We start from the raw sequence: 56,145 nt of genomic DNA, 5'->3' as shown, positions 1-56,145 counted from the left end.
CTCGTAGCGATTCGCTAGTTCAGCCTCTGTGGGTAGCCTTGAGCCTCGAAGATATTGACCACGAAGAATCCAGCTTCGCATGTCCTCATGTAGTTCTTTCGTCTTTTCAACTTTAGTCTTTGTTGTCACGTTTAATACTGCCCTGTTGCGATTGTTTTGCTTGTAAAACAAATGGTTATTTATTTTGTTTTAAGTCTTTAATAAACAAATTGATAAATTTGTTTGTCCAGAGTGTACTGTTCAAGGCGATTTTAAAACCAATAAGGAGATAATAATGCGCGCACGCCATCAACTAACAGGTCTTCTTTTTGCTCTGTCTTTAGCACCTTTGGCTCAAGCTAATGACTTTGTGTTTGGTCATATCTATGAGGCAAGCCATAGTCATCATAAATGGGCACTATGGGCCGCTAATGAAATCGAAAAGCGAAGCGATGGGCGGCATCATGTTGAGGTTTTTCCCTCCTCTCAATTAGGCAACGAGGTTGAGCTTAACGAAGGTCTCGACTTGGGAACGGTAGATATCATTTATACCGGGAATGCGTTTGCTGGAAATGCTTATCCGCCTATTGCTTTGGGCAGTGCTCCTTTCGTTTTCCGGGATTTTGATCACTGGATGACTTATTCAAAAAGCGATCTTTTCCAAGAGCTTGCCGAGGGATATGAAAACTCTACGGGGCATGTGCCGCTTGGTTTGATCTATTTTGGGCAGCGCCACGTCACCGCCAATAAGCCGATACTCGCACCTGATGATATGCAGGGTATGAAAATTCGTGTACCAGATGCTCCGTTATTACTGATGTTCCCAAGGGCGGTAGGCGCTAACCCTACTCCAATCGCTTTTTCGGAAGTCTATCTAGCGCTTCAGCAAGGTGTGGTCGATGGCCAAGAGAACCCTCTGCCCATTATCCAGGCGATGAAGTTTGATGAGGTACAGTCTGATATCTCGTTGACCGGGCATATCTTTGATAGCCAGCCGATCATTATGAACGGCAGTGCCTGGTCGCAGCTCTCCGCCGAAGATCAAGCATTGTTCCTGGAAATATTCAGCGAAGCCGCCGAGCAAGGAAGCCTGGATATCCACCAACAAGAGCAGGATTTGGTGTCCTGGTTCCAGGAGCAGGGCACGCAAGTGCATGAGGTAGATCGCGAGGCCTTCGCTGAAATGGTCAAGCCGAAGCTGACCGATGAAAACGCCGGCTGGACCGTTGACCAATACCAGCGTTTGGAGGCGATTGAGTAATGATGGGGGACAAAGGCGATCACCGTGATGAAGTAGCGGCGATGTCAGCACAACCTGGCCGCGAGAGCGCGGCCGGGAGTCTTGAACAGCCTGGTGTCTGTGAGAATAGCCCGACGCCAAAGTGGGTGTTTGAGGATCATGTGGCACTGGGAGTTCTAATCCTTCTGGGTGGCGTGGTGTTTGCGCAATTTTTGTCGCGCTATGTTTTTAACCACTCCATCGGCTGGACCGAGGAGGGTGCTCGCATGCTATTGGTGATGCTGGTGTTTATCGGTGCGGCGGGCGCTGCTTCGCGGCGTGGTCATATTTACGTAGAAATCCTTGAACTCATCTTGCCAGATAAGGCGAAACGTTGGCTGCGAGGATTCAACAATCTGCTTAGCGCAGCATTCTTTGGTTACGTGGCATGGCTTGCATGGCAGGTCGGCCAAAAGGTCTGGCATTCCAGTATGAGTACGTTGCCAATCTCGAAGGGCTGGCTTTATACCGTGGTTGCCGTAGCCTGCGCGGCGATGGCATTTCGTTTAGCCCGCCAGGGCGTTGCCTTCTGGCGAGGCAAGGAGGAGAAATGATCATTCTGCTTTTCGTAGCGTTGGCGTGCCTGCTGTTGATTGGTGCGCCAGTCGCGGTGGCGTTGGCGGGGTCATCGCTGGTTTATCTACTGGCCTCTGGCCGGATCCCCGATATCATTCTGATTCAGCGCATGGTGGGTGGCGTGGATAGCTTTCCACTGCTTGCTGTACCTTTCTTTATTCTGGCAGGCAACTTGATGAATGTCTGCGGGGTAACCGAGCGAATCTTCCGCTTCGCCGATGCGATGGTGGGGTGGACGCGTGGTGGCCTGGGGCACGTTAACGTAGGTGCTTCAGTGATATTTGCGGGCATGTCGGGTGCGGCAATCGCTGATGCTGGCGGCTTGGGTGCCGTTGAAATCAAGGCAATGCGCGATAAAGGCTACGATGTTGATTTCGCCGTGGGAATTACCGGGGCCTCTTCGACTGTCGGGCCAATTATTCCGCCGTCGCTTCCGCTTGTGGTTTATGGAGTTGTAGCATCTGCCTCCATTGGCCAGCTGTTCATTGCAGGCATTGTGCCAGGCCTGTTGATTGCGGCAATGCTGATGGCAATGGTCGCGGTGATTTCTCATCGGCGTGGCTACCCAATTGGCGAGCGCTTCTCGCTACGCCGCCTGCTGTCTACGTTTATACATGCAGCGCTTTCGCTACTTATCCCCGTCATTATTGTAGGCGGTATCGTTTTGGGGATTTTTACTCCAACCGAGAGCGCTATTGCAGCCGTGGCCTATGTGTTGGTATTGGCAACGCTGGTTTATCGCAGCGCAGGTTGGCGCCAGATCATCACAGTTTTCCGCGAAACGGTGGAAATGACCTCTGTTGTGCTACTTATCGTTGCCGCCTCTTCTATCTTTGCCTGGATTCTGACGCGCGAAGGGGTTCCCGCTGCGTTCGCAGAAGCGGTGATGACAGTCGCCGATAATCCTATCGTTATTCTGCTGCTGATCAATTTGATTTTATTAGTGGTTGGCTGCTTTATGGAGACGGTTGCGGCCATCACTATTCTAACGCCCGTACTGTTGCCACTGGCTATCCAGGCGGGCGTTGATCCCGTTCAGTTCGGCATCATCATGGTGCTTAACCTGATGATTGGTCTGCTTACGCCCCCGGTCGGGCTAGTGCTTTTTATTCTGGCACGAGTCGCCGATATATCGTTCCCCCGTGCGGTAAAGGCAACACTTCCTTTTATTGCGGCACTTCTGGTGTCACTGCTGTTGATCACGTTTATTCCTGCTTTGACGCTATGGCTGCCTAGCCTGATTTAGTTTGGAGATTAAGTCGCATGAACCATCTGCAAAATACCCCTTCGGTTGCCCAGGATGCTGTTGTCGAGGCGATTGATATGGTGCCTATAGGTAGCTATCTTCCGGCGGACGGGGGCTATGGAAGTGCAAGGGAAATCGGCCATGCGCGAATGGCAACTCTCGTTTTCGTGCGTCTTTCGGCAGGCATTATGGGTATTGGCGAATGCTATGGCCCGCCGAAGACGACACTTGCCTACCTGGATATACTCCGCGAGGCATATGTGGGCAAAAGCGCTTTCGATCATCGAGTGATCTGGCGACGAATGACGAACGTGCTTTATCACGTACGCGCCCAAAGCCAGCTTGCGGCTGCCGTTAGTGGGTTGGATATCGCCCTACACGATGCATTGGGCAAACTACTGGGGCTACCCATCTATCGATTATTGGGTGGAGAAGCGCAAACATCGGTGCAAGTTTACGCATCGGGTGGCTATTTTCATGAACCGGCGGCATTGCCATTGGAAGCACAACTTGAGCGCGTTGCTGGGCAGTTTGAGGGCTACAAGATTAAAATTGGTCATGGCATCAAAAGTGATATTGAGCGAATGCAGAGTGCCCGCCAAATTCTTGGTGATGATGTCGCCATCATGGCGGATATCAACGGTGCCTACACGGCGGATATAGCACTAGAGTCAATGGCTGCTTTGGCACCGCTGCGACCTTATTGGATTGAGGAGCCGGTAGCGCCAGAGGATCTTCCCGGCTTTCGTCGCCTTGCGGCTCGCCGTGAAGGCCGTATTGCCGCGGGTGAGGCGTCGGTTAACGCAGTGGAGTTTCGTGAGCTAGCCGCGACAGGAGGTGTTGATGTTCTAATGCCGGATCTCAACCTTTGCGGGGGCTATGTAGAGGCACTACGTATCGCTGATATGGCCCACCTCAACGGGCTAAGAGTCTCGCCTCACGTCTGGGGGAGTGCTGTTGGCATTATGGCAGCGGCACATTTCGCTGCCGCAATTCCGCCGCAGCCGCATCCTGATCGCGCGCACACACCCACTTGGGTTGAATTCGACGTGTCGGCAAACAATCCACTGCGAGAAGCGCTTTTGACCGAGCCACTAGCGCTTTCTCAAGGCCGCTTGGCGTTGCCTGAACGGCCAGGCTTGGGTATAGACATCGATAAAGAGAGATTAGAAGCACTCAAAATCGATTGCTAGATGCCAAGTAGGAACGAACAACGTTCCGCTTATCTGTGCAGGGCAATCACTGCATTGGATAGCACTTCTTATCGGCTAAAAGCGGCATGGTTTTCTCTACACCCCCATGCCGCCCCAGCGGTATCATCATTGGCTTGCCCGTTACCGGGTCGTCGATGACCCGGCTTTCCAGGCCAAAGACATCGCGTACCATCTGTTCGGTAAAGACGTCTTCCGATGAGCCAACGGCGTAGACATTGCCGCTCGCCATGGCGACTAGCTTGTCGGCGTAACGGGCGGCCAGGTTCAGTTCGTGAAGCACCATCACAATGGTGGTGCCGCGTGTTTGGTTTAAGTCGGTGAGCAGGTCGAGCACTTCGATCTGGTGGTTGATATCCAGAAAGGTCGTGGGTTCATCCAGTAGCAGTACGTCGGTTTGCTGAGCAAGCGCCATGGCGATCCACGCCCGCTGGCGCTGCCCACCGGAGAGTTCTTCTACGGCGCTGTCGGCCAGGTTGACCATGTGAGTCGCGCTTAAGGCATCGGCCACAGCGGCTTCATCGGCAGCGCTCCAGCGTTGAAAGAGCCCTTGATGCGGGTGGCGGCCGCGGCTCACCAGTTCAAGCACGGTAATGCCTTCTGGCGCGATAGGCGACTGAGGCAGAACCCCCAGCTGTTGTGCCAAGCGGCGGGCGGGCAGCTTATGAATGGCATTTCCATCCAGCAACACGTTGCCTTGCTCCGGTGTCAGGAGCCGTGAAAGCACGCGTAACAGCGTAGATTTTCCACAGGCGTTAGCGCCCACAATAGCGGTTGTTTGCCCCGCTTGAACGGTTAGGCTAACGTCATTAAGAATGGTCCGTTCGCCGTAGCCTGCGGTCAGGTGTTGGGCGAGTAGCGACGAAGCGCTCATAGGGTGCCTCTGCTTTTATTGTCGCGAGTAATCAGGTAAACGAGATAGGGGGCGCCTAATACGCCGGTCACAATGCCGACCGGATAGCGGGCAGGTAGCAGAAACTGGCCCGCGTAGTCTGCCAAAAGCACCAGCAGAGCGCCTACCAGCGCAGAAGGAATCAATAGCGAGCCGTTGCGCCCCACTAAACGTGCCGCAATGGGACCGGAAAGAAACGCCACAAACGCAATCGGGCCGGTTACCGCAGTGGCAAAGGCGACAAGTGCCACGGCGGTAATCACCACAGTAATTCGCGTGAGGGCTAGACGAACGCCTAATCCCACCGCGATATCGTCGCCCATGCGCAGGGTTTCCAGGTCTCGGTGGCGGCTTAACAACAGCCCGCCAAACAGTAGCAGGGCGATAAACAGCGGTAGTGCCTGCTCAAGCTGGACACCGTTAAGGCTACCTGCCATCCAGCGTAATGCTTCCTGTAGCGACCAACTGGGCGCGCGCATTAAAAGGTACGCCGTAACGCTTTGTAGCATCGCGGCCAGGCCAATGCCGATGAGAATTAATCGAGCGCCGGTTACGCCTTGCTGCCAGGAGAGCCCGTAGATTAACAGCGCCACGCCTAGCCCCGCCGCAATCGCAATGATTGAAACTGCCGTGCCACTGAGCGATAGCACCACAATGGCAAACACTGCGCCGGTGCTCGCGCCGGTACTAATGCCGATAATGTCGGGGCTTGCCAGCGGATTACGCAGTAGGGTTTGAAAAGCGACACCGCCCAGTCCAAAACAGGCGCCTGCCAGCACCGCAACCACGGCCCTTGGTAAGCGTAATTCTCGCACGGTAAAACTGGCCCCGGGCACCTCGGCGCCACCCAGAATGCGCAGCACCGTGGTGAGTGGCGTAAAGGATTGCCCCAGCATCAAGGTCAACACTACGCCTGCCAGTAGACAGGCGGCCAATACCGCAAGTATCCGCCCCCGGCGCTTGGCGTGTGCCCGACGCATCTGCCCATACGGATGATGCCCCTGGTGTTGAGAGAGGGATGAATGGGTGGCGTTATAAGAGGGTGGGTTCATAGCGCGCCTACTTTGCGGTTGCGTACGATCCAGATAAACACGGGTGCACCGATAAAGGCGGTAACGATGCTTGCATCAAGCTCCGCAGGATGCGCTACCAGCCGCCCTACCACATCTGAAAACGTTAACAGTACGGCACCACCCAAGGCGGAAAACGGCAATAGCCAGCGGTAGTCACCGCCGACAAGCAGGCGGCAGGCATGCGGCACCACCAGCCCGACAAAGCCAATGGGGCCACAGATAGCCGTAATCGGGCCGCATAGCAGTACCGCGCCCACCGCCGACATGGCTCTGGCGACGGCGACTTTTTCGCCCAGGCCCGCAGCGGCATCGTCGCCCAGTGCCAGCAGGTTGAGCTTGCGCGCGGCGAGTAACGTGATCACAAAACCTGCGAGCAGAAAAGGCAGTACGGGCATGATCTGGTCGTACGTCGCGCCGCCAATACCGCCCACCAGCCACGACTGCGCCAGCCCCGCAATATCGCCGCGTGGCAGTATAACGGCCGTCGCCAGCGAGCTTAACGCCGCCGTCGTAGCGGCCCCGGCCAATGCCAACCTGAGCGGTGTGGCGCCCCCGCGTGCCAGGCTGGCAATAGTGTAAACCGCCACGGCGGCAAGCCCGGCACCCAGAATAGCCGTCCAGATGTAGGTCGTGGTTTCATCAATCCCAAACCACGCGATCCCTATTACAATGGCCAGTGCTGCACCGGCGTTAACGCCTAATAGGCCGGGGTCGGCAAGCGGGTTACGGGTAAGCCCTTGCATAACGCCTCCCGATACGGCGAGTGCCGCGCCCGCAAGCACTGCCAGTAGAGTACGCGGCAAGCGACTCGCCACGGCGGCATCGCCAATGGTTTCTACCTGCCCGCTTAGCGCTGCCACTATCTCTGGCCAACCCACCGTGCGAGCGCCAAACGCTACAGAAAGCGTTAGCGCCAACGCAAGCAGCGCCAGCAGCATTAGGCCTCCAGCAAGGCGTGTGCCTCGCTTTTTACGCTGCCGGGTAACGCTAGCGGTTGGCGCAGTAACGACGCTACTCTGCGTGGCGTGCGGCTTCTGAGAGCAGGTCAGCATAATCGTCTAATAACCATGAAATCGACATGGGTGTCGGGTTGGCCGCAGTACCCAGCGGACTATTGTCGAGCAGCACAATGGCGCCGTTTTCAACGACGGGCAGCCGAGAGGTCAACGGATGGGCTTCGAGCTGTTCAATCAGCGCTTGTCCGCCGTAGGTGACGAGAATATCCACGTCTGCCAGTTGGTCGATTAGCTCAGCGCTGATTTCGCCTGAAAACGTGCCCGGTGCCGAGTTGGCTTGAACGATCTCTGGCGAGACCAGCCCCAGGTCATGGAAGAATCGCACGCGTGCATCGTTATCGGTGTAGAAAGAGATGCGCCCCAGGTTGGTGGGGTCGAGGTGCGTCACGAACATGGCTGTTTTGCCCTCTAGTTCGGCATGCGCCTGGGCAGTGTCAGCAATTTGGCGTTCAAGGCGTTCAATCAGTGCCTGGCCTTCGTCGGCCATGCCCATGCCAGCGCTATTGAGACGAATCATATCGCGCCAGTCTGTCGCCCACGGGCCTTCGGAGTAACCGACTACCGGGGCAATTTGGCTCAAGGTGGTGTAGTCCGCTTGGCTAAGCCCTGAGTAGGCCGCAAGGATTACATCAGGTTGACTGGCCGCAACGGCCTCAAAATCAATGCCATCACCTTCATCGAACAGGGCGGGGGGCGCTACTTCAAGTTCTTCAAGCCTGGCCTCCACCCAAGGCAGCAAACCGTTGCCGTTGGTATCGCCAAAGTTGGCGGCAGCAAAGCCGACCGGTACCACACCTAACGCCAGCGGCACCTCGTGGTTCGCCCACGCCACGGTGGCGATCCGTTCCGGTTTTTCCTGAAGGATGGTAGTGCCAAGGGCGTGTTCGATTTCTAGCGGGTACTCTTGGGCACCCGCGAGGGTTGACCCTAAAGTAAACGTTGCAACGGCCGCAAGGCCTAGTGCTTTACTGCTACGTAGCCAAGTCATTATGCTCTCCGGTTCAATTATGCAATCGCCTCCATTCGAGCAGTGCCGAATGGAGGCGGTGGTATCAAGGCGACGCCATCATCGCTAACGCCTATGCATTAGAACGAATAGCGCAGCGTCGAGGAGATGCTGGCTGGTTCGCCATAGACGCCGTAGCCACCGACATTGCTGTAGTACTTTTCGTCGAACAGGTTCTTGATGTTGACCTGAAGTGATAGGTCTTGATTGAACTGATAGCGGCCAAAAAGATTGGCAAGCATATAGCTGCCTTGCTCATACTCGGTAGGTATACCGGCGGGGGTGGTGAGGTCGCTAGCCAACAGGCTGCTCTGCCAGTTAACGCCGCCGCCAATCGTTAGCTCACGCTTTTGTGGCACGTTATAGCTTGCAAAAAGATTGAACAGCGAGCGTGGCTGATTGGTATTGAATGTGCCTTCTTTGGCTTTCGCGGTGAAGTGGGAGTAGCCGATCGTCATATCAAGATCATCAGTGACCGCACCACTTAGTTCCACTTCAAAGCCTTCACTCACCACGCCGCTAGCGGCGGAGTAGTACGTCTCGGTTTGCCCAGGAAGCCCCGGGTCTGCCATGGCAACGTTGTCTTGCTCTATACGGAAGACTGAGAAAGAGCCGTTAACCAAGCCATTAAGCCAGGCCGCCTTGAGGCCGGTCTCATAGTTTTTGCCTACCACCGGGTCCAGGTAAGCGCCACTAGCATCGCGGTAGTTTTGCGGCTCGAAAATCTCGGTGTAGCTGGCAAAGGCTGAGTAGGTATCGTTGAGGTCGTATACGAGTCCACCGTAAGGTGTTACTTCGTGCTTGCTCTGGCTATCCAGGCTGCGGAATAGCGTCATTCCATCCCATTCGGTATAGCGTGCGCCGAGAATCAGCGTTAACGGATCAGCAAGTGAGAAGCGTGAAGCAGTATAGACGGCTTTCTGACGAGTGCTTGATGCTTCAGAAGGGGTGAATTCGGACCAGCCCTCGTTAGGTGCCGAGCCGCCCCAGTTGTTGAAGTCATCAACCGTGAAGAGACCATCAATGAAGCTGTTTTCGTAGTTGTTCTTCTGGTCGCTGTAGCTACCGCCTACGACCAGTTCGTGTTCGCGTCCCAGTAGCTCGAATGGCCCGCTGACTTGGGCATCTACAGAGTTAACTTTCCGATGCCCCTTGTTCCATCCGGTATAGAAGCCGACACCACTGCCATCCATCTGGTTTGGCAGCATTCCTTCCACGTAGGGATACGCCAGCTTGCCATCCATATCGGTTTTTTCGTGGGTGCCCACTACACGAGCCTGCCAGTCATTAGCAAACCGATGGTTGATTTCCGCGAAGACTTTTTCAGATTTGAAGTCGTGGTAGGACCAATCCGGCGCCACGCTGAACGAGCGTGAGTAATTGGTTGGCGTGCCGTCGCTGAACCACAGCGGTAAACCGCCCCACGTAGGTGAAGAGGTGTGGCTGTCCTGGTAATCAAAGCCCAACGAAAGCGTGGTGGCGTCGGTTACGTCTGCATCAATAACGCCGTAGCCGAACGTGCTTCGCTTATCCTGACGGTCAAGATGAGCACCCCCTTCCTCATAACCGCCGATAAAACGCGCCCGCACATCGCCGGAAGCGGTGAGCGGTGTCGTTATGTCGACGGTGGTACCGCGCTTGTCCCAACTGCCCAGCGTACCAGAAACGGAGCCAGTAAATTCCCGGCTCTCAGCATGCTTGCGCACAAAGTTAACAGAAGCGCCTGGGTTGCCCGAGCCACTGACTAGCCCGTTGGCGCCACGTATTACTTCAACGCGGTCGTAAATAGCCGTATTGAGCCGACCTTCGCCAAAATACCAACGGTTATCCGTGTTTAGCGTAGGGATACCGTCGTACTGAAAGCTGTTAATACGAAAACCACGGGAGGAAAAGCCGACACGATCACTATCGACATTACGCGTTGAAATACCCGTGATGTTACTTAATACCGCCTCGACGGTATCCAAGTTTTGGTCCTGCATTCGTTGTTCAGTGACGATGCTGATGGCTTGTGGCAGCTCTTTTTGGCTTAGTGTTAAACCGGTACCCGCGCTGGTGGTGCGGCGCGTATAGCCAACGTTGTCATAAAGGTTTTCGCCCGTGACCGTCACTGTTTCCAGCGCTTCTGGGCTAGCGGCGTCAGTGGTTTGCGCCACAACACCCGTTGAAGCCAGCAGCGACGTAGACAAAATGGCGGTAAAGGTGGCTTCTCGAAAGGATGGCGAGCTTTTAGTGAATAGCTGGCTGGGCATAGAGGTGGAGGGAAGTGCCGTGTTTAAGGCATGGAGCAAAGACGTTTTCATATAATCCCTTGTATCGCGCCTACAGGCGCTTGCTCGTTAGTATTGTCAGTCAATAACGAGGGATCATATAAGAACGGTTCTTATATGTAAATGCTCATGAGAACTCTTATTGTTCGTGCTGCTAGCCTGACAGGCCCTGCCGAAGATACAATGATGCAAAGCGAAACAAGCCAGTACCTCCCACTACTATGCTTTACTCGGGTTCTACTGGACCCGGTGCTGGCTCTAAGTCTGTTTGGTTATTCTCCAGCGCAGCCAGCGCAATTTTATAGCAATCCTCAATATGGCTATTGCCCATATACTTCATCGCCGTAAAACTGATGCCACCCGCCACGGCGCTGCCGACAAAGGGTACATATTTAGCCACACCGGTGGCTGCTACTTTGACGCCCATCTTTTGAAGCAGCGATACCACCAGTTTTTTGGTGATGTACTTCCCGGCCATCTTGCTGCCGACATTGGAAATAGCGGTCATTACCATCACTTTTGATTCGGTATCCAGGTCTTCGATTTGCTCGGGTGTTAGGCCGAATTTATCGTTAATTTTGGGAATGAGTCTTAGCAATATGGCAACGTCTGACCCGATATCCACGCCGGGAATGGGGATGATCGCTGTGCCAGCAGAAAGGCTGGAGCTTCTGGTCACCATTGAGTGGCATGTTTTTCTGATGGCTTCTAGCTCTTCGCGTGATTCGATCATTTAAAAGTCCTTTTTACGATGCGCTAACACCATTGTAGTCGATAGCTACTTGAGGAAGAGGGGCGCCTCGCCACGCTTCTACGCATCGTCGCCTCTATTTATCCACAGCCGTGTTCGCTGCAGACAAGCGTGTGGTCGTATAGCGTTTGGATGATCTGGCAGTCGGCGGCTTTGCCTCCTCGGCACTGCTGTACTACCTGGCGTAGCTCAGTAGCGAGCGCTTGCAACTTGGCAATGCGCGCTTCCAGATGCTGAAGGTGCCGAGTGGCGATGTCGTCAGCCGCGCCGCAGTCGGTGTCCGGGTGGTCTGAAAGTGCCAATAATTCTTGAATGCTAGGTAGGTCGAGACCGAGGCTGCGGCCGTGACGAATAAAGCCGATACGCGCAAGCGCTGCTTGATCGTAATGCCGGTAGCCTTGCTCGCTGCGTTTGGCGGGTGGCAGTAACCCAAGCTTTTCATAATGACGAATGCTTTCCGGTGAGCAGCCTGTACGGGTAGCCACTTCACCAATGCGATACGTGTTTTTCATCGGCTTGACCCTGTAACGATTACAGGGTTTAGGCTAGCCCCTATTCCCACTGTGGACAAGCAGGTGATGACATGACGCTGGTTATAGAGCTATTGCAAATTGCGTTAACGGCGGCCCCGTGGCTGCTGTTGGGGTTGGTAATTGCTGGGCTAATTAAAGCATGGCTGCCGGAACACGTGCTGCAGCGCTGGATGGGAGGGCGTGGCTTGGGCAGTATTGTTCGGGCGGCGGTCATAGGTATGCCCTTGCCACTGTGTTCGTGTGGCGCGATTCCTACCGCTATTGCTTTGCATCGTGGTGGTGCGGGGCGTGGGCCCACGACGTCTTTTTTAATCAGCACGCCGGGGGTGGGCGTTGATTCCATTCTACTGACCAGCGTACTGCTTGGCCCGCTGATGGCCGTCGTGCGCGTCATCGGTGCCTTAGTAACGGCCATTGTCACCGGGCTGCTGGTCGGGTTAACGCGTGAGCCTGCAACTCCCACCTCTGCCACGCCTGGCGGCTGCTGCGCTTCCTCCGGCTGCCATACGCCCACCCCGAAAGCTGACGAACCCAGCGGTTTGAAGGCCGGGCTGCGTTATGCGTTTAGTGATCTGTTGGATGATATCAGCGCATGGGTGTTTGCCGGGCTGTTACTGGCGGGCGTACTGGTAACGCTGGTGCCGCCTGATACGCTGGCCCATTACTCAGGTGGGCTGCTGGCGCTTGCGCTGATGGCCGTGGTGGGCATCCCACTCTACATTTGTGCGGCAGCGGCCACGCCGGTTGCCGCTGGGCTGCTGTTAGCGGGGATTTCACCGGGTATGGCGTTGGTCTTCCTGCTGGCGGGGCCGATCACCAGCCTGGCGACGTTAGCGATATTGCGTCGCGAACTAGGCAATGCTGCGCTGGCGGTTTATCTTTCCAGCGTGCTTGTCGTTACTGTGCTCGTAGGTTGGACAGTAGATAGCGTGCTGGGAATGACGGGCTGGAACGTGGTCGATCAGGCAAGCGAGGTTCAGGAGCTACTGCCTGTTTGGCTGGAGTGGTTGGCGCTGGCAGTGCTGGCTCTGGTGGCTGTTCGCCCCGTGCGTAAGCGCTTGCTGGGGTTTTAAACATTCACCGTTTGAGACAGCGTGATGAAGCAGCAACGGGTAGGGAGTACCTACCCGTTGCTTGGTGGTTAGTCAGCCTCTTGGGGCGTTGATGGCTGCTCGGGTGGCTCGGTGGATGTTGGCTCGGGCTCCTCTGGCTCAGAAGCGTTTGCTTCAGGCTCCTGCTCTGGTGGGGCGGGCGGATTATCCGGCGTAACACGCCAAATCGCATTGGTCAGGTCATCGGCAATAATAAGCGCGCCATCCGGGGCAATAGTGACACCGACCGGGCGGCCAAGTGCTCTGCCATCATCGGTAAGAAACCCGCTGGCAAAATCAATCGGGTCGCTGTCAGCAAGCTGGCCGTTGCTGAAGGGGATGAAGCTTACCTTGTAGCCAACCGGGTCCGCGCGGTTCCAGCTGCCGTGCTTACCCACAAAAACGCCCTCGGCGTACTCTTCGCCCATGGCGGGAGTAGAAAAAGCCAGGCCAAGCGGCGCCACGTGAGAGCCAAGGCTGTAGTCCGGTGCAATAGCGGACGCCACTTTTTCAGGATCTTCCGGGCGTACGCGAGGGTCAACATGCTGCCCCCAGTAGCTGTAAGGCCAGCCATAAAAGCTGCCCTCCTGAACCGAGGTGAGATAATCAGGCACCAGGTCCGGGCCTAATTCATCACGCTCGTTCACCACTGCCCAAAGCTGATCGGTTTCTGGGTGGATGGCGAGCGCCGTGGGGTTGCGCAGGCCGGTGGCATAAGGGCGGTGCGCGCCCGTGTCGACATTGATCTCCCACACTTCGGCGCGATTAACCTCCGCCTCCATGCCCCGCTCGGTAATATTGCTGTTCGAGCCGATACCGACATAAACAAATTGCCCGTCGGCACTGGCGGTCATCGCCTTGGTCCAGTGGTGGTTGATCGCTGAGGGCAGTTGCGCAATGACCTCGGGCGGCCCGCTGGCCTCTGTCTGGCCCTCGTCATAATCAAAGCGCACCAGCGCATCCTGGTTGGCCACATAGAGGTTGTTGTCTACCAAGGCCAGCCCATAAGGCGCGTTAAGGTCTTGTGCGAAAATCATCTGTTCGTAGTTGCCGTCGCCATTGTCATCGCGTAGCAGGGTTAAGCGGTCGCCGCCCTCTACAGCGGTGTTGCCCTGGTCCTTGATGTACCCAGCGATCACATCCTTGGGCTTTAATGCAGGTGCATTACCGCCGCTACCTTCCGCCACCAGAATATCGCCATTAGGCAGCATGATGGTTTGCCGGGGCACCTTAAGATCAGAAGCAATCCTGGCGATGGTGTAGCCCCCAGGTACCGTCGGTAGCCTGTCGCCCCATTCGGCGGGCTCGGGGACGGTCATGTCTGGCAGCAGCCCGCGCTGTGGCTCGGGGAGTGTTGGGTTGGGGCCAAAGGGCTGTTCTACATCAAAGGCATTCGCGCCGCTGGCAGCCAGCATAAATGCCAGCGGCGTTGTGTAACGAAGGGCGAAATGTTTCATGACGTTGCTCCGACAGTGGGCCGAGAAAAACCGATCCAAATCGCTGCGACGCTCAATACGGTAACGATGATCGAAAGAATAAAGCCAGTGGGCATCATGGCCCAGGCATCGCGGGCATGCACCAGGGCATTGATAAAGCCAAGTATCCAGATGACCAGCAAGAGTGCTGGGTAAGCCAGAACAAGCCCGCGACGATGTTCGGCACGAAAGAGACCGATAATTGCGCATAGAAACGCCAAGCCTGCGAAAACAAGCCCGCCAGCAATTAACCAGGAAGAAAATGTGCCCCATTGAATATGAAAGCTTTTCGAGTAGGCGTAATCGCTTAACGCGGCGCCAAGAAAAAGTGGAAAAATGCTCACCAGTAATACGGCATGAAGCGGATAGATACCGCCTGGATAGGTCGTCGTTGTAGACCTCCTCATGATACGCCCTCCTTGATAAGTGACCCCAAAAAACGTGGTCAAACCCGCTCTCTATACGGGCTTACGATAGCCAGCTGGATAGCTGACAACGTGAGTATAGGTCACGTTTTGCTACCCCAAAAATTGCCATGTTTTTCGGTTAATACAATAAGCGCAGAAAATGAGCGCTGCGGTAACTATCGAAAAAAATATGTTCGTTAGTTGACGTGAGGATGTTTTTTGTGAACAGGGAATGATTAATTATCATAAGGAAAGGGGTGTTAAACTAATGTCTACTTACTTAAAAAAATTATATTAATCAAAAGAATAGTTGGATATTAGGAAGAGAATTGTTTTTTTATATTGTTTTTTTCAATACCCCCTATAGGATGAAAAAAGGAAAGCGATATTTTCTAAAAAGAACATTCGATCGCTCTAAACAGAGCGAACCATTCACATGGAATAGCTGGGTACGATGCTTGAAACAATTTTTCTATACGAAATAGTGGGTACGGCCATATTGACGCTCTTGGGGTGTGGCGTAGTCGCTAACGTGCTGCTGAACAAAACCAACGGTAATGGCAGCGATGGCATCGTTATCTTCTTTGGTTGGGGGCTGGCGGTCTTTTGCGCGGTTTATGTCGCCTATGAGACTGGGGCACATATCAATCCCGCCGTTACGCTTGGATTGCTCGTCGGCCCGGCGACGGAATACGCCCCCGGCATCCCTATTAACGCTGTGACCACTGCGGCCTACTTTGCGGCTGAGCTCATCGGTGCCTGGTTGGGTGCAACCGTTTGCTATCTGGCCTATAAAAAGCATTACGACGCGACCGAAGACGCGTCAAGCATACTGGCGACGTTCTCTACAGGCCCGGCGATTCCTTCCTACGGGTGGAATCTGGTCACTGAGATCATCGGTACCTTTGTGCTGGTGTTCGTCATTATCATGTTTGGTCATACACCTTCTGGGCTTGGCCCGTTGGCGGTGGCATTGCTGGTAGTATCCATTGGTGCTTCGCTGGGTGGGCCTACAGGCTATGCGATCAACCCCGCTCGGGACTTGGGGCCGCGCATTGCCCACGCATTACTTCCCATTAAGCACAAGGGGACGAACAACTGGTCTTACGCTTGGGTCCCTATTTTAGGACCCCTTATCGGCAGTGTCCTTGCCGGGCTTGCCGCTTATGTTTATTAAGTCAGCTGGGCTTATTAAGTCAGCCTGCTGATTTGATCCCTTTTAAAACAATCATTTAACGTTAACGCTTGAGAGGCATTTCATGAGCCAGAAAAACTACGTTCTCGCTATTGACCAAGGCACCACCAGCACGCGGGCGATGCTGTTTGACCATGAAGGCCGGGTTGTCAGCGTAGCCCAGCATGAGTTTGAGCAGATTTTTACGCGCCCGGGTTGGGTCGAGCACTGCCCTCGCGAAATCATGACCAGCGTGCTGACCACCTTGACCGAGGTGATTAACAACAGCGGCGTTGATGTCTCCGAAGTTGCCTCTATCGGTATTACCAACCAGCGTGAAACCACCGTGGTATGGGATAAAAATACCGGGCAGGCCGTACATAACGCCATCGTCTGGCAGTCGCGTCATTCCGCCGAGATCTGTGATGAGCTGCGCGAAGCGGGCCATGCCGATATGATTCGCGATAAAACCGGGCTGGTCATTGATGCTTACTTCTCCGCCACCAAATTGAAGTGGATTTTCGACAACGTAGCGGGCGTTAAGGAAAAAGCGGAAAAGGGCGATTTGCTGTTCGGCACCATCGACTCCTGGCTGGTGTGGAACCTGACTGGCGGTGCTGTGCATGCGACCGATGTCAGCAACGCATCGCGCACGATGCTGTTTAATATTCGTGACCGGAAGTGGGACCCGGAGCTGCTGGCACTGTTTGGCGTACCTGAGTCAATGCTGCCCGAAGTTAAGTCCAGCAGTGAAGTTTACGGCAACGTGCTGCCTAAATTCCTGATGGGCCAGGAAGTGCCGATTGCCGGTATCGCTGGCGACCAGAACGCCGCGCTGTTCGGCCAAGCCTGTTTCGAGCCGGGTATGGCGAAAAACACCTATGGCACGGGCTGCTTTACGTTAATGAACACGGGCACCCAAGCCACGCCGTCTAAAAATGGCCTGCTTACTACTGTTGCGTGGGAAGTGGATGGCACGCTGGAATACGCCCTTGAAGGTAGCGTATTTGTGGCGGGCTCGGTGATTCAGTGGTTGCGTGATGGCCTGAGAATGCTGGGCAAAGCGTCTGATTCCGAAGCGTACGCCACGCGCGCTAAGGATAATGACGGCGTTTATATGGTGCCTGCCTTTACCGGGCTGGGGGCACCTTACTGGAACTCTAACGTACGCGGCGCCATGTTTGGGCTCTCTCGGGGCACTCAAAAAGAGCACTTTGTGCGCGCGGCGGTCGAATCACTTGCCTACCAAAGTGCCGATGTTCTTAAAGCCATGCAGGCGGATGCCGACATTGCGTTAACCGAGCTTCGCACCGACGGTGGGGCGATCTCCAATGATTTTCTCGCTCAGTTCCAAGCCGACATACTGGGGGTCGACGTACTGCGTTGTGAGGTGAATGAAACCACTGCGCTTGGCGCGGCGTATCTTGCTGGCCTCGCCGTTGGCTTCTGGAAGTCGCGGGATGAAATCGTTGCACAGTGGGCGCTGGAGCGTCGCTTTGAGCCGCAGATGAAAGATGAAAAGCGCGACGAACTTTATGCCGGCTGGAAAAAGGCCGTCAACGCTACCATGGCATTCCACGTAGAGTCCTAAGCGTAACGCTGTAAGCGCAGGTGTTTGTCACGCCCCGGCCCTGGCCGGGGCTTTGCTTTAAAGGCATCCCTAGCGCATTGATAATGACCTGCCAAGAAACATGCCTTTTTCTTTACAATCTCTCATTCCTTCGGGTTTACTTGGGCTTAGTTAATTAAAAGTGGTCAAGCTATTAGACGTACTACGCTTGAGGCGACTAGGAGAATAACCGTCTGAATATTCATGCCACTATGGCACGCTCTCGATTGGCTTGCTTCACCCCGCGACCGTTGAGGCGAAGGCATGAATAAAGCCACGCTTTATCAACAGCTGGCGCCTGAGGCTTCTTTAGCCGACGCGCTAAAACCCTGTTCCCACGAGCTGTTGCTTAGTGCGGGCGTGGCCGCTGTGGCAGGGGCATCGGTATTATTGCCATGCCGACGGGGATCCAAGCTGCCGCGTTTAGCGATGCGCTGCAAAATAAGCATAGCTCGTAGCTGATGGTCAGGGCATTAACGAAAGTACGCTATCCGTTGACTGTTTTATTGCCAATAAAATTTTCCCTCTACGCATTGAAGCGCACAAGTACTCACCACAGCCGAAAGTGGAATATTGGCAATATTCGCTCTCGGCTGTGGCCAAGGCTTTTCTTGCGTAGGAGGTAACCACTCAAGCTTATCTTTGAATGTCGCCGTATTAATTTCGAGTACTACCGGCGCTTCCTCAAGCGTGAAGTACGCATTGGCACTATATTCAACACCCTCCTTCAAGTTCAGATGGACGCAGTCAAGTAAATAGTCGTTGCCACACCGTGGAACATATCCAAGCGTTTGTGCCTTTTGCCAATTATGGTGCGTAATAACTCGAAAGAGATTCATGGCGTTACTCCAATACCGATCAAAGGAGTTGTCAGCGTAAAACCTCAAGTTAGATTGAGGTCAAGCCCCCTTGTTTCAGTGCTTGGCATACGTCATATATAACGGTAACGTTTCATATTTTATAGCTGGCCTTCCGATAAGTACCGAGTAATTACGATGAAGATCGACCTTTATCAAGTAGATGCGTTTGCCTCTAAACCCTTTGCAGGTAATCCTGCTGCTGTTTGTCCGCTGAAAGAGTGGTTAAGTGACACTTTGCTCCAAGCCATTGCGGCAGAGAACAACTTGTCGGAAACGGCTTTTTTCGTGCGCAGTGAAAACGGCTATCACCTTCGCTGGTTCACTCCATCGGTTGAGGTCGACCTGTGTGGCCACGCCACATTGGCGGCAGCCTGGGTTATTTTCCACGTGCTTGGTGAAACGGCGGAGGTGATTCGATTCGATACGCGCAGCGGGGAATTGTGGGTCAGCCGTGATGGCGAAGCGTTGGCGATGGACTTCCCAGCCAAAACGCTTGAGCCGCTGAATGAAAACAGGGAAGTACTTGATGCGTTGGGTTTGGATCGTGCCGAGGCAGTAATGATCTCAGACGATATCGTCGTGGTGATTGATGACGAAAGTTTGATTGATCAACTTCAACCCGATATGACCCGTTTAAAGCAGTTACCTGGGCGGGGCGTAGTCGTCACGGCAGCTGGTCGCGAGTTTGATTTTATCTCTCGTTGGTTTGGCCCAAAGGTTGGTGTGGAAGAAGATCCGGTCACTGGCTCGGCCCATACGTCACTTGCGCCTTACTGGTCAGCTAGACTCGGTAAAGCCAGTATGACTGCGCAGCAAGGCGGACAACGTAAAGGCCAGTTAGCGTGCGATATAAAAGGCGACCGAGTGCTGCTGAGAGGCCGGGTTGCACCTTATCTTGAGGGTGTCGTTACTCTATCTAATGAGTGAGTGCGAATTTTTGCTGTAACCTGCACTGGAGAAAAAGCACTAATACTGTCTCTGAAAGTGGCACCTGTAGCGGCCCTTGGCGATGCATATGCTAAAGTGCAGCCATGCTGTATTTCACTTGTTTCTGCATGGATGATGGTTTCCCGTGAGAACTGATAGCCGCCTTTCTCGTATGTTGCACGTGCTTTTGCACATTGCCCGCGAATCCCAGCCCATTACCTCTGAACAGATTGGTGCCATGCTGGGCACTAATGGGGCCGTGGTACGCCGCACTATGGCGGGTTTGCGCAAGGCGGGTTACGTGAAATCCGAAAAGGGCCATAACGGTGGCTGGCGCATTGCCTGTGATTTGCACAACGTAACCCTACTGGACATACATAACGCCGTGGGGGGGCCGCGCATTTTCGCTATTGGCACAGACCATACCAACCCCGATTGCGCAGTAGAGCAGGTAGTCAATGCAGCGCTTTTTGACGCCATGCGTGAAGCTGAAGCGCTGCTGATTGCCCGACTGGGCGCCGTCACGCTGGCAGCACTTGCCGAGCCGTTCGATGATATCGCCACGCGCAAAGGCTATCGTTTACCCGAGCCTTGATACCGGCGGGCTTTGCTGGCGCTAATCTCCAAATTGCATCACTGTTTGCTGACTATCGTGGTTGACCTGCGTATGAGCTTTATTGTATCAATAAAAGATACGTGATGACTTGGTAAAGCGATCAATACATACGAGGGCAGCAAGATGCAGTTTGATTCGATCATTATTGGCGGTAGTTACGCGGGCTTGGCAGCGGGTTTGCAGCTCGCCCGCGCCAGGCGCAGAGTGTTGGTGATTGACGCGGGGAGGCCACGCAACCGCTTCGCTCCACACTCTCATGGGTTTTTAACCCAGGACGGCACGCCACCTGCAGAAATAGCGGCAGAAGCCCGAGCGCAGTTGATGGAGTATCCAACGGTTGAGTGGCAAACAGGGCTAGTGGAGGCGGTAACAGGGGAGGCGAATAACTTCCAGGTTGTGCTGGTTGGTGGCCGCACCTATAAAGCCCGACGCATTATTCTGGCCGCTGGCGTTACTGATGAGCTGCCTAGTCTTCCAGGCCTAGCAGAGCAGTGGGGCAAGCATGTCTTCCACTGCCCTTACTGCCATGGCTATGAGCTGGGCATAGAGGGAATAGGAGTGCTGGCAACCTCCGAGCTTGCCATGCACCATGGCATGATGCTGCCCGATTGGGGAGCAACCACGCTTTTTCTAAACGACGCCTTTGAACCTAGTAACGAACAGCTGACTCAGCTGGAAGCTCGCGGCACGCGTATTGAGTGTGGGGCTGTCGCCCGTCTTGCCGAGACGGATAAGGGTGGTGTAGAGCTGATAATGCAGGATAGCCGCGTATTTGCTTTGGCAGGCTTATTTGTTGCGCCGCGCCTCCATCTCAGCCCGCTTGCGGTGCAGTTGGGCTGCGAACTCGAAGAGTCACCCATGGGGCTTGTTGTCAAAACCGATGCGATGCAGGCCACTTCCATCCCCGGCGTATTTGCCTGCGGTGATATGGCGCGCGCTGCCGGTTCGGTCACCTTTGCCGTAGCGGATGGGGCCATGGCGGGGCTTTCTACACATCGCACGTTGATGTTTGGCCTTTAACTCTTATACGCGCCTGTGATGCACCCACGGCGTGGGGCGACAGGATCAAGATGGATGCGTTATGTCTGGTGCTATAGTGGATTAGGCAAACCTTACTCTTGCAGATACTCCCCCGGCAGGCGTTCGGCCAGAAAGTCCATAAACAGCCGGGCGCGTTGGGATAGTGTGGCTTGGCGGTAGTAGACGGCATTGATGGCCTGCATTTGAAGTTCGGTATGACTGGGCAGTACATCGACCAATGCACCTGCCTTGCGGGGCTTGATGGTCATGAAGTCGGCAAGGCAGACGATCCCTTCCCCTTTAAGCGCTAGCTCAATCAGCGTGCTGCCGCTGGAGGCGGAGAGGGCGGGCGTAATATGTAAGCACTCACCATCGGCACGGCGCAGCGGCCAGTGGTTAAGGTGTTCAAGCTGGCTGAAACCGAGCAAACTATGGTGCTCAAGGTCTTCAATACTTTGAGGAGTGCCCGCGCGCTCAAGGTAAGCAGGGCTTGCCAAGAGGCGAAGCGGGCTATGGCCCAGGCACCGTGCATGCAGAGAAGAGTCGTCCAGCTTGCCAATACGGATGGCGAGGTCCACACGCTGTTCCAGCAGGTCAATAAAGCGGTCGTGGGTATCCAACTGTAGCGTTATGCCTGGGTAGCGGGCACGAAACTCACCAAGTACCGGCACAATGACAAACTGCATAAAGCTGGGCGCGGCGTTCACCCGTAGCCGCCCTTGAGGTTGGCCGTGGTGATGCTGAACGGACTCTTCCGCGGCTTCTACCGCCGTTAGAATACGGCGGCAGTGCTGTAAAAACGTTCCTCCCTCTTCAGTTAGCTCCAGGCGGCGGGTGGTTCGTCGTAGCAGGGTGGCGCCAAGCTTGCGCTCCAGGCGGTTAAGCGCTCGGCTGACGCCCGATACCGTAATGCCCAGCCGTTCGGCGGCGCCGGTGATCGAACCGCTGTCCACCACGGTAATAAATGCTTGCTGCTCTTCAAGCGTGGTTTTCATGAGCGTTGTTCTTACCTGTTCAGGTTAAACACGGTTGTTGATTTTATATCAAAAGTCTCTTGCCAGTAGGCGGGTTTTTCCATGTTTTTAAGCATCCCATAATAGGCGGCATTCAAGCCATGTTGATAGGACTATCGCCCATCGGCAGGCAAAGCTATCTATTGGGTAAGAGGTTTTTAACGATGAAGATTCTGTTAATCAATGGCGGCAAGCCGTTCGCACATTCTGGCGGTGAGCTCAATAATACCCTGCATGATGTCGCATGGCGTACGCTCGCCGAGCTGGGCCATGAAGTTCGCGAGACGGTAATTGAACAGGGTTACGAAGTCGAGGCCGAGGTGGGAAGATTCCTCTGGGCGGACACCATCGTCTATCAGATGCCGGGTTGGTGGATGGGCGCGCCCTGGAGCGTTAAACGCTACATTGATGAAGTCTTCACCGCCGGGCATGGCTCGCTATATGCCAGCGACGGCCGCTCACGCCAAGACCCCACCAGGCAGTACGGCAGTGGCGGCTTGTTACAAGGGCGTCGTTATATGCTGTCGCTCACCTGGAATGCGCCGCTGGCTGCCTTTGATGAGGTAGGTAACTTCTTTGAAGGGCGCGGTGTCGATGGCGTTTACTTCCCGTTCCATAAGTCTCAGGAATTTGTTGGCCTGGAAGCGCTGCCTACGTTTATCGCCAACGATGTGATCAAGGCGCCAGACGTTGCACGTGATATGGCCGCTTATGCTCAGCACCTGACGCGTCTGTTCGGCTAAGTGAATTGATGTTATTACGGGATTAGCGATCTTGTACTTCTTGAGTAAAGTGCTTGGCCGGCGGTTTCGACGGGCGCTGAGGGCGTTCTGCCATAATGTGTGCCAAGCGCTCAAGGGGTAGCTCCAGTCGCTCAATCAAACCTTCCAGAAGTACACGGCGATCAGCGGGTACATCACCGTAACGTTTAATGGCCTCTTCCAGCTGTTGGCCTGCGGCGTGAATGCCCTGCGGCTCTCGTCCATTTGCGCTCTCTTCAAAACCGTTGGCCAGCGCATGCAGCAGGTTTTGGTGTGCTTCACGAATTAGCGAATGCGGAGCATCATCAAGCCGGTCGCGCAGACGCAGCGTGGCCGTACCCAGGTCAAGCCCGGTCAGGCCGAGTATAAACAGGTGGCGCTGCTCTTCGGGAAGTATGTCGTCGTGCTGGGCCAGCTGCAGAAGGCGGTCGGCCATGTGGCCACTGAACCGGGTTTCGGCATCGCGAATGGAGCGCCGCCGCAGCCCATGAATATCCAGGGATATCGCCTTGATCAAACGCCGCCGTCTTAGCCTTGTGCCCAAACCTGGCAGTAAACGAAAGCCCATCATGACACACGTCAGCCCAATGACGACGGCCACTGCTCGGTTGGCAAAACTGTCAAATGAGAAGTCCATGCCATTACCGGGCATGGTGAGCATGATATTGAAAATGGTGAAGGAGAGGCAGTAACCCATGATCGCCGGGTTGGTCGCGCCCAGTAGCCCTAAAAACAGCGGGGCACCGAAAATCATCGCCAGCATGGGAAAGCCGTGTGCTTGGGAAAGCAGTACGTGGCCGAATAAAAAAGCGCTGGGGATAGCGGCCAGCATGCCTTTGTAGAACATCATGGTGATCATGACAGGGTTATCGCGGCTGGCAAAAAAGGCCGAGAACAGTGTGCCCAGCATCATGGCGATCATCGCACTTTGCCATGCTGTTACGATCCAAAACACAGCAAGCAGCGCGAATACCAGCCCTGCGCATAAGGCGTTAATGCCGGCGGTCAGATGGTCGCGGTGCCAAGCCAGCGGTGATGAGCGAAGCGTGTGGCGGGTGGGGGAGGCTATCGCTTCGCGAGCGTCGAGCATGATCATCGCATGGCCAATCGATTCGCGTAGCCCTAGGCGTAAGCGGCGATCAAGCGGCGCTAATGCGCTACTTTCATTGCTTTCATGAACCAGGTAGCGTAACGCCTGGAGCTCTTTTCTAGCCTGGGGAGCGCCTTTTACGTGCTCCGCCTCACGCAACCCCTTCGCGACCTGACAGGCAAGTGTGAGGCTTTGCGGATCAAGCCGATCAGCATGGTCGTGCATAAGCTGATGAAGCGCCTGCACGTTAGCGAAAAAGCGCAGCGTACGCCGTGTAAGCACATGGGTGGCGCGAACCCGGCCAGCACCTTCCGGACCTTCAAAACGCGCGGCTTGGCTATCAGTTTCCAGCAGAGTGAGTGGCCCCAGGCTACCGCGCAGTGCAGTTTGCATGGCCTCGATATCATCGCTGGCCTCAAGGCGCAGAGCGGCATGTTCGAACGCCTGGTTAATCACCGTGTCGGCTTGGGTTGCCAAGTGAGTACCTACATGCGAGGGCCATAACAGCGAGCTGACCAGCATGGCGCAAATGGCACCCAGCCCCAGCTCGGAAAGGCGCGCTACGGCAATATCAAAAATGCCAGCGGGCGTACTGTTGCTGGAAATCACCACAATCAGCATGGCGGTAACCGCCGCCATCAGGCAGCCGTAGGTGTAGTTGTTACGCCAAAGTGATCCCACGTAGGTGCACAGCATGATCCAAATAGTTAAAAAAAGGAGCGCCGGGACCCGTGCCTGGGCAAACAGGGCCATGATGACGATGCCCGCAACGGCACCGATAAACGTACCACCCAGCTGGCAGATGCCTTTCTCGATCACCATGCCGCTCATCGGGCGGATCTGAAGAAACGCCGCTGACATCAATGCCCAGTAGGGGCGCTCCAGATCGAAAAAAAGCGCGATGTAAAGTGCGAGCATCATCGCCAGGGTGGTCTTGATGGCAAACTTGACCGCCGTGGCGTCAGGCATCAAGTAGGTTTGAACGAACGGCGACATGGTTTAGTCAGCCTGTTGGGCGGGATGAACACGTACGGTGGCTGTCATGCCTACGCTGAGTAGCATTTCATCGGGAACCTCATCCAGCGTTATACGTACCGGAATACGCTGCGCCAGCCGCACCCAGTTAAACGTGGGTTGTACCTGCGGCAGCAGTTGCTGATTCAGGTTGGTGTTACTGTCGGCAATGCCGCGACCAATACCGGCAACATGGCCATTGAGATGAATATCACCATTCATCAATATCACATCGACAGGGTCACCCACGCTGATCGACGCCATTTTGGTCTCTTCAAAGTAGCCCACCACGTAGTAAGAGTTATCGCTGATGATGGCCATCACCGAGCTGCCGCGGTTAACGTAGTTACCGGCTGAAAACTGCATGTTTAGTACGTGGCCGCTTACCGGTGCGGTTATTTGAGTGCGTTCTAAATCAAGCTCAGCGCTTGCCAAGTCGGCTTGGGCCTGCTGTAAATCGGCGGCGGCAATTCGTGAGTTGATCTGGGCGACCTGTTGGTCTTCGGCGCTAATCGCTTGGCTATTACGTAGCTGGTTGCGGCGACTTTCTTCGGCACGGTTAAGCTCTAACGTCGCGTCACGATGTGCAACCGTTGCCTGTGCTCTATCGACCGCTGCTTGGTAACGCGCATCATCAATCGTAAACAGAAGCTCGCCCTGGTCGACGTGATCGGTGTCCATCACATTAAGTGTTGTCACCCATCCGGAAACATCGGGGGTGATGGTGACCACCTGCGCATGAACGCGGGCATCACGGGTCCAGGGCGTATAAAGGTAGTAGTGCCATAGCCAAATACCGGCCGCAATGGCAATCGCTACAATAACCAGAGTAAGTAGAATACGGAGCGAGTTGCGCATCAGAAACTCTCTTAAGGGCTTTCAAGCAAAATGGTAAACACGTAGGTGATGCCAGCCGTCAGGATGACAAATAGCGATAAATCGAACCATGCCGCGTACCACAGCGTATGGTTTCCCAGCACCCAGTGCAGCAGTGTGCGGATGACCAGCGTGGCAACAAAGCCAAGCAGGGCATAGGCCAGCAGCGGGCTGAGATAAATGCCGCCGAATGCAATTTCCTGAAGACCCATAATACTCCTTCATGACGGCCGATAGCGTCCATCAAACGACCAAGATGAGCAGTCAATGAGGAGATAAGATGGTTTTTCTATCCAGTAACCTCATAAGCATCGTGCCCTCGCGTTAACTAAAAGCGCCACGTAATGCCGGCGATAGGTCCGCCCATTTCGATATCAATGAGTGAGTCTGTTTCATCGCGTTTAACCGATAAATGGCGATAGCCGCCTGAAAGGTAAAGCGTATCGCTGAACTGGTAGTTGAGTGTAGCGACAACTTGCCAGGTGTTTTTTTTCGACATATCCAGGCCGCCAATATCCGCATGAAGCAGTGTGGACCAGTTGGGCGCCCAGAGTGATCGCAGGCGTGCCGCCACAATAGGATCTACCCACTGTTTGGTTTTGGCGACATCAATGCCCAGCGCAGGAATGTTGATGTCGGTATCAATTTGCCAAGCACGTGCACCTGCCAGTAGATCAAGCTGCTGTGTCGGGGTCGTCATCACTTGATAACCCGCAGCGGCCGTTATAAAGCGCTGACGTAGCTTACTATTCGCGACAATGCCGAAGGGCAGCGTGCTTGCCTGGCTAAGGGAGGCCCATGAAATATCGCCAAAAAGTACTAAGCGATCCTGGCGTGCGGTGCCGGTCATGAAGAAGGCGCCATCCAAGTCATCCAAAATGCTGCTGAAAGAGCGTGAAGTACTAACGGTAGGGGCATTTTCAAGCGGGCGCACATCGCCTGCCAATCCGGCCATCCAGACATAGGGGGTAAGCTGAAACCGCCAAGCTTCCTCATTAATGTCATCAGCGTTGATGGGCAAGGCAAGGCCTGCTGCGATGATACCTATAATGGCTGAAAATGACCGTAATCGACGCATCTAAAGGTTCCCCTGCTGTGTTTTATTCGGTTTCCGCTCTTTTTTTGATTAACACGCTGCTTATCCCAACGCCGTTTTGGGGAGGCGTTTTATCGGCCTCGTTAGAGTAAGCTATAGTGAGGTTAGATGCTTTGCAAGTCGCTAATATGACCCTAGTCACACTGTTTTTTTACCCAACCTAGGCGACGCTATGCAGCTTTGTTGCAAGGCCTTACGAATAGGCATAACAGACCGACTCTTTATGCGTGAGGCGGTGGGCAGTATTGATATATTGCTGTTTAGGACTTCGCCTTGCGTCCTGCCTAAAGGTAGGCTGTACTTGATTTTTCACCTTCACTGACATGGATAGTCCAGTAACGCTGGATGTTAGTGCAGATCTTTTGACTCCCAAGTGAATATGGGGCTTATGAAAGCACACCGCTCGTGGCCTACATGGATGGTACTGGTAATTGTATTCGCGTTTTCTAACCTCTGTGCCGCGCAAACTCAGGGCGAAGAAGGCGAAGAAGCTACACAGTGGTTTACCACGGATGAACTGAATGTAGGGCTGGGTGAAGCGCCCGACGAGATTAACCGTATGTCGCCGAGGGAGGCGATTCGGAGTTTTCTTGAGCTGATTGAGGAGGAGGACTATCAGGGTGCCGCCCACGTACTGAATCTTGCCGAACTGTCACCAGAAGAGCAGCAGGAGCGTGGACATGTGCTGGCCATGCAGTTAGCTGAGGTATTTCGGCGCGGCGAGTGGCTGAGTGCGTCGAACCTTTCAGGCCGCCAGGATGCCGTTATCGAAGACACCACCGGCGAAAACCCGCTTGCTGGTGATCCGCGACGGGATATTGAGTTGGCCTCACTGCAAGCCGATGGTGAAGCTTACGACATTCGCCTGGGGCGATACCGAGTAGAAGACGAAGACCCCATCTGGCTAATCATGCCGGGAAGCGTTGCCTCAATTCCTTTACTCTACGATGAGTATGGCCCCTCCATGGTTGAGGAGTATATACCCGACCGATTTAAAACCACGTTCGGCTTTCTAATGGTATGGGAGTGGATTGCCGTTCCCGCCTTTCTTGTATTAATTGTACTGCTGGGCTGGGGCATCTACACCTTTGTGGGCCTAATGGCCCGATGGCTACCTTCTGGCGCGCCCAGTATTTTTGCCGCGCGTATCAAGGGGCCGATGTCGCTCATCGCCATGTCGCTTGTCACGCAGATGCTGCTTGAGTATGTCGTCTCTTTCTCTGCAGTGGCAATGACCACATTCCGTGTTCTGCTGATTACTGTTATGGCGTGGGGAGTCGGCACGATTGCGCTGCGTTTGGTGGACACAATCATGCTGCGCATGGCCCGGCGGCTAGTGGGGGAAATCGACGACACCAAACCAAAGGATGAACGTAGGCTTCTCACCACGCTCTATGCGGTACGCCGGGCCGTGATACTGGTGATGGTGTCGGCAGTGACTATCTACGTGCTAAGCCAGATCCAGCTCTTTGAGACGCTGGGCCTTTCATTGTTGGCCTCGGCCAGTGTGTTGGCGGTCTTGGTCGGTATCGCCGGGCAGACCGTGCTGGGCAATATTCTTTCATCCATGCAGTTATCGCTTGCCAAGCCGATTCGTATCGGCGATCTGGTGATTTTTGAAGATGAGTGGTGCTATGTGGAAGGTATTTTCTATACCTTTATTCGGCTGCGGGTGTGGGATGATCGGCGAATCGTTGTTCCGGTAACGTACTTTGTCTCCAAGCCTTTCCAGAATCTGTCGGTCAAGAGTGCGAAAATGTACCGTAGTATGGAGCTGATTCTGCATCTAAGCACCGATATTGCGTTATTGCGCAAAACGTTTCTAGAGTATGCCCAAGAAGAAGATAGCGTCATTGAGCACCATAAACTCCTGTGTTACGCGACCGGGCAAACGGCGACAACGCTGGTGATTACCTGCTACTTCGTGGCTTCTGATCCCATGTCGGGCTGGACCGCTGAAATGAATATCCGGGAAAAGCTGCTGACCTTTATACGTGAAGATCATCCCGATTGGTGGCCAAGAGACGTTATGGTGATTAGCCATCAGGACGTCGCTCGCGCGGAAGGCACCAAGCCCCACAAAACAATTATGGGGACAAGCAGTGAAAAGCCAGCCACACACTCTGAGCCGCGTAAGGAAGAGTAACCTTTGTGAAAATGGGGCACTAGATATGGATCTCCAAGAAATGGGCCTTTTCCGACCGTCTTTGTTGCCGGAAAAAGCCCGCTTTTAAAACGCCACCACCCGCGGTTTTGGGTAAACCAGCGGGCGGGCGTTAGCATATTTCTATGCAGTGAGACGTTAAGGTGTCGCTACTTAAGCGAAGATGCGGAAACGTTCTTCGTCATCCATAAATGTCTTCTCGCCTAACGGCGCCTCATGAGAGCCGAAGGGCATTTGCGCACGCAGTTTCCAGGAAGCTGGCAGGTCCCAGGTTTCAAATACGGCGTCGTCGATAATCGGATTATAGTGCTGCAAGCTGGCACCGATATCGGCCTCGGCAAGGGCGGTCCAAACGACAAACTGGGCGATGCCCGTGGCGTGTTCTGACCAGGCAGGGAAGTTGTCGGCGTAAAGTGGAAACTTCTCCTGCAATCCTTTGACAACGTCCTGATCTTCAAAAAACAGTACGGTACCCGCGCCAGCGGAAAAGCTATTGATCTTTTGCTCGGTCGGCGCAAAGGATTCAGCAGGCACGATGGCACGCAGCGTATCCAGCACCAGTTGCCAGAACTTGTCGTTCTGCTCGTTGAACAGAATGACTGCGCGCGAGCTTTGGGAATTGAAGGCAGTGGGTGCCAGTTTCACCGCTTCCTTGATCAGGGAAGTGGCGTCGGTTTGACCGATGGAAATGTTTTTACCAATAGCGTATTGACTACGACGTTGCTTGTAAATATTGATAGCTGGGTTGGACATAAAGCATTCCTCTTTTAGTGGGTAGGAGCCTTTACGAAGCAGTAATTCCATAGGACTATTAGCTTAACTTAATACACATTTGTTCTGGATGCTATAAGTAAAAATTATCGGCTCGGATAAAAAAGCGCTTCTTCACACCCGTAATTAAGCCTTTGAAACCAGGCAGTTCTTTTAGACACTGCCTGGTTTCTACAGCGCTAATGGGAGCCCATTATTCACGGTTGGGCTACTGTAGCGAGGGCTGCTCGCTTTCGGTTAGTTGTTCCTGCGCCAAGCGTTTGGCACCGGCGATATCAGGCTTCCCGGAACCCAGTTGCGGTAATTGATCAACGGTGAACCAGTGGCTGGGAATCATTAGCGATGAGACACCCTGGCCGCGTAGGGCCGTTCTGACAGCCTGTGCATCAAGCGGAGTTTCCGAGAGCAAGACAATACGCTCGCCTTTATGAGCATCCGGTATGTTGACCGCCATGATGGCGGTATCGGGGTCGGCAAGCGTAGCTTTAACAGCCTGCTCCACCGCGCCGAGGCCAATCATCTCACCGCCAATTTTAGCGAAGCGTGAGTAGCGATCAACAATGGTCAGAAAACCATCTTCATCCAGATAACCCTTGTCTCCGGTGATATACCAGCGCTGGTCGTTGAGATTGCACACTACCTTGGCGGTACGTTCAGCATCGTTCAGGTACCCCTGCATGACCTGCGGCCCGCTAATCAAAATCATGCCTGCTTCGTCAGTGGAAAGCTCTTCAAAACTCTCCGGGTCAACAATTTTGAAACTCGTGCCGGGTAGCGGCATGCCAACCGTGCCTATATTGGCCCCCCGCTGCACTTGCAGGTAGTTTACATCCAGCGTATCGGGAAGATTAACCGCCGCTACCGGCGAGGTTTCGGTTGCGCCGTATCCTTCATAAATCAGCTTATGAAATTTAAGCTGGAACGCGCTGCGTACGCTGTCGTCGACCTTTTCCGCCCCGGCTACTACCACTCTGATGCTATCCAGCATGAGCGGATGAACATTGGAGCTGCGAGTGAACAAGCGCAGAAACGTCGACGTGCCACACATAATGGTTGCCCGGTGCTTGGCAACCGCTTTCGCAATACCCGCCGCATCGGTCGGGTCGGGGTGGCACACCAGGGGCAGGCCCTCAATTAACGGTAAGAACTGAGTAACCGTGAGGCCGAACGCATGAAACAGCGGAAGCGAGCCCATCATGACGTCGTTATGCTCGGTATTCAGCGCGTCGGATGTTTGCTTAACGTTCGCCATTAGGTTGCGGTGGCTTAACATCACGCCTTTTGGCTGTCCTTCGCTACCGCTGGAAAACAGGATGGCGGCGGTGGCCTCGGCATCATGTGCTCGGCAGTAGCAGAGGCGCAGCAGCCAGGTCGGCAGCAAGCGGACGCTAAGCCATGTGCCTAAGCGTTCAGCCCGGCCCATGGAGGCTTGTAGTGTTTCCAGGTAAACAACGTTTTGGTTGGCAAGTAACGCCGATACATCAAGCCCACGGGCGTTAAGTTTTTCCACGAAACGCGTAGACGTGAGAACGGTATCTATCCCCGCTTGCGAAAGGGCCGAAGCCAACGCATCGCCGCTGGCGGTGTAGTTAAGGTTGACCACCGTTTTTCCCGCCAGCAGTGTTGCCATATTGGCGAGTACACCCGCGCTACTGGTAGGCAGTAACAAGCCGATGTTCTGCGCTTTGCTCTGTTTACGGATGCGCTTGGCCATCAGAATACTCGCCGTGAGGGCTTTAGCGGCACTCAATGGGCGGCTGATCGTGTCCGTGAGCGCCAGCTTTCCTGGGCGGCGTTTTACGCTGCGTATCCAGGCATCCGGCAGGGTGTGCAGGTTCTCCATCGAGAGCTGCCAGGAGCGGGTAGCCTGCTCAAAGATGCGTCGCTTGAGTACATCGGCTGGGGTCTCTTTTGGCAGCGCTTGGCCAAAGACCACAACGATAGAGCGGTGTAGCGGTGCATGGCGTAGCTCTTTAAGCTTGCTGGAAGAGTGCGAGAACTGGCTGCCCCATAGCCCACGTAGATAAAACGGAACGATTTTTACGTCGGGATTGGCCATTTTGCAGGCCCGCTCATAGCCTCGGCGAAATTCGCCCAGCTGCCCGGTGCGGCTGATAGCACCTTCCGGAAACAGGCAGACCACTTCACCTGCGTTGAGCAATTCGGCAACGCTATTAAGTGCCCGCTCGGCGGCAGCGCCGCGCTCAATGGGGATACAGCCCAGTGCTTTAAAAAACCAGCGCAAATACCAGCGCTGATAAATGCTTTTCAGCATCACAAAACGCACCGGCCGAGGGCTTGCGATCTGCACCATGGCCCAATCAATCCAGCTGATATGGTTGCCCAGTAACAGCACGCCGCCTTGGGCAGGCAAGTTTTCCAAACCGTAAACATCAACGCGATAGCGGCGGGTCAGCAGAAAGCCCAGTAAAAAACGCACCAGACTTTGGGGCAGTTTTATAATGGTGTAGCCACCCCCTATCATCGCTACGCTAGCGATCACAAGTAATAAATAGTGGCTATCCACGCCCGCCAAAGCAAACAGCGCCGTGAGCGCCAAAAAGCCCAGCATGGCGATATTTTGAATCCAGTTATTGGCTGCCAACACCGTGCCCAGCTCGTTATCCGCAGCGTGGAACTGGATCAGGGCGTTGAGCGGCACAATAAACAGCCCGCCCATTAAACCGATAAACACAAAGTTCAGCGCTTGGCTGAGTGGCGTTGTGAGTAGCGGTAAGCACCATAAACCAACGGCAACGCCCAGAGCGCCCACCGGAATTAAGCCGGTTTCAATACGGTTGCGCGAAAGACGACTGGCCAGCACCGAACCCAGCGCAATACCGATGCCGCTAGCGGCGAGAATGCCTTGCAGCACCAGCGTGTTATCAATGCTGAGCGCGGATTTGGCGTAGGCAGGAAAGGCGGCTAACAGCACTTGGCCAACAGACCAGAAGGTGGCAAGGCCGATAATCGACAGTCTTAACACGGGCTGGCGTGCAACGATGCGCAGATTATCTTTAAGCGCGCTGCCTTTTATATAGCGCTTCCAGGTCAGCGGTGTGCTGGGCGGCTGTGGGGTATCCAGTGGTAGACGATAAAGCGCCACCACCTGAATGATGCTATTGAGCACTAATAGCCAGCCTAGCGGAGCAATTTGGCGCAGCAACTGCTCAGGGGGCTGGTTGGCCAAGGGGGTCCATGCTTCAAAGAAGGCAGTAAACACCACCGTGCCCGCTAAAATGGCACCAATGGTAACGGCCTGGACGATACCGTTCGCTTCGGCCAAGCGGGGTTTTCCAAACAGCGTTTTGACCATGCCGTATTTGGCAGGTGAGTAAAAGGCTGACTGTATCGCCAGCAGTAGCGTCATCGCAAAAGCCAGCCAAAACCAGCCTTGATAATAAGCCGCCGTAATGCCTAGTGATACCACGACCGCTGCCCACGCCGAAACGCGTAGGATACGTACTTTGGGATAGGTATCAGCCGCATGACCTGATGGGCTAAATAGTGCAATGAACGGGAGCAGGATTAACCCGTTTACCAGCGCAGTAAGCACTATTTGGGTGGTGCCATCGTAGCTTTTGAAGATCGAATTCTGAATAACGATCTTATGCCCCAAGTCGAGAAAAGCATTAAGAAAGATAGCGATGAAGTAGGGCCATGCGCCCTTCATCTGTAGCACTCTTTGCATGTTCACTAAGCCTTATAAACCCCTTTAGATGGTAGCAATCTGTCCAAACCAGGCCTTGGGTGCAACCTTGTTAGACCAGGTTGTGTTATACGTGCTTTAAAGTATCATTATTTGCTACGTTGAGGTGTCTGGAGGCGCTTATGTCCCAAGTGGGGTGTTTAATTGATACGTTGAAGCGCCAGCTTCGTGCTCAGGGTAAAACCTATGCCGATGTGGCTCAGTGGCTGGGCCTAAGCGAGGCGTCCGTTAAGCGTCTGTTTGCTGAAAAGCACTTTACCCTGGCGCGGCTTGAGTGCATCTGTGATCAACTCAATATCGAATTTGCCGAGCTGGTACAAGCCATGCAGGCAGAAGAGCTACGGCCCCAGCAATTGACCCAGGCTCAGGAGCAGAGCATCGTTGACGATCGTGAGCTATTTCTGGTCGCTGTCTGTGTTGTTAATGGCTATAGCTTTGACGAAATTCATCATCAGTATCAGTTAAGCGAGACGGAGTGTACACGTCAGCTGCTTAAGCTTGAGCGGCTAAAGCTTATTGAGTTGCTACCTGGTAATCGTATTCGCCGCCGCGTAGCTGCCAATTTCCGCTGGCGCTCTGGCGGCCCTATCCAGCAGTTCTTCCAAACGTATATTGCGAATGAATTTTTTCGCTCACGCTTTGATGGCGAAAGCGAGCAACTGCTGGTCCTCAATGGTCTGCTGTCCCGAGCAGGCAATGACGAGTGGCAGCAGATAATGCAGCGCCTGGCCAAGGAGTTTCACGCCCTGTGCGAAAGAGAAAGTAGTTTTCCTCTGCATAAGCGCTTTGGTACTACGTCGGTATTAGCGGTGCGCCAATGGAAATATGCGTTGTTTCAAGACTATACGCGACAGTTGGATCATTCTTAATGATATGGGGATGTATTTTGAAATGTCTCCGCCTCTTGGGTTATCCATTCGCTAAAGTGTGTGACCGCTTCGGGTGCGCCTCCGCTCGCCGGTAGAATAAGATCGTAAGCAAAGCGTGATACGAGCGCGTACTTCTCTTTAAAGGGACGTACTAACACACCACTAGCCAGCCGGTCGGCAATTAAGGGATAGCTTGCCAGTACTACGCCTTGGCCAGCAATGGCTTGGTCTAGCGCCAAACTATAAAGCGAGTATTGCATGGGGGTGGGTAAGTGGTGGTTTTTTACACCGACGCTATTAAACCATTCGCTCCAGCTCGGTACAGGACTGAAGGCCGGAGTATGCCGCTGCCATTCAACCGAAAGCAGCGGTTGTGCCAGCAAGTCTTCTGGCACCCTAATTTTATTTTTGAAAAGCAGCGCAGGCGAGCACACAGGAAATAGCACGTCTTCGAATAATCTAATGCTATTGACGCCTTGCCACGGACCTTGGCCATAACGCAGTGATAGCTTGGCACGGTTAGGCAACCACAGTGGTGGCGTTAAATTCGCATCGGCATCAAGCGATATATTGATACCGCGTTCACGTGCTTCGAATCGATGAAGTCGCGGTAGTAGCCAAAGCTGTAAAAAAGAAGGTGGCGCGCTAATAATCAGCTCAAAAGCTTCGCTAGAGCGCTGTGTGATATGTTCCACCCCACTTGCAATAAGTGATAACCCCGCCTGCACATCGTCGAGCAGCATTTTACCCGCCTCGGTGATTAACACGCCATTGGCGTGTCGCTCGAAAAGAGTGACGCCCAACCTTGCCTCTAGCTGTTTGACTTGGCGACTAACGGCACCAGGAGTAACGCTGAGCCGAGTGGCGGCTTTTTTGAAGCTGTTTTCACGAGCAGCCTCAGAGAAAGCACGCAGTGCATTAAGCGGTAGTCTTTCAATTTTCATAGCGTGAGTTTTACTAAGCCTAGGTCGGATAAGTAATCGTTTGTAGAGAGTTTCCTCTGCTGATGCAATAGCCGTCTTATTGCATAGCGAGGTCTACATGCGCAATCTTGAGCCAGATATAGCAACAAAGGTTTACCACAAGGACGTCGTTTTTGAGCGAAAACCCCTAGGGCGAAGAGCGGCATCGTTAATGCTTCTCTTCTGTCTGATATTAGGGTTTCAGCAGGTTGCTATAAAAGGGGTGGCTGAGGAAATATCGCCACTGTCTCAAATTGCTTTACGCTCTTTGCTTGCCGCTATGCTGGTAATACCTTGCGCGCTCTGGCAAGGCATTGGTTGGCGAGATGTGCGCGCGCATTGGCGGCCGGGGTTACTCGTTGGCTTAGGTTTCACGAGTGAGTTTGTCTTTTTGGCTTGGGGGCTTCATTACACGCTGGCTTCTCACATGTCTATTTTTCTCTATACGGCGCCTATTTTTGCGGCGTTAGGACTGCATTTAATGGTTCCGGGGGAGCAGTTGGCTCAACGCCAGTGGTGGGGTATTGGCTTGGCTTTTACAGGAATGGCCATTGCGATAGCGCCCGGTCAAGCGGGCAGTATGGATACGGAAATACTGATCGGTGACATGATGGGAATAGTGGCGGGGTTATCTTGGGCAGCGACGACGGTGGTGATACGCAGAAGCTCGCTTTCCGAGCAGCCCGCTGAACTCACATTGAGCTATCAACTAAGTGTAACGGCACTGCTTCTATTGCCAGCTGCGTTAATATCGGGGCAGTTAATGAGCGCTCAGTTTACCTCAATAGTCATTTTAAGCCTTGGTTTTCAATCAATTATCGTTTCCTTTGGCGCTTTACTACTGTGGTTTTCGTTATTGCGGAGCTATCGTGCCTCGCAGTTAGGCGTGTTCTCTTTTTTAGCACCGCTTTTTGGTCTGCTTTTTGGTACCCTACTGCTCAACGAGCCTTTGAGCTTTAACTTTTTAATCGGTGGTGTGGCTATCATGATCGGTATCGTGGTGGTAATGCGCTAACTACTGACTCATCCTTCGCTGAATAAAATCATTTTATGTTATCGAACGCGTTTAAAGCGCTGGCCTGCCCGCTTGACGGCGGCACGCTCACTCAAGCTGAAGGCGTATGGCGCTGCACGGCGGGACACAGCTTTGATATTGCCAAACAGGGTTATGTAAACCTGCTGCCTGTGCAGAACAAACGCTCAAACGACCCCGGTGACAGTAAGGCCATGGTGGCTGCACGGCAGCGTTTTTTGAATGCCGGACATTACCAGCCTGTTGCAGAGGCTGTTCGCCACGCTGCCTTAAAAGGCGCTTCAGAAAACGAACGGCTTAGCTGCCTGGATGCAGGCTGTGGCGAAGGCTACTACTTGCGTCAATTGGCCAGCACGACGCCGCAAACACCGCTTGCTTTGATGGGGTTGGATATTTCCAAATGGGCGGTTATGGCGGCGGCCAAGCAGAGCCGTCAGCAAGGACGCCCTCAACAAGAACAGAGCCGTCAGCAAGACGCTACGTGGGTAGTAGGCAGTAATGCGAATTTACCTGTGCAGTCGGCCACGCTGGATAGGCTACTCTGCATGTTCGGCTTTCCCGTGATGAGCGAGTTTGCCAGAGTGCTTAAGCCGGGCGGGTTGCTGTTACAGGTGGAGGCAGGATCAAATCATTTGCGCGAGCTGCGTGAGATTATTTATCCAACGCTTAAGCCCGAGCGCAATGCAGAACCCGCTGTGCCAGAAGGGTTTAGCCTGCAGGCAACCGATACGGTCTGCTATTCGCTAACGCTTAATGACAAAGAGAGCATTGCGGATCTTTTGGCCATGACCCCGCACCTTTATCGGGCAAGCGCTGAGGGCCGAGAAAGAGCGGCAGCACTGAAGACACTCATCGTGAGTGTTGATGTGCGAGTGATTAAATGGATTAAAAACGCATAGAAGAAGGGTAGGCAAGACGTGGTTGGCGGCTTGTTTGGTTTGGTCAGAACTTTACCAACCCCAAACGCAACAAGGCCCACCGAGGCGGGCCTTGTCAGTCAGACCCTAAGGTCTGAGCAAACACTTAATAAGAAATATTAAGAAGTTTGCTTGATGTTAGAAGCCTGAAGGCCTTTTTTACCCTGGGTAACGTCAAAAGAAACGCTAGCGCCTTCTTGAAGGGTTTTGAAGCCGTCAGACTGAATTTCGGAGAAGTGTGCAAACAGGTCGTCGCTGCCGTCAGAAGGAGCGATGAAACCGAAGCCTTTAGTGTCGTTGAACCATTTAACTGTGCCAGTTGCCATGATTAAATCCTTTCGCGCATAAGCGCCGTAATAAAGTTCCTGGTATTACCCAGATTGAAGTAGCGGGTGAAACAAGGAATACAATATCAGGCTGCCGAAAGAATCGTACGCTTCTGAAACCATGCTGCTTGCTAACCAACTGATGATACAGTGCCATGATTCGCGGCGCGCGTCAACGGGTTTGTGCATTTGTTTTCTAAGCCCAAGGCAATATTTCACTCTTGCGCACCACTGGCCATGTCGCGAGTGCTAAGTACTTAATACTAATTACTTAGTGGCTGCGCTTGTGCATGGTGAGCTGTAATAACGCACCGCTTGCAGCAAGCGCACCGGCACTTAACGCAAGCGTCCAAAGCGGAAAGGCACTGGCAAGCATAAGCCCGCCTACCGCCGCCCCAATCGCGCTACCCAAGTAAAGCGCTGATTCGTTCAGGGCCACGGCGAGATTGCCATCGCCATGCGGTTTGCGAACGTGCATTAGCGCGTTATTTTGCGGCACCTGTAACGCCCAGCCGACGGCTCCCCATAGGGCGATAGGCACAAGCGCAAGCCATGGATGCAGAGCTGCAGCAATTGGCAGGCTTATCAGTGAAACGGCCAAGATCAGCATAATAGTCAGTACAACGCTGGAGCCTTGGCTTTTATCCACAACCGGTCCAATTAAAAAGCTGCCCAAAATCCCGCCAACGCCCCAAACCCATAAATAAAGTGCAATAGAGGGAGGGCTGCCAGAAGTTGATGCTGCTATAAGCGGTGAAATAAAGGTATACATCCCAAGACTTGCTACGGCAGCTAACAGCGAGACAGCTAAAATGGTCATGGTTGTGGGGTGCTTCAAGATGACCAATTTGCGCCGCAACGATATATAAGGCGCTTCGGGAATATCGGGGAGCTTGTAGTACAGGCCTGCCAGGGAAATCGCGCCAAGCAGTGCAATCAGCCACATGGCCGAGGCCCAGCCCAGTTGCTCTGCGAGTAATAGGCTAAGCGGTACGCCAAGCACGGTGCCACTCGCCATTCCGCCCATAATCATCGCAATGGCGTTGCCGCGCTGCGCTTCAGGTGCGAGTGCCGCCGAGGCTGCAATTCCTAGCGCCAGATAAACCCCAGCTCCCACGCCAGCCAGTGCTCGCCAAGCCATTAGCGTGACAAAGCTTGTGGCCAGCGCGCTTGCAACATTTGCAACAACGAAGATCGCCAATGCGAGGATTAACCCTGTGCGCTGCTGATGACCTGGCAGGAGCGCGACCACGATGGGAGAAACCAGGCCATACGCCAGTGTAAATGCCGTTACCAGTTGTGCCGCCATTGCATCTGATACTAAAAAAGCGGGAGTAATCAGGGGAATAAGGCCTGCGGTGACATAAGACGCCATCCCCAAAGAAAAGGCGCCCAAGGCAATTAAATAAATCGATAGTCGAGAAGAAAATGCCATTAGGTTCTCCAGTCAGGCTCATACGTTACTTGGTAGGCGTCTATTGCTGACGGCTGCCAAGCGGTGAGTGCGCTATTCTGGAGAGGCTTTAAAGGGGGTACAATTTAACTGTTTATACTATTACTAAAGGCAACAAGATGGCGGCAGTACGTTCTTTAAACCGCACCCGCACCGAGCTTGGGGAATTCCTGCGTAGCCGACGCGAGCAGGTAACACCTGAAGAGGTTGGTTTACCCGTGGGTAAGCGGCGGCGCACGCCTGGCTTACGCCGCGAGGAAGTCGCGGCACTCGCCGGGGTTGGATTGACCTGGTACACGTGGCTCGAGCAAGGGCGCGATATTCGCGCCTCGGCAGATTTCCTCGACCGCCTTGCGCGTACGCTTAAGCTTGATGCCACCGAGCGGCGCCATCTGTTTTTGCTGGCGCACCAGCGCCTCCCCGCTGAGCCGGGAAAAACATGGTGCATAGTGCCGCCTTTGATACTTCGTCTGATGAACGATTTACCCACTCGGCCTGCCTACGTGTTGAATTTGCGTTGGGATGTGCTGGCCTGGAACCACGCGGGTGATCGTCTGTTTGGCTTCTCTAAACATCCACCGGAGCAGCGCAATCTTCTGTGGCTACTGTTTACCGATGCAGCCACTCGCGGGCTTTTCGACCCTTGGGAAGTGCAGGCCCGCCAAATGCTCGCCAGTTTTAAACGCGATGCGGCCCGCGCGCCAGAAGACCCGGCGATCAATGCGTTGATCAAAATGCTGGTCCACGTGGATAAGGATTTTAAAACGTGGTGGGCAGGGCAGGATATCCACGGACCTTGCCATGGCGTTCGACACTTTCACTTCGCGCCGTTAGGGGCGCTCGATTTTGAGCATACCTCGTTGTTGGTTGACGAAGACCGCCACCTGCGGCTGGTCTATTACGTTATTAAAAACGGCGCCACTGAAAACGACGCCGCTAACAATGGCATGGGCAACGAAGAGGCGTTTAATCACTGGCTTCAGGATGCCCAAACGCCAGCATCATAATGAGTGGTTCTGGGCTTTTGCCAATATCCAGCCCTCTGGCGTGGCGCACAGGTGCGAGGTTGTGCAAGAAGTCTTGGTCATGAGAGGCCACTACCAGCGCACCTGGGTAGCCTCTTAACATGCTTTCCAATGCCTGTAGCGAGGGTAGGTCGAGATGGTTGCTGGGCTCATCCAGCAGTAACAGTTGCGCGGGCGGGTCGGCATATAGCGCGCACGCCAGCGCTACCTTTAGCTGCTCACCACCGCTTAGCTTCCCGCAGGCAACGCTAATTTTCTCAGCCGTTAGCCCAAGGTGTACTAACCGTGTTCGCAGCAGGGTGGTCGGTGCTGCTCGGTTGGCTACTGTTAACTGCTCTATAGCGCTCCGGGTTTTATCTAACTGAGCCAGGTGTTGGTCGAGATAGGCGCTTCTGACATGCACACGGCGTTCACCCTTTAGGGGTGGGCGCTGTTCAGCCAGGAGTTTAAGCAGGGTGGATTTACCCGAGCCGTTGGGGCCAACAATGCCTAAACGCTGCTGCCCCGTGAGGCTGAAATTAAGCTTTCCGGCAACGTAAGGAAGTGTGATATCCGTGAGCTCAGCAATGATCCGCTGGGCAGGCTGCACGGCAATGTCATGCAGCGCGATATGCGTATCTTCAGAAAGCTGTTCCCGGGCTTGCTGAATAGCGCTCAGGTGCTGGCTGCGTGTTTCTGCCTGCTGGTGGGCAAGGCGCCCAGCGGAAAGTTCGCTGCGCTCTTTTTGACGATCCAGAAGAATTTTTGCCTGATTGGCCTCATGTCGCTGGCGGTTACCACGTGCCTGACGTTGCGCTTGGCGTTCATGCTGTTGATGCAGCACGCGCTCTGCACGTTTTTTCTCTTTTTGATGGTGTTCCAGGCTAGCTTGAGCCGCTGCTTGTTCGCTCGCCTTTTGTTCGGCGTAAAAGGTGTAATTGCCGCCATGGCTGCGTAGCCCCAACGTTGACAGCTCAACGATACGTGGCAGGTGGGCGAGCAGTTGGCGGTCATGGCTAACAACCAGCAGCCCCTTGGGCCAGCGGGTTAGCTGCTCAATAAGGGCTTTTCGGCTTGGGCCGTCCAAGTGATTACTCGGCTCATCCAGAATAAGAAAGTCCGCACTCGATAATAGTACGCCGATCAGGGCAACGCGCATGGCTTCACCGCCGCTTAATGTCGCCGCTGGGGTTGTCGAATCAAGGTGGGCAAGGCCACTGTGTTCAAGCTCGCGCTGTAGCGTCTGGCGGATATCCCATTGATCGCCTAGTGCATCAAAGTCTTCGGTGTTCGTGCTGCCCGCCTCAATGCGGGCAAGTGCCGCTAACGTAGTGCCCAGACCTGCCAGGTCGGCTACCGTGCCGGATACCTCTTGGGTAACGCGTTGCGATAAATAGCGCACTCCACCTATGCGAAGGCAGCGCCCTGTTGAGGGTGTGATGTCGCCAGCCATTAGCCTTGCCAGCAGCGTTTTACCCACGCCATTGCGCCCCACCAAACCAGTAGGCGTTGTATCGAAGGTTTCCGTTAGCGCGGAGAACAAAACGTGACCGTTGGGCAGCGTATAAGAAACGCTATCGAGCGAAATAAACGTCTTCGTCATCGGATGTACCTATCAATGCCAAACATTCCCCTTTTGATAAGGGATGGAGAACGTGGCCGTCGGAAACAGGACGGCAGCATTAATAGCGCATTGGACGAATACCTTTAATCAGAGGGAAGGCCACTAGCCTAGTCAACTTATGTTGCTTTTCCAAGGCCTTTGCCGCGCTACCTGCCTGCTGATCTACACTTTCTGGCAAGGATTTTGTATCTCGCTAGATACGCGCAATAGGCACTCAATGGAAAGAGAGCAAACCATGATGTATGGAAAGAGAGCAAACCATGATGTACGACGTGGCAGTTGTAGGCGGCAGCTATGCCGGGATGGCCGCAGGGCTGCAGCTGGCCCAGACACGGCGCCATATAGTAGTGGTGGATGCTGACCAGCCGCGTAACCGGTTTTCCGCTCGGCCGCGGGGATTTTTGACGCAGGATGGTAAGTCGCCCGAGGACATTGTGGCGGCAGGCTACGCGGAACTGGCTCAATACCCGACAGTTGACTGGCACAAAGGGGAGGTTGAAACGATTGTCGGCGAAGTGGGAGACTTTACGCTAACGCTTGCCGAGCCACGGGCAGCGGCGTCGTCATTTCGCGCCCGTCGCGTTATTCTGGCCGCTGGCGTAGACGATGATCTTCCCGCGTTGCCAGGGCTTAAAGAGCGCTGGGGCACGCATGTTTTTCATTGCCCTTACTGTCATGGTTTTGATCTAAACCGTGGGCATATTGGTGTGTTGGCCCATTCAGCAGCGGCGATGCACCTTGCGCTGATGCTGCCCGACTGGGGCAAAACAACGCTATTTTTGAACGACGCGTTTGCGCCTGATAAGTGGCAATTACAAAAACTCGACGAGCGCGGTACGCATATCGAACATGGCGCTGTTGAACGCCTGGCAGGGGAAGGCGTGAAGGTAGTAATGGCCGATAGCCGGGTATTTCCCTGGAGGGGCTGTTTGTTGTCACTCAAACGATCCCCAGCACGCTGGCGCTGCGCCTTGGGTGCGAAATTGAGACCACGCCGCTGGGGCGTGGTCTCAAAACCAGTGCTGCCCAGGCAACCTCTGTGCCTGGTGTTTTTGCTTGTGGTGACATTGCACGGCCTGTGGGTAATCTTTCGCTTGCCGTTAGCGACGGCGCCTTGGCCGGGCAGGCAGCGCACCATTCGCTGGTATTCGATTTATAAATCAGGCTTCAATGGCGCAGTAGAGGAGCCTCTTTCAATGTCAAACAGCGCAGTCTCCAATACGTGTGCTTGTATCGCGAGCCTGAGCCATCAGGCAGCAGCTGGAGGTTTACTGGCTCCGTAGGGTGACGTTTTCTGTTGGCGGGCTCTAATAAGCTTTCTGGGTAAAGGTGACTAACATGACGGCGCTTTTGAAAGGATATATGCGCTCTTCGTTGATCTTACGTGTCACGATCGCGTTGCTGCTGGGGGTAGTGGTGGGGTTGTTGGGTGGAGAAACCATCGCCACTTGGCTGGGGCCGGTCGGTGATCTACTGCTGCGTCTGCTGACGTTTCTAATTGTACCTATTGTACTGTTTACGCTGATGGTCGGGGTCAACCAGTCAACGGTAGGTGGCGTCGGCCGCGTTGGTCAAAAGGTGCTGCTGTATTACCTGGCCTCTTCCGCGTTCGCAATTGTGGTGGGACTATCGGTTGCCTCACTACTTAATCCAGGCAGTGGCATGACGCTGGATGACAGTGCGAGCTTCTCTGTGCCGGAGAATCCAGGACTCGTTGATGTACTGCTTAATATCGTACCGAACAACATTATTGGCGCGTTGGCTGACCAGAACCTGCTCGGCATCATTTTTACCGCGTTGGTATTCGGTATCGCTTTGATGAAGGTGCGCCAAAGCGAAACGCACGGCAAAAGCGCCGAGCGGTTGTATGAAATGATCGAAGGCTTGAATACCGTGACGCTGAAGGTGATGTCGGGCGTGCTGCATGCCGTACCGATTGGGGTGTTCGCTATTGTGGCGGAAACTGTCAGCCAGCAGGGGGGTGAAACGCTACTGTCATTGGGTGACATGGTGATCGTGCTGTACATTGCCTTGGCCGTTCAACTGGCGATTTACTGCGTCATCATGCGTCTTTTTGGGGTGAAACTGCGCCGCTTTTTTCGGGAGGCTCGCACGCCGATGGCCACGGCGTTTGCCACGCAAAGTAGCGCGGGCGTGCTGCCACTGACCATGAATGCCGCCCGCCGTATGGGCATCGCGCAAAGTGTGTACGGGTTTAGCCTGCCGCTGGGAGCGACCATGAACATGGATGGCGCGGCGATTCGGATCGCTATTTCCGCGGTGTTTGCTGCTAATGTGATCGGCGCACCGCTGGATCTTGCCAGCATGGCTCAAATTGTCGTGATCGGTACGCTGATCTCAGTTGGCACGGCGGGCGTACCGGGGGCGGGTATCATCATGATTGCCACCGTGTTTGCTCAGGTAGGGCTGCCGATCGAAACCGTCGTACTGTTAACCGCTATTGATGCGTTGGTAGGAATGGGCGCTACCGCCCTGAATATAACCGGCGATTTAGTGGGCACGGCAGTGATCGCCAAAAGTGAAGAAGGCAAACAGAAAGACGTGCCTTTAGACGATATCTCTTCCACAGTGAAAGAGTAACGAGCAAGGCCATTAATCGACAGGAGACGACGGGATGAATGACCAGGAACTCACTTACTTGACCCGTGCCATTGAGCTGGCTGAAGAAGCTCTTGATGCGGGTGATGAACCCTTTGGCAGCGTGCTGGTAAGTGCACAAGGGGATATTCTTGCCGAGGACCGTAACCGAATTGTCAGCGGTGACGTGACGCAGCATCCCGAGTTCACGCTGGCACGTTGGGCAGCACAGCACATGACGCCAGAGGCGCGCGCCAAGGCAACGGTGTATACCACAGGCGAGCACTGCGCCATGTGCGCAGCCGCGCATGGGTGGGCAGGGCTTGGTCGGATCGTTTATATCAGCTCATCTGAACAGTTAGGGCGTTGGCTAGATGACCTGGGCGTCGCCCCACCGGCGGTAGCCTCCTTCCCTATTCAGCACATTGTGCCAGGGCTTGAAGTAGCAGGCCCGTTAGCAGGGTGGGATGAAAAGGTCCATGCGTTGCACCAACGGCGCCATGCGGTTTAGCTAGCAGCAACAAAAGAGCCGCCCAGACATTTGTCCAGGCGGCTTCAGGGTTTATCTATGTTGTACAATCAGTGCTTTAAAATCACATAAAACGCATGAATGATGCCGGAGATAAAGCCAAGCAGCGTCAGGATGGTGTTTAGCCAACAATAGCCTTTTAGGCCAACCTTTAAAATACACCGAACGGCGGTAGGATGATGGCAACAATCATCTTGACCGGATCCGTTGCTGCCAACACCACAACGCCTCCTTTACTTATATGAATTGTCATCTGCGGCGTTATTTCTATCTTTAATTAACGCTTTTTTTCAACATCCTTAACGATCATTTTTTTATCAGAAAAACGGGGAAGGGAATCCATGTATAAGTTACTACCGCCATCACTACTACTTGCAAGCTGCGCTGTTTCTGGCCCGCTTTGGGCACAAGCCGAGCCGGTATCTACCCAAGCGCTGCCCACTGTTGAAGTGAGTGCACCCCGTTTAGCACGTGAGCTTTATGCCACACCGGCTGCGGTTTCTATTCTGGATCGAGACGCCATTGCTCAGGGCCAGCAGCGTGTGCGGTTGGATGAGTCTTTGGTACGCGTGCCGGGTGTGTTTGTCCAAAACCGGGATAATTTTGCCCAGGGCCAGCGTATTGCAATACGTGGCTTTGGTGCGCGTGCGCCGTTTGGCGTGCGCGGTATTACGGTGATGGTTGATGGCATTCCTTATACCTTGCCCGATGGCCAGGCGCAGCTGGACGCCATTGATCTGGACAGTGCCGAGCGCATTGAGGTGATTCGTGGGCCTTCCTCGGTACTTTATGGCAATGCCGCCGGTGGGGTGATTGATGTGACGACCGCAGACGGGCGTGATAATCCAGGCACGCGGCTGCGAGTAGGGGTGGGCAGTGATGGGTATCGTAAAGCTGCCCTGCAAACCGGTGGCGCCCAAGGGGAGTGGTCACACCACGTCAGTTTTTCAGCCTTAAACGTGGACGGCTATCGCGATCAGAGCTCTACTGAAAAGTATTTATTGAATGCCAAGCTACGCCGGGAGCTGGGTAGCGAGCGTGCGTTAACCGCGATTGTCAACTTGCTGGAAAACCCGCGCTCGGAAGATCCCGGTGCACTCAATGCTGGCGAAGTGGCTAGCGGGCGCCATCAGGCGGCACCCAATGCATTGGCGCTTGATTCACACCAAAAAGTCGACCAGCAGCTAGTCGGTTTGCAGTATGAAGATTTGGCCGCAGGCCCAGGGGAGCTCTACCTTAAAGGGTTTATTGCGCGACGCGATTTTGAGCAACAGTTGCCCTACGTGGGCGACAGCCGATTAGGGTATAAGCGTGATTACATGGGCGCCAGCGCTGAATACCATCATGATATTACTCTGGGCGAGCTACCGCTGAGCTATGTCGCGGGAATTGATGTCGCGCGCCAGAGTGATGATCGCTTCCGCAATGATGTGAACGCCCAGGGCGCGGTAGGTGATCAAGTGGCGGATGAAACCCAAAAGGCCACGTCGGCGGGTGTTTTTGCTCAGGGCGACTTGGATATCACCGAGCAGGTAACGCTGTCGTTAGGCGCGCGATTTGACCGTGTGGATTTGGATGTGGGTGACCAGTATTTTGACGATGGCGATCAAAGCGGTGAGCGTACCTTTAATGAGTGGAGCGGCTCTGCTGGGCTTAGCTACCGCTATCGTCCTCAGCAGCAGGTGTATATCAATACCGGGACGGCCTTTGAAACGCCTACATTCGCTGAATTTGCTAACCCGGCAGGCGGCGGCTTTAACCCATCCATTGAGCCGCAAAAGGCCTGGAATCGTGAAGTGGGTATGCGCGGGTATATTGAGCCGCTAGCGATGGATTACGACGTTGCCTTATTCTCGGTACGTGTGCGTGATGAGCTGGTGCCTTATGACGAGGGCGGGCGTACCTTCTATCAAAATGCGGGTGATACCAATCGGGATGGCCTGGAAGTAGCGCTGGGCTGGCAGCTTGCCGATCAGTGGCGGTTAGACAGTGCGTTGACGCTGGCGCGCTATGAGTTTGACCGGTTTTCCACGCCTGATGAGCGCTTTGATGGCAAGCGTATTCCCGGCTTGCCGGAGCAAACCTGGGTCAATCAGCTTACCTGGGAGAGCTCAGCGCACCGCTTTGCCACGCTTGAAACGCAATACACCGGCGATATGGTCGCTGATAACGCCAATGAAACGGATATAGATAGCTATTGGCTGGTGAATCTTCGCGTGGGTGATGGTTGGCAACTGGGAAGCGACTCACGTTTAAATGCTTATGTGGGCGTGCGTAACCTGTTTGATCAGGAGCACTATGCCAACGTTCGCTTGAACGGCACCTATGGTCGTTACTATGAACCGGCACCGGGGCGTAGCGTATACGGTGGGGTGGAAATGCGCTTCTAAGCCCGTGGTTTCAAGCCTTCGGCTTTAATCGGCGAAGGCTTCGGTAATAGTCATGAGACTAGACGGCAACGATAGCGGGCAGCCCAAGGGCTGCCCGCTGTGTTATGACGAGACGATGAGTAAACGCTTATTCAGGTAGTGCGTACCCGATAACGTAATCGCCCATTTTAGTTCCGAAGGTGCCGTGACCACCCGCCGTTACCACCACGTATTGACGGCCATCGGCGCCGGTATAAGTCATGGGAGTGGCTTGGCCACCGGCGGGCAAGCGTGCTTTAAAGAGCTCTTCGCCCGTGGTGATGTCGTAACCACGCAGATACTGGTCCAGCGTGCCCGACATAAAGACAACGCCGCTGGCGGTGGAGAGCGGGCCGCCTAGTGCCGGAACACCCACCGGCAAACCAATCGGCAAATCAAAGGGCATGCTGTCACGCGTAGTGCCGTTGCGGTGCTTCCACACGACCTCGGCATTTTGCAGATCGATACCCGCTACATCGCCCCAGGGCGGTGCCTGGCAGGGCAAATCAAATATCGACAGCAGCGGCCCTAGTTCAACGGCGTACGGGGCTCCTGCGTTTGGCTGTAGCCCTTGTTCGCTGGCAGACCCTTGGCCTTCTTCAACCTCATCACGAGGAATCAAGCGCGAGATAAATGCCAAGTACTTGGCCCCGGTGAAGAGCGCCTGGCGCTCAGGGTCAACCGCAACGCCGCCCCAGTTCATTACCCCGACGTTGCCCGGGTAAATGATACTGCCTTCAAGCGAGGGAGGCGTGTACTGGCCTTCATAGCGCAGTGAGTTGAATTGAATACGGCACATCATTTGATCAAACGGTGATGCACCCCACATGTCGCGCTCGGTTAGCGGTGGGGGTAGCAGATTGAGTGCCGAACGCGGCTGAGTTTCTGCTGTCCAGTCGCCTTCAATGGCGCCCTGGGGCGCAGGGATTTCTTCAATCGGCACGATCGCTTCGCCGGTTTCCCGGTTAAGCACGTAAAGGCTGCCCTGCTTTGTCGGCTGAATCACCGCGGGTTGAACTCCGTCACTGGTCGCCAAATCAATCAGTACGGGTTGGGCGGGCATATCCATATCCCACAGGTCGTGATGAACGAACTGATAGACCCAAGCAACCTGGCCGGTTTCGAGTTCAAGCGCCACCAAGCCTGCGCTGTAGATTTCATCGTTTTCGGTACGGTCCGCGCCATACTGGTCGGGCGTTGCATTGCCCATCGGCAGGTACACCAGTCCCAGCGTTTCATCAACGCTAATGGGCGCCCATACGTTGGGCGAGTTGCGCGTGTAGGTTTCGTCATCGGCAAGCGGTTCTGTTTCTTCCGGGTTGCCGCTATCCCAGTTCCATACCAGCTCGCCAGTGCGCACATCAAAGGCGCGGATAACGCCTGACGGCTCATCGGTTGAGCTGTTATCCGTCACGTGGCCGCCCAGGATGACCAGGTTCTCGGTCACGGTGGCAGGGGAGGTGGAGTAGTAGCCGCCTGGGTTGAAGCTGCCGATGTTGCGAGTTAGATCAACTTCGCCGTTTACCCCAAACCCTTCACACGGCTCACCGGTGTCGGCATTCAGGGCGATCAAGCGGGCATCGGCGGTGGGCAGGTAAAGACGGCGCGGGCACATCACATCGGTTTGGCTAATAATTGCCGAGGGCGCATTGTCAGCATCACCTGCAGCGGTTTCGGTCAAACCACTAAGAATAGCAACGTCGATATCAAAGGCGCTGGCATCCGCAAAGAGTTCAGACGCTTGAACGCCTGCTTCGCTCGCATCATCTGTACCGCTGTCTGCGTAGTTGGCAGCATCGTAGTACGCAAGGCCTCGGCAGGTCATGTGCGCCCAGCCCGAGAAGTCGTCGGCGCCCTGGGTGCTGATTTGCGGGTCAAACTCCCACAGGGTTTCACCGGTTTCGGGGGAAAGCGCCATAGCGCGACTGTGGGAGGTGCAGATATACAGACTGTCGTTAGCTTTTAACGGCGTATTCTGGTTGGTAATTTCGGGAGGGGCGTCGGGGCCCGCTTGGTCACCGGTCTGAATACGCCATACTTCTTCCAGTTGGCCAATATTTTCAGGGGTGATTTGACTTAACGATGAGTAGTGCGTGCCAGCATTGGTACCGCCATAGGCGGGCCAGTCGTCGCCTGCTACCTGGGCGGGGTTGACGCTCTCACTACCCGACGTGCTGTTATTGGCAAGCGTGCCATCAATGGTCGTGGGGTCATCAAATTGACTGGCGATAGCCACCACTATAGCGGCTGCAATGCTGGCGGTCAGCGCGAGACTTCCGCCTCGCGAACGAAGCGGCTTTCGCCACCAGGGAAGCAGCATGATGATGCCGATGAGCGCAAGGACGGCGACGCGGGGAACCAACTGCCACCAGTCCAGGCCAACTTCCCACAGTGCCCAAAGCAGCGTCGCTATTAAAATTAGCGCATAAAGCCAAAGGGCAGCGCCCCTGCGCATAGCGAGTAAAATACCGGTGGCGGTAATGCCAATGCCAACTATCAAATAGTAGGCACTGCCGCCGAGGCTAATGAGTTTGCCGCCGCCTACCGCTAACGCCAGGCCTGCAACAATCAGTAAGAGGCCTAGCAGTAAGGCAGGCCATTTCCCGCGTGTTCGCGTATTTTCATCCATGAGTGTTCCCCCTGTTTATTACGATTGACAGCTTATTACGTTTGATAGCTGTTGATGGCTAGGCTTGGTACCGGCTTCGACGGGGTTTACCCATCAAACAGGTGACTGAGCTGCGCCGAAAGTACCAGTAATGGATGTGAACTGATCAAACGGCGTTGGATAGCGCATAAAAAAGCCACGCTATAAAGATAGCGTGGCCATGGTGTGTTGCTACTATTTATTCATTCTAACACGGTGTTAGCGCTCTAGTGCCACTAGCATCTTGCCAGTATTACCACCTTTGAACAGCTCCAAAAACGCCTCTGGTGTGCTCTCCAGGCCCTCTTTAACCGTTTCCTTGTAATCAATTTTACCCGCCGTTACCTGGGGAGCTACTTCCTTGAGGAACTCAGGGTAGTGATCCCAATGGTCTGCCACAATAAATCCTTGCATCTTCGCTTTGCGTACCACCATTTGAGACAGATTGCTGGGGCCTGGCGTGGGTTTTTCGGCGTTATAACTTCCGATCATGCCGCAGACCGCAATACGAGCGCCTTCATTTAGCTGGCTTAATGCGGCTTCCAGGCAAATGCCTCCCACATTTTCAAAATAAACGTCAATGCCTTCGGGGCTGGCCAGCTGTATCGCATCGCTTAACTCGTGAGCGCTGCGGTCGCGGTAGCTAACGGGCTCAACACCCAACGACTCAAGCCACGCAAGCTTATGCGCTGCACCTGCAATACCGACCACGTGACAACCCTTGGCCTTGGCAAGTTGCACCACTAGTGAGCCCACCGCACCGCTGGCAGCACTGACCAGCACATTGTCGCCAGGGCGGCACTCGGCAATGCGGTTAAGGCCGGTCCAGGCCGTCATGCCCGGCATGCCCAATACCCCAAGATACGCCTGCTCGGGTACATCAGCGTTGGGTAATGGGTAAACGCCTGCTGAAGAGAGCTGAGCAATATCGCGCCAGCCACCCATATGGCTAACAATATCGCCCTCTTTTAAGCGTTCATCGCTGGAGGCAATCACTTCGCCTATTGCGCCACCTTCCATCGGCTGACCCAGCCTGAACGGTGCGACATACGTATGTTGCCCGCTCATACGGCCGCGCATGTAGGGGTCTACCGAGAGCCAGCGGTTGCGAATACGCACTTCACCTAGGCTGAGATCAGGAAGTGATTGGGAGTCCAGGGTGAACAGTTCACGTTCGGGTAAGCCGTTGGGGTAATCGGTGAGGGTAAAGAAATGAGACTTCATGCATACCTCCAGTCACGTGAAAGCGTATTAATGTACTTGAAACAGATGTACTTGAAGCATAGAGATCATTACCTTGCGCGCAAGTTCGTTTTTTTTGAAGTCATGTATGCGGTAAGCCAAGCATCTAAAACACCAGGCAAGAACAGGAGACAAAAAAACAGGGCGCTCAAATGAGCGCCCTGTAGGATTCAGCGAATAACAGAAGTGATGTGTCGTTGAGCGGCTAAGGGGTACCACACACTTAGGGGGTGTGCTATCCGTTAATCCAGCAACGTTACCATAACCGGGGCTACTCCCTGGTTCAGCATGCCCAGTGTGCGTGCTGCTCGCTTGGATAGATCAATAATCCGCCCTTTTACAAAGGGGCCGCGGTCATTGATCAGCACTTCTACTTCTTGCCCTGTATCAGGACGGGTTACCAGCACTTTCGTCCCAAACGGTAAGCTAGGATGAGCAGCGGTGAGTGCCTGCTGGTCAAACGCTTCTCCGCTGGCAGTGAGCGCGCCTTGAAAGCGGTCACTATAGTAGGAAGCAACGCCTTCCTGTGTATCTGTGTCGTTGGCAAACGCGCTATTTGCTGTCATGGCGATAAGCAGGACAGCTAAACAACTCGTTCGAAATAGTCGTGTAGGGGCTCCCATTGGAGTACCTCAGTTATTCGTGTCGGTCGAGAGTCTCGCAAGCATCAATGAGGTGCCGGATAGGCGAAGGGATGGTAACGCGCTCTTTCAGAGTCAGCAAGCTTTAAGACGTTCGGTGCAATTGACCCCAAAGTTGCGTGTTTTTTTGATGTTCCCGTTATGACCTTGCATTTCAGGGGGTTAACGGGAAGTATAGGAATATAAGTAAAGCTCTTCTGGTACATTAAAATGATACCGCTCATTGAGCATTTTACTTACCATTACGTATTATTAATCTTGCTGAACGACCCATCCTTCCGTCATTGATCAAGGACGCCCTAATGGCTAAATCCTCTCCTTTTGCGCTAATCGTGGTTGCGGTAGGGGGAGTTGTTGTCGGCTTTTTAGCTGCACAGACGCTCTCTTCCGATGCATCTTCCTCTTCCTCGGTGGCGTCTCAAACCGCCGAACAAACTGCACTGGCGGGGCTGGATAGCATTACGCTTGGCGAGCAACTGCGTGGGGAAATTACGGCCAGTGACCTGCTTAATGGCAATGATGGAAGCCGCTATGACCGCTACATGATGACGCTTGATGAGAGTGATCTGGTTGAGTTTAGTTTGCGCGGTGCCCTGAATGGCATCGTAGCGCTTTATGATGACCAGCTTCAGCTGTTGAGCGTAGCGCCTACTGCACGCCACCGTATTGAGCAAGCGGGCGATTACATGGTGGTGGTCAGCGGTGCTGATAGCAGCAGTTACGGCCCTTATACGTTGAACAGCCGAGTGGTTGAACTAAGCGATAGCACGGTATTGACCCTTGATGCTCCACTGGACAGCTGGTTGGATGGCACTTCTAGTAGTGAGTATACGCTGACCATCGAAGAAGCGGGCATGTATCAGTTGGAAATGCGTTCCGATGAATTTGATGCGTATCTTGAGCTTAGCGGGCCAAATGGCTATTTCCGAGAGGACGACGATAGCGCGGGTAATTTGGATGCCCGAATTTCAGACTTCTTGGTGCCGGGTGACTACACCGTGACGGCGCGCACACCTTATGACGAAGGTGCTGGCCTTTTCACGCTGACTGCTGAGTCGAGCGAATTACCCGGCGATGGCGAGCTGCGCAACGACGGCAGCATTGTGCCCAACGACTCATTAAATGGTTTGTATAGCGGCCAGGATCTTAGCTATCAGGTTGAAATTGAAGAAGCGGGCATGTACCAGATTGACATGATGTCGGATGATATTGATGCTTACCTGGTGCTCGAAGGTCCTGATGGCTATTACCGTGAAAATGACGATGGCGGCGATAACCTGAATGCCCGTATTGCTGATTTTTTTGAGCCCGGTACTTATCAGTTAACGGCGCGTACTGCTTATGGCAGTGATAGCGGTTTGTTCAGAATTACCTTGGCACCGCAAGAGCTACCTGAAGGGGTCGAACTGCGTAACAGCGGTGCAATCACGCTTGGTGAAACGTTAAACGGTTGGTATACCGGTGAGTCACTGGTGTACGAGCTTGAGCTAGCCGAAAGCTCATTAGTCACCATTGGTATGCGCTCCAGCGACTTTGATGCTTATCTGGAACTTGAGGGCGAAGGTGTCGCTGTTAGTGATGACGATGGTGGTGCCGGTACCAATGCGCAACTGCAACAGCAATTGCTGCCGGGTACCTATACGGTCATTGCGCGTGGCTTTAGCACGGCGAGCAGCGGGTTGTTTGAGCTTGACGTAACCGCTGAACCGGCACAAATGCAGCCCAGTATGTAACTGATTACGCTATTTTAAGCTGTTGTTTCTCTTCTTGGTGGGCAAGGGCGCTTAAGTATGACTAGACTCAACTGGGCGCCCGATAAAATTCCTTACAAGGAGATACAATATGCTTCGTTGGAAAATGAGTGTATGTCCCATCGCAGTACTGCTATTAGGCTGTCAATCGGTTAGCGCCGATACGACAAATGCTAGCGCTCTAGTGTTTCAGCCTTTGAATAAGCAGTACGAGTCTACTGACTGTCAGGTAGACGACTGCTCGCAGATGAAGATAACGGCATTAACCTTTCCTGATGACACTGCTTTAACAGAAGATGTGCAAACGCGTTTAATGACATTGGCGATGGAGTCTTCCGATGAGACCGACAGTTGGGACAGCTTTGCCGATGCATTTTTAGCTCGTGCCAAGGAAGACGGAGACAAACTGCCCCAGTTTATGTCTAGCCAAGCGGACCTGGAGGCCAGTGCTTATGCACAGCAGAATGGCCTGTTGGTGCTTGAACTGGATAGCTACGTCATTTATGGCGGCAACGCCAATGGCGTATCTTCAACGGAATTTATGGTTGTTGATGAGGGGGCAAAACAGGTTGTTACGTTAGACGATATGCTTGTGGCAGGGGGGCAGGAAGCCTTCGACGAGGTATTAGCCGAGGCCCATAAACAGTGGCTAAGTAAACAGGACGTCGGCGAAGACTTTGCATCCACTTGGCCTTTTACGCCAAGTGCCAACGTAGCGCCACTTAAAGATGAGTGGATTGTAAAATACAATTCAAATGAAATTTCTCCGCACTATATGGGCCAGCCAGTGCTGGCAATACCGGTTGCAGAGCTAACAGGCATTGTTCAGCCCCGCTATTTAGGCCAATGAGAATCGGTAAGGTAATTGGCTGTTTGGAGAAGTAAACAGCCCGTGCGGGGCAGGAGCTAATCAGTATCTCAATGCTCCTGCTCTGCTGCTTATTCATTAATTAATAAGCAGGCATGGGGATGGCGATGAGTCTCATCGGCCAGCGTTTAAACAGCCCACCACTACCAGCAGCGCCGCAGTGGGTAAGCGCCAATCCAGTACGCTAACGCCCGCAAGTACCAGCAAAAGGCCCGCTAAAATGGGCACGCCATAGGCAAGGCTGCCAACCAGGCTTGCATGCCCCCAGCGCAGGGCTTTATCCCAGGCTACCATGGCGATTCCGTAAGGCCCTAACCCCAACGCAACGCCCGCCAGCAGCGCTTCACTGCTGGGTAGAACCAGTTGGCCTTCCATTCCGATGCTGGCAAGCGTCGCGATGGCGCAGGCAATCAGCAGCAGGCGAGGAAGAAGTGGCGTAATGCACACGGGGGCGGCCTGGCTTAACCATGAATAGAGTGCCCAGCAGCAGGCGGCAAGCAAGGCGAGCCCATAGCCCAGCGTTGCTCCTCCCAAACCATTACTTAATGCCTGTGGCACGAGCAGAATGGCAGCCCCTGAAAAGGCAACCAGCGCCCCGGTAATACCGGCCAAGCGTATCCGACCAAAGCGGCTCCACTGGCTTAACAACACAAAAAGTACTGGCCAGGTGTACGTGATAAGCGCAGCCTCGGCCGCAGGCGCAAGGCGCATACCTATAAAGTAAGTGCTTACTGCGCCCAGTATCAACAGCGGAATACCTACCCAGATGCCTAACTGCCAGTTCAGGCTGCAGTGAGTGGTAGTAACGCGGCGGCTTAGCGGCAGTGTGGCAAATGCGCCAGCTAGCAGTGTTAAAGCGGTTAGCTGCAAGGGCGAAGAAGAGTGAGCGCGTTCAGCAAGCAAGGGGGCCACGCTCCACAGGATGACAGCCACTAACGCGGCGCCAACACTATACCAACGAGGAAGCACGATAGGGGAATGTGTACGTTGCATCAATGATCTCCTTGCCTGGAACATATGCAACGCAGCATACTCGTTAATAACACATCACAATATCGATCTTTTATGATTGTTTTAATCAATAATGGTGATATATGCGGGCGCCAACGTTAGACCTCACGCTGCTACGTACACTAGTAGCGATTGCCGATACCGGTAGCGTCACGGCGGCGGCGAAACGGCTGGATTACACGCAGTCCACGGTGAGCATGCAGCTTCAGCGTTTGGAGGCTCAGCTGTCGCTCAGCCTGCACGAACGTGATGGACGGCGTATCCGGTTCACACCAGATGGTGAGCGGTTACTTACTCACGCACGGCGCATCCTGGCGCTTAACGACGAAGCATGGGGCGATATGCAGGCCCAGCAGGTAACCGGGGATCTGACCTTGGGCATTCCAGAAGATTACGCATCGCTGCTGCCGTCGGTATTTGCCTACTTTCACCAGCTTTATCCAGCGGTGGGGCTTAAGGTTATTTGCGGAACAAGTGCCCATTTGGTTGAACAGGTAAAAGCCGCTGAGCTTGATTTAGCCCTGGTGACGCGCCAACGTAACTCACCCGGTGGCGATGTTATCCGCCGCGAGCCGCTGGTCTGGGCGGTGGGCGTTAACCAGCAGCCGTTACTCAGTGACCCTATCCCGCTGGCGCTTTACTCACCAGGTGCTGATGTGTTTAGGGAAGTCGCCGAGCAGGCACTGCATGGCGAGGGGCGTGACTGGCGGGTGGCGTATACCAGCCAGTCGATGGCGGGGTTGGCACCGATAGTCAT

The 56,145-nt window shown here is 54.2% G+C and carries 48 protein-coding genes and 1 pseudogene (1 of these 49 running past the window's edge); 23 read left to right on the top strand and 26 right to left on the bottom strand.

The genetic code is table 11. From position 1 onward, the window contains the following. Positions 1–274 precede the first annotated feature (274 nt). From ACT3TC_RS04955 to ACT3TC_RS04940, 4 genes are read left to right on the top strand one after another with little or no spacing between them, the layout of a single operon-like run. Positions 275–1,240: a sialic acid TRAP transporter substrate-binding protein SiaP gene (locus ACT3TC_RS04955; protein ID WP_444639361.1), complete on the top strand. Its 966-nt coding sequence runs from the start codon at positions 275–277 to the stop codon at positions 1,238–1,240. Next, complete coding sequence (locus tag ACT3TC_RS04950; protein ID WP_444639360.1) at positions 1,240–1,812, top strand: TRAP transporter small permease; 573 nt, start codon at positions 1,240–1,242, stop codon at positions 1,810–1,812. The genes ACT3TC_RS04955 and ACT3TC_RS04950 overlap by 1 nt, the downstream gene beginning before the upstream one ends. After that, the gene (locus ACT3TC_RS04945) at positions 1,809–3,080 is read left to right on the top strand and encodes a TRAP transporter large permease (RefSeq protein WP_192526609.1); all 1,272 of its coding nucleotides are present in this window, start codon (positions 1,809–1,811) and stop codon (positions 3,078–3,080) included. Before ACT3TC_RS04950 ends, ACT3TC_RS04945 begins: the two co-directional genes overlap by 4 nt. Before the next feature lie 17 nt (positions 3,081–3,097). Continuing rightward, positions 3,098–4,273 (top strand): mandelate racemase/muconate lactonizing enzyme family protein, encoded by a 1,176-nt coding sequence (locus tag ACT3TC_RS04940; protein ID WP_192526610.1) that lies wholly within the window; start codon positions 3,098–3,100, stop codon positions 4,271–4,273. A gap of 46 nt (positions 4,274–4,319) precedes the next feature. Here ACT3TC_RS04940 and ACT3TC_RS04935 read toward each other — a convergent pair whose 3' ends face one another. The 7 genes from ACT3TC_RS04935 to ACT3TC_RS04905 form a co-directional block, all read right to left on the bottom strand. Then, positions 4,320–5,165: an ABC transporter ATP-binding protein gene (locus tag ACT3TC_RS04935; protein WP_444639359.1), complete on the bottom strand. Its 846-nt coding sequence runs from the start codon at positions 5,163–5,165 to the stop codon at positions 4,320–4,322. Next, a complete protein-coding gene (locus ACT3TC_RS04930; RefSeq protein ID WP_225733686.1) occupies positions 5,162–6,235 on the bottom strand; it encodes a FecCD family ABC transporter permease in 1,074 nt (357 codons plus the stop codon). Before ACT3TC_RS04930 ends, ACT3TC_RS04935 begins: the two co-directional genes overlap by 4 nt. After that, the gene (locus ACT3TC_RS04925; protein ID WP_192526612.1) at positions 6,232–7,308 is read right to left on the bottom strand and encodes a FecCD family ABC transporter permease; all 1,077 of its coding nucleotides are present in this window, start codon (positions 7,306–7,308) and stop codon (positions 6,232–6,234) included. Before ACT3TC_RS04925 ends, ACT3TC_RS04930 begins: the two co-directional genes overlap by 4 nt. Next, a complete protein-coding gene (locus tag ACT3TC_RS04920) occupies positions 7,268–8,260 on the bottom strand; it encodes an iron-siderophore ABC transporter substrate-binding protein (protein ID WP_444639358.1) in 993 nt (330 codons plus the stop codon). The genes ACT3TC_RS04925 and ACT3TC_RS04920 overlap by 41 nt, the downstream gene beginning before the upstream one ends. A 98-nt stretch (positions 8,261–8,358) precedes the next feature. Continuing rightward, the gene (fhuE, locus tag ACT3TC_RS04915; protein WP_444639356.1) at positions 8,359–10,581 is read right to left on the bottom strand and encodes a ferric-rhodotorulic acid/ferric-coprogen receptor FhuE; all 2,223 of its coding nucleotides are present in this window, start codon (positions 10,579–10,581) and stop codon (positions 8,359–8,361) included. Positions 10,582–10,774: 193 nt separating this feature from the next. Further along, positions 10,775–11,281, bottom strand: a complete 507-nt coding sequence (locus tag ACT3TC_RS04910) for a hypothetical protein (protein WP_444639355.1) — start codon at positions 11,279–11,281, stop codon at positions 10,775–10,777. Between the two features lie 98 nt (positions 11,282–11,379). Further along, positions 11,380–11,811 (bottom strand): MerR family transcriptional regulator, encoded by a 432-nt coding sequence (locus ACT3TC_RS04905; RefSeq protein ID WP_444639354.1) that lies wholly within the window; start codon positions 11,809–11,811, stop codon positions 11,380–11,382. A 71-nt stretch (positions 11,812–11,882) separates the two neighbouring features. Between ACT3TC_RS04905 and ACT3TC_RS04900 the strand changes: the two genes are divergently transcribed. Then, positions 11,883–12,905 carry an SO_0444 family Cu/Zn efflux transporter gene (locus ACT3TC_RS04900; RefSeq protein WP_444639353.1) on the top strand — a complete coding sequence of 341 codons (1,023 nt, stop codon included), beginning with the start codon at positions 11,883–11,885 and terminating at the stop codon, positions 12,903–12,905. A gap of 68 nt (positions 12,906–12,973) precedes the next feature. On the opposite strand, the gene ACT3TC_RS04895 is transcribed toward ACT3TC_RS04900, so the two are convergent. Both ACT3TC_RS04895 and ACT3TC_RS04890 read right to left on the bottom strand, forming a co-directional pair. Further along, positions 12,974–14,380, bottom strand: a complete 1,407-nt coding sequence (locus tag ACT3TC_RS04895) for a PQQ-dependent sugar dehydrogenase (protein WP_444639352.1) — start codon at positions 14,378–14,380, stop codon at positions 12,974–12,976. After that, positions 14,377–14,805 (bottom strand): DUF2231 domain-containing protein, encoded by a 429-nt coding sequence (locus ACT3TC_RS04890; RefSeq protein WP_192526619.1) that lies wholly within the window; start codon positions 14,803–14,805, stop codon positions 14,377–14,379. The genes ACT3TC_RS04895 and ACT3TC_RS04890 overlap by 4 nt, the downstream gene beginning before the upstream one ends. 454 nt (positions 14,806–15,259) lie before the next feature. On the opposite strand from ACT3TC_RS04890, the gene ACT3TC_RS04885 reads away from it, so the two are divergent. Together ACT3TC_RS04885 and glpK are read left to right on the top strand one after the other, a co-directional pair. Next, on the top strand, positions 15,260–15,982 hold the full coding sequence (locus tag ACT3TC_RS04885; RefSeq protein ID WP_192526620.1) for an MIP/aquaporin family protein: 723 nt from the start codon (positions 15,260–15,262) through the stop codon (positions 15,980–15,982). Between the two features lie 82 nt (positions 15,983–16,064). Continuing rightward, positions 16,065–17,570 carry a glycerol kinase GlpK gene (glpK, locus tag ACT3TC_RS04880; protein ID WP_087108130.1) on the top strand — a complete coding sequence of 502 codons (1,506 nt, stop codon included), beginning with the start codon at positions 16,065–16,067 and terminating at the stop codon, positions 17,568–17,570. 521 nt (positions 17,571–18,091) lie between these two features. Here glpK and ACT3TC_RS04875 read toward each other — a convergent pair. Beyond that, on the bottom strand, positions 18,092–18,427 hold the full coding sequence (locus ACT3TC_RS04875) for a hypothetical protein (protein ID WP_444639350.1): 336 nt from the start codon (positions 18,425–18,427) through the stop codon (positions 18,092–18,094). Positions 18,428–18,583: 156 nt separating this feature from the next. On the opposite strand from ACT3TC_RS04875, the gene ACT3TC_RS04870 reads away from it, so the two are divergent. From ACT3TC_RS04870 to ACT3TC_RS04860, 3 genes are all read left to right on the top strand, one after another. Further along, positions 18,584–19,375: a PhzF family phenazine biosynthesis protein gene (locus tag ACT3TC_RS04870; RefSeq protein ID WP_444639349.1), complete on the top strand. Its 792-nt coding sequence runs from the start codon at positions 18,584–18,586 to the stop codon at positions 19,373–19,375. Positions 19,376–19,520: 145 nt separating this feature from the next. Then, positions 19,521–19,970 (top strand): Rrf2 family transcriptional regulator, encoded by a 450-nt coding sequence (locus ACT3TC_RS04865; protein ID WP_444639348.1) that lies wholly within the window; start codon positions 19,521–19,523, stop codon positions 19,968–19,970. Between the two features lie 144 nt (positions 19,971–20,114). Then, entirely contained in the window at positions 20,115–21,011 is an 897-nt protein-coding gene (locus ACT3TC_RS04860; RefSeq protein ID WP_444639347.1) for an NAD(P)/FAD-dependent oxidoreductase, read from the top strand. A gap of 92 nt (positions 21,012–21,103) precedes the next feature. Here ACT3TC_RS04860 and ACT3TC_RS04855 read toward each other — a convergent pair whose 3' ends face one another. After that, the gene (locus ACT3TC_RS04855; RefSeq protein ID WP_444639345.1) at positions 21,104–22,006 is read right to left on the bottom strand and encodes a LysR substrate-binding domain-containing protein; all 903 of its coding nucleotides are present in this window, start codon (positions 22,004–22,006) and stop codon (positions 21,104–21,106) included. A gap of 182 nt (positions 22,007–22,188) precedes the next feature. Here ACT3TC_RS04855 and ACT3TC_RS04850 point away from each other — a divergent pair, with 182 nt between their 5' ends. Beyond that, positions 22,189–22,767, top strand: a complete 579-nt coding sequence (locus ACT3TC_RS04850) for an NAD(P)H-dependent oxidoreductase (RefSeq protein ID WP_444639344.1) — start codon at positions 22,189–22,191, stop codon at positions 22,765–22,767. A 22-nt stretch (positions 22,768–22,789) separates the two neighbouring features. Here the strand turns inward: ACT3TC_RS04850 and ACT3TC_RS04845 are convergent, their stop codons facing one another. From ACT3TC_RS04845 to ACT3TC_RS04830, 4 genes are all read right to left on the bottom strand, one after another. Next, complete coding sequence (locus ACT3TC_RS04845; protein ID WP_444639343.1) at positions 22,790–24,871, bottom strand: FUSC family protein; 2,082 nt, start codon at positions 24,869–24,871, stop codon at positions 22,790–22,792. A gap of 3 nt (positions 24,872–24,874) precedes the next feature. Then, entirely contained in the window at positions 24,875–25,747 is an 873-nt protein-coding gene (locus ACT3TC_RS04840; protein ID WP_087108141.1) for an efflux RND transporter periplasmic adaptor subunit, read from the bottom strand. An 11-nt stretch (positions 25,748–25,758) separates the two neighbouring features. Beyond that, positions 25,759–25,977, bottom strand: coding sequence for a DUF1656 domain-containing protein (locus tag ACT3TC_RS04835; RefSeq protein WP_192526625.1), 219 nt, complete (start codon positions 25,975–25,977; stop codon positions 25,759–25,761). A gap of 116 nt (positions 25,978–26,093) precedes the next feature. Continuing rightward, entirely contained in the window at positions 26,094–26,843 is a 750-nt protein-coding gene (locus ACT3TC_RS04830) for a hypothetical protein (RefSeq protein ID WP_192526626.1), read from the bottom strand. A gap of 406 nt (positions 26,844–27,249) precedes the next feature. Between ACT3TC_RS04830 and ACT3TC_RS04825 the strand changes: the two genes are divergently transcribed. Beyond that, positions 27,250–29,007, top strand: a complete 1,758-nt coding sequence (locus tag ACT3TC_RS04825; RefSeq protein WP_444639342.1) for a mechanosensitive ion channel family protein — start codon at positions 27,250–27,252, stop codon at positions 29,005–29,007. A 171-nt stretch (positions 29,008–29,178) separates the two neighbouring features. Here ACT3TC_RS04825 and ACT3TC_RS04820 read toward each other — a convergent pair whose 3' ends face one another. Both ACT3TC_RS04820 and ACT3TC_RS04815 read right to left on the bottom strand, forming a co-directional pair. After that, positions 29,179–29,778 (bottom strand): nitroreductase family protein, encoded by a 600-nt coding sequence (locus ACT3TC_RS04820; protein WP_444639340.1) that lies wholly within the window; start codon positions 29,776–29,778, stop codon positions 29,179–29,181. A 226-nt stretch (positions 29,779–30,004) separates the two neighbouring features. Beyond that, complete coding sequence (locus ACT3TC_RS04815) at positions 30,005–33,487, bottom strand: acyl-[ACP]--phospholipid O-acyltransferase (protein WP_444639339.1); 3,483 nt, start codon at positions 33,485–33,487, stop codon at positions 30,005–30,007. 140 nt (positions 33,488–33,627) lie between these two features. Between ACT3TC_RS04815 and ACT3TC_RS04810 the strand changes: the two genes are divergently transcribed. After that, positions 33,628–34,374: a helix-turn-helix domain-containing protein gene (locus ACT3TC_RS04810; protein ID WP_192526630.1), complete on the top strand. Its 747-nt coding sequence runs from the start codon at positions 33,628–33,630 to the stop codon at positions 34,372–34,374. Here the strand turns inward: ACT3TC_RS04810 and ACT3TC_RS04805 are convergent. Then, positions 34,371–35,318 carry a LysR substrate-binding domain-containing protein gene (locus tag ACT3TC_RS04805; protein WP_444639338.1) on the bottom strand — a complete coding sequence of 316 codons (948 nt, stop codon included), beginning with the start codon at positions 35,316–35,318 and terminating at the stop codon, positions 34,371–34,373. The genes ACT3TC_RS04810 and ACT3TC_RS04805 overlap by 4 nt on opposite strands. 97 nt (positions 35,319–35,415) lie before the next feature. Here ACT3TC_RS04805 and ACT3TC_RS04800 point away from each other — a divergent pair, with 97 nt between their 5' ends. Continuing rightward, entirely contained in the window at positions 35,416–36,351 is a 936-nt protein-coding gene (locus ACT3TC_RS04800) for a DMT family transporter (protein ID WP_444639337.1), read from the top strand. 35 nt (positions 36,352–36,386) lie between these two features. Next, positions 36,387–37,268 (top strand): putative RNA methyltransferase, encoded by an 882-nt coding sequence (locus ACT3TC_RS04795; RefSeq protein ID WP_444639336.1) that lies wholly within the window; start codon positions 36,387–36,389, stop codon positions 37,266–37,268. A 137-nt stretch (positions 37,269–37,405) separates the two neighbouring features. Here the strand turns inward: ACT3TC_RS04795 and ACT3TC_RS04790 are convergent, their stop codons facing one another. Next, complete coding sequence (locus ACT3TC_RS04790; protein WP_018917934.1) at positions 37,406–37,612, bottom strand: cold-shock protein; 207 nt, start codon at positions 37,610–37,612, stop codon at positions 37,406–37,408. A gap of 271 nt (positions 37,613–37,883) precedes the next feature. Then, positions 37,884–39,047 (bottom strand): MFS transporter, encoded by a 1,164-nt coding sequence (locus ACT3TC_RS04785; RefSeq protein ID WP_444639335.1) that lies wholly within the window; start codon positions 39,045–39,047, stop codon positions 37,884–37,886. A gap of 137 nt (positions 39,048–39,184) precedes the next feature. Here ACT3TC_RS04785 and ACT3TC_RS04780 point away from each other — a divergent pair, with 137 nt between their 5' ends. Continuing rightward, positions 39,185–40,072 (top strand): helix-turn-helix transcriptional regulator, encoded by an 888-nt coding sequence (locus ACT3TC_RS04780; RefSeq protein WP_444639334.1) that lies wholly within the window; start codon positions 39,185–39,187, stop codon positions 40,070–40,072. Here ACT3TC_RS04780 and ACT3TC_RS04775 read toward each other — a convergent pair. Further along, positions 40,032–41,672, bottom strand: coding sequence for an ABC-F family ATP-binding cassette domain-containing protein (locus tag ACT3TC_RS04775; RefSeq protein WP_444639333.1), 1,641 nt, complete (start codon positions 41,670–41,672; stop codon positions 40,032–40,034). The two genes, ACT3TC_RS04780 and ACT3TC_RS04775, sit on opposite strands and share 41 nt — an antisense overlap. Before the next feature lie 281 nt (positions 41,673–41,953). Here ACT3TC_RS04775 and ACT3TC_RS04770 point away from each other — a divergent pair, with 281 nt between their 5' ends. Genes ACT3TC_RS04770 through ACT3TC_RS04760 form a run of 3 tightly spaced genes read left to right on the top strand, consistent with a single transcriptional unit; the run spans position 41,954 to position 44,802 of the window. Continuing rightward, entirely contained in the window at positions 41,954–42,976 is a 1,023-nt protein-coding gene (locus tag ACT3TC_RS04770) for an FAD-dependent oxidoreductase (RefSeq protein ID WP_444639332.1), read from the top strand. A gap of 55 nt (positions 42,977–43,031) precedes the next feature. Continuing rightward, positions 43,032–44,294 carry a dicarboxylate/amino acid:cation symporter gene (locus tag ACT3TC_RS04765; protein ID WP_444639331.1) on the top strand — a complete coding sequence of 421 codons (1,263 nt, stop codon included), beginning with the start codon at positions 43,032–43,034 and terminating at the stop codon, positions 44,292–44,294. Between the two features lie 34 nt (positions 44,295–44,328). After that, positions 44,329–44,802 carry a nucleoside deaminase gene (locus ACT3TC_RS04760; RefSeq protein WP_087108178.1) on the top strand — a complete coding sequence of 158 codons (474 nt, stop codon included), beginning with the start codon at positions 44,329–44,331 and terminating at the stop codon, positions 44,800–44,802. Positions 44,803–44,870: 68 nt separating this feature from the next. On the opposite strand, the pseudogene ACT3TC_RS04755 reads toward ACT3TC_RS04760, so the two are convergent. Continuing rightward, positions 44,871–45,013 (bottom strand): annotated as a pseudogene (locus tag ACT3TC_RS04755) (YqaE/Pmp3 family membrane protein). Positions 45,014–45,161: 148 nt separating this feature from the next. Here ACT3TC_RS04755 and ACT3TC_RS04750 point away from each other — a divergent pair. Next, the gene (locus ACT3TC_RS04750; protein ID WP_444639329.1) at positions 45,162–47,210 is read left to right on the top strand and encodes a TonB-dependent receptor family protein; all 2,049 of its coding nucleotides are present in this window, start codon (positions 45,162–45,164) and stop codon (positions 47,208–47,210) included. A 127-nt stretch (positions 47,211–47,337) separates the two neighbouring features. On the opposite strand, the gene ACT3TC_RS04745 is transcribed toward ACT3TC_RS04750, so the two are convergent. The 3 genes from ACT3TC_RS04745 to ACT3TC_RS04735 form a co-directional block, all read right to left on the bottom strand. Then, entirely contained in the window at positions 47,338–49,857 is a 2,520-nt protein-coding gene (locus ACT3TC_RS04745) for a glucose/quinate/shikimate family membrane-bound PQQ-dependent dehydrogenase (RefSeq protein ID WP_172118110.1), read from the bottom strand. A gap of 237 nt (positions 49,858–50,094) precedes the next feature. Continuing rightward, positions 50,095–51,099 carry an NADP-dependent oxidoreductase gene (locus ACT3TC_RS04740; protein WP_444639328.1) on the bottom strand — a complete coding sequence of 335 codons (1,005 nt, stop codon included), beginning with the start codon at positions 51,097–51,099 and terminating at the stop codon, positions 50,095–50,097. Positions 51,100–51,359: 260 nt separating this feature from the next. After that, complete coding sequence (locus tag ACT3TC_RS04735; RefSeq protein ID WP_406565430.1) at positions 51,360–51,683, bottom strand: septal ring lytic transglycosylase RlpA family protein; 324 nt, start codon at positions 51,681–51,683, stop codon at positions 51,360–51,362. A 377-nt stretch (positions 51,684–52,060) separates the two neighbouring features. Here ACT3TC_RS04735 and ACT3TC_RS04730 point away from each other — a divergent pair, with 377 nt between their 5' ends. Continuing rightward, positions 52,061–53,491 (top strand): hypothetical protein, encoded by a 1,431-nt coding sequence (locus ACT3TC_RS04730; protein ID WP_444639327.1) that lies wholly within the window; start codon positions 52,061–52,063, stop codon positions 53,489–53,491. 109 nt (positions 53,492–53,600) lie between these two features. Next, the gene (locus tag ACT3TC_RS04725) at positions 53,601–54,359 is read left to right on the top strand and encodes an RsiV family protein (RefSeq protein ID WP_444639326.1); all 759 of its coding nucleotides are present in this window, start codon (positions 53,601–53,603) and stop codon (positions 54,357–54,359) included. A gap of 132 nt (positions 54,360–54,491) precedes the next feature. Here the strand turns inward: ACT3TC_RS04725 and ACT3TC_RS04720 are convergent, their stop codons facing one another. Next, positions 54,492–55,370, bottom strand: coding sequence for a DMT family transporter (locus ACT3TC_RS04720; RefSeq protein ID WP_444639325.1), 879 nt, complete (start codon positions 55,368–55,370; stop codon positions 54,492–54,494). 101 nt (positions 55,371–55,471) lie between these two features. On the opposite strand from ACT3TC_RS04720, the gene ACT3TC_RS04715 reads away from it, so the two are divergent. After that, a protein-coding gene (locus ACT3TC_RS04715) for a LysR substrate-binding domain-containing protein (protein WP_172118100.1) crosses the window boundary here: on the top strand, positions 55,472–56,145 show its 5' portion. 199 nt of this gene lie beyond the right edge of the window; 674 of the gene's 873 nt are visible here — the first part of the coding sequence; its start codon is at positions 55,472–55,474; the stop codon falls past the right edge of the window.

The sequence above is a fragment of the Halomonas sp. AOP27-A1-41 genome (assembly GCF_052378605.1).
Lineage (GTDB): Bacteria > Pseudomonadota > Gammaproteobacteria > Pseudomonadales > Halomonadaceae > Vreelandella > Vreelandella citrativorans.
This window is presented reverse-complemented; position numbering and strand designations above follow the sequence as displayed.

What these genes read in the sequence shown, in the direction of transcription:
- ACT3TC_RS04785 (WP_444639335.1), bottom strand. Translation starts at nt 39,047, where the DNA reads ATGGCATTTTCTTCTCGACTATCGATTTATTTAATTGCCTTGGGCGCC.
- ACT3TC_RS04920 (WP_444639358.1), bottom strand. Translation starts at nt 8,260, where the DNA reads ATGACTTGGCTACGTAGCAGTAAAGCACTAGGCCTTGCGGCCGTTGCA.
- glpK (WP_087108130.1), top strand. Translation starts at nt 16,065, where the DNA reads ATGAGCCAGAAAAACTACGTTCTCGCTATTGACCAAGGCACCACCAGC.
- ACT3TC_RS04810 (WP_192526630.1), top strand. Translation starts at nt 33,628, where the DNA reads ATGTCCCAAGTGGGGTGTTTAATTGATACGTTGAAGCGCCAGCTTCGT.
- ACT3TC_RS04925 (WP_192526612.1), bottom strand. Translation starts at nt 7,308, where the DNA reads ATGCTGACCTGCTCTCAGAAGCCGCACGCCACGCAGAGTAGCGTCGTT.
- ACT3TC_RS04770 (WP_444639332.1), top strand. Translation starts at nt 41,954, where the DNA reads ATGATGTACGACGTGGCAGTTGTAGGCGGCAGCTATGCCGGGATGGCC.
- ACT3TC_RS04950 (WP_444639360.1), top strand. Translation starts at nt 1,240, where the DNA reads ATGATGGGGGACAAAGGCGATCACCGTGATGAAGTAGCGGCGATGTCA.
- ACT3TC_RS04760 (WP_087108178.1), top strand. Translation starts at nt 44,329, where the DNA reads ATGAATGACCAGGAACTCACTTACTTGACCCGTGCCATTGAGCTGGCT.
- ACT3TC_RS04850 (WP_444639344.1), top strand. Translation starts at nt 22,189, where the DNA reads ATGAAGATTCTGTTAATCAATGGCGGCAAGCCGTTCGCACATTCTGGC.
- ACT3TC_RS04935 (WP_444639359.1), bottom strand. Translation starts at nt 5,165, where the DNA reads ATGAGCGCTTCGTCGCTACTCGCCCAACACCTGACCGCAGGCTACGGC.
- ACT3TC_RS04815 (WP_444639339.1), bottom strand. Translation starts at nt 33,487, where the DNA reads ATGCAAAGAGTGCTACAGATGAAGGGCGCATGGCCCTACTTCATCGCT.
- ACT3TC_RS04895 (WP_444639352.1), bottom strand. Translation starts at nt 14,380, where the DNA reads ATGAAACATTTCGCCCTTCGTTACACAACGCCGCTGGCATTTATGCTG.
- ACT3TC_RS04840 (WP_087108141.1), bottom strand. Translation starts at nt 25,747, where the DNA reads ATGCGCAACTCGCTCCGTATTCTACTTACTCTGGTTATTGTAGCGATT.
- ACT3TC_RS04780 (WP_444639334.1), top strand. Translation starts at nt 39,185, where the DNA reads ATGGCGGCAGTACGTTCTTTAAACCGCACCCGCACCGAGCTTGGGGAA.
- ACT3TC_RS04790 (WP_018917934.1), bottom strand. Translation starts at nt 37,612, where the DNA reads ATGGCAACTGGCACAGTTAAATGGTTCAACGACACTAAAGGCTTCGGT.
- ACT3TC_RS04845 (WP_444639343.1), bottom strand. Translation starts at nt 24,871, where the DNA reads ATGTCGCCGTTCGTTCAAACCTACTTGATGCCTGACGCCACGGCGGTC.
- ACT3TC_RS04745 (WP_172118110.1), bottom strand. Translation starts at nt 49,857, where the DNA reads ATGGATGAAAATACGCGAACACGCGGGAAATGGCCTGCCTTACTGCTA.
- ACT3TC_RS04795 (WP_444639336.1), top strand. Translation starts at nt 36,387, where the DNA reads ATGTTATCGAACGCGTTTAAAGCGCTGGCCTGCCCGCTTGACGGCGGC.
- ACT3TC_RS04820 (WP_444639340.1), bottom strand. Translation starts at nt 29,778, where the DNA reads ATGTCCAACCCAGCTATCAATATTTACAAGCAACGTCGTAGTCAATAC.
- ACT3TC_RS04835 (WP_192526625.1), bottom strand. Translation starts at nt 25,977, where the DNA reads ATGGGTCTTCAGGAAATTGCATTCGGCGGCATTTATCTCAGCCCGCTG.
- ACT3TC_RS04800 (WP_444639337.1), top strand. Translation starts at nt 35,416, where the DNA reads ATGCGCAATCTTGAGCCAGATATAGCAACAAAGGTTTACCACAAGGAC.
- ACT3TC_RS04875 (WP_444639350.1), bottom strand. Translation starts at nt 18,427, where the DNA reads ATGAATCTCTTTCGAGTTATTACGCACCATAATTGGCAAAAGGCACAA.
- ACT3TC_RS04940 (WP_192526610.1), top strand. Translation starts at nt 3,098, where the DNA reads ATGAACCATCTGCAAAATACCCCTTCGGTTGCCCAGGATGCTGTTGTC.
- ACT3TC_RS04910 (WP_444639355.1), bottom strand. Translation starts at nt 11,281, where the DNA reads ATGATCGAATCACGCGAAGAGCTAGAAGCCATCAGAAAAACATGCCAC.
- fhuE (WP_444639356.1), bottom strand. Translation starts at nt 10,581, where the DNA reads ATGAAAACGTCTTTGCTCCATGCCTTAAACACGGCACTTCCCTCCACC.
- ACT3TC_RS04730 (WP_444639327.1), top strand. Translation starts at nt 52,061, where the DNA reads ATGGCTAAATCCTCTCCTTTTGCGCTAATCGTGGTTGCGGTAGGGGGA.
- ACT3TC_RS04750 (WP_444639329.1), top strand. Translation starts at nt 45,162, where the DNA reads ATGTATAAGTTACTACCGCCATCACTACTACTTGCAAGCTGCGCTGTT.
- ACT3TC_RS04930 (WP_225733686.1), bottom strand. Translation starts at nt 6,235, where the DNA reads ATGAACCCACCCTCTTATAACGCCACCCATTCATCCCTCTCTCAACAC.
- ACT3TC_RS04905 (WP_444639354.1), bottom strand. Translation starts at nt 11,811, where the DNA reads ATGAAAAACACGTATCGCATTGGTGAAGTGGCTACCCGTACAGGCTGC.
- ACT3TC_RS04720 (WP_444639325.1), bottom strand. Translation starts at nt 55,370, where the DNA reads ATGCAACGTACACATTCCCCTATCGTGCTTCCTCGTTGGTATAGTGTT.
- ACT3TC_RS04765 (WP_444639331.1), top strand. Translation starts at nt 43,032, where the DNA reads ATGACGGCGCTTTTGAAAGGATATATGCGCTCTTCGTTGATCTTACGT.
- ACT3TC_RS04955 (WP_444639361.1), top strand. Translation starts at nt 275, where the DNA reads ATGCGCGCACGCCATCAACTAACAGGTCTTCTTTTTGCTCTGTCTTTA.
- ACT3TC_RS04890 (WP_192526619.1), bottom strand. Translation starts at nt 14,805, where the DNA reads ATGAGGAGGTCTACAACGACGACCTATCCAGGCGGTATCTATCCGCTT.
- ACT3TC_RS04775 (WP_444639333.1), bottom strand. Translation starts at nt 41,672, where the DNA reads ATGACGAAGACGTTTATTTCGCTCGATAGCGTTTCTTATACGCTGCCC.
- ACT3TC_RS04885 (WP_192526620.1), top strand. Translation starts at nt 15,260, where the DNA reads ATGCTTGAAACAATTTTTCTATACGAAATAGTGGGTACGGCCATATTG.
- ACT3TC_RS04805 (WP_444639338.1), bottom strand. Translation starts at nt 35,318, where the DNA reads ATGAAAATTGAAAGACTACCGCTTAATGCACTGCGTGCTTTCTCTGAG.
- ACT3TC_RS04900 (WP_444639353.1), top strand. Translation starts at nt 11,883, where the DNA reads ATGACGCTGGTTATAGAGCTATTGCAAATTGCGTTAACGGCGGCCCCG.
- ACT3TC_RS04725 (WP_444639326.1), top strand. Translation starts at nt 53,601, where the DNA reads ATGCTTCGTTGGAAAATGAGTGTATGTCCCATCGCAGTACTGCTATTA.
- ACT3TC_RS04860 (WP_444639347.1), top strand. Translation starts at nt 20,115, where the DNA reads ATGCAGTTTGATTCGATCATTATTGGCGGTAGTTACGCGGGCTTGGCA.
- ACT3TC_RS04870 (WP_444639349.1), top strand. Translation starts at nt 18,584, where the DNA reads ATGAAGATCGACCTTTATCAAGTAGATGCGTTTGCCTCTAAACCCTTT.
- ACT3TC_RS04945 (WP_192526609.1), top strand. Translation starts at nt 1,809, where the DNA reads ATGATCATTCTGCTTTTCGTAGCGTTGGCGTGCCTGCTGTTGATTGGT.
- ACT3TC_RS04855 (WP_444639345.1), bottom strand. Translation starts at nt 22,006, where the DNA reads ATGAAAACCACGCTTGAAGAGCAGCAAGCATTTATTACCGTGGTGGAC.
- ACT3TC_RS04830 (WP_192526626.1), bottom strand. Translation starts at nt 26,843, where the DNA reads ATGCGTCGATTACGGTCATTTTCAGCCATTATAGGTATCATCGCAGCA.
- ACT3TC_RS04740 (WP_444639328.1), bottom strand. Translation starts at nt 51,099, where the DNA reads ATGAAGTCTCATTTCTTTACCCTCACCGATTACCCCAACGGCTTACCC.
- ACT3TC_RS04735 (WP_406565430.1), bottom strand. Translation starts at nt 51,683, where the DNA reads ATGACAGCAAATAGCGCGTTTGCCAACGACACAGATACACAGGAAGGC.
- ACT3TC_RS04825 (WP_444639342.1), top strand. Translation starts at nt 27,250, where the DNA reads ATGAAAGCACACCGCTCGTGGCCTACATGGATGGTACTGGTAATTGTA.